The 57,671-nt window shown below is 46.7% G+C and carries 54 protein-coding genes (2 of these 54 running past the window's edge); 18 read left to right on the top strand and 36 right to left on the bottom strand.

Annotation, left to right across the window (positions count from 1 at the left end; translation table 11 throughout):
• The 3 genes in view from ACYQ28_RS07520 to ACYQ28_RS07510 are tightly spaced (at most 16 nt apart) and all read left to right on the top strand, a layout consistent with a single transcriptional unit that may run on beyond the window.
• On the top strand, positions 1-104 hold the 3' end of the coding sequence (locus ACYQ28_RS07520) for a DUF6795 domain-containing protein (RefSeq protein WP_460049211.1). The gene continues 328 nt to the left of window position 1, outside the view; 104 of the gene's 432 nt are visible here — the last part of the coding sequence; its start codon lies off the left edge, out of view; the stop codon is at positions 102-104.
• 16 nt (positions 105-120) lie between these two features.
• Entirely contained in the window at positions 121-1,305 is a 1,185-nt protein-coding gene (locus ACYQ28_RS07515) for a lipase family protein (RefSeq protein WP_460049209.1), read from the top strand.
• Positions 1,298-1,489: a hypothetical protein gene (locus ACYQ28_RS07510; RefSeq protein WP_460049208.1), complete on the top strand. Its 192-nt coding sequence runs from the start codon at positions 1,298-1,300 to the stop codon at positions 1,487-1,489. Before ACYQ28_RS07515 ends, ACYQ28_RS07510 begins: the two co-directional genes overlap by 8 nt.
• Before the next feature lie 80 nt (positions 1,490-1,569).
• Here ACYQ28_RS07510 and gcvP read toward each other — a convergent pair whose 3' ends face one another.
• Both gcvP and gcvT read right to left on the bottom strand, forming a co-directional pair.
• Positions 1,570-4,467 carry an aminomethyl-transferring glycine dehydrogenase gene (gene gcvP / locus ACYQ28_RS07505; RefSeq protein WP_460049206.1) on the bottom strand — a complete coding sequence of 966 codons (2,898 nt, stop codon included), beginning with the start codon at positions 4,465-4,467 and terminating at the stop codon, positions 1,570-1,572.
• Between the two features lie 154 nt (positions 4,468-4,621).
• Positions 4,622-5,755, bottom strand: coding sequence for a glycine cleavage system aminomethyltransferase GcvT (gene gcvT, locus ACYQ28_RS07500; RefSeq protein WP_460049205.1), 1,134 nt, complete (start codon positions 5,753-5,755; stop codon positions 4,622-4,624).
• 133 nt (positions 5,756-5,888) lie between these two features.
• Between gcvT and ACYQ28_RS07495 the strand changes: the two genes are divergently transcribed.
• The 5 genes from ACYQ28_RS07495 (at position 5,889) to ACYQ28_RS07475 (ending at position 13,570) form a co-directional block, all read left to right on the top strand.
• Complete coding sequence (locus ACYQ28_RS07495) at positions 5,889-6,758, top strand: LysR substrate-binding domain-containing protein (RefSeq protein WP_460049203.1); 870 nt, start codon at positions 5,889-5,891, stop codon at positions 6,756-6,758.
• A 144-nt stretch (positions 6,759-6,902) separates the two neighbouring features.
• A complete protein-coding gene (locus tag ACYQ28_RS07490; RefSeq protein ID WP_460049201.1) occupies positions 6,903-7,613 on the top strand; it encodes a glutathione S-transferase family protein in 711 nt (236 codons plus the stop codon).
• Positions 7,614-7,738: 125 nt separating this feature from the next.
• Positions 7,739-9,634 carry an oligoendopeptidase F gene (gene pepF / locus ACYQ28_RS07485; protein ID WP_460049199.1) on the top strand — a complete coding sequence of 632 codons (1,896 nt, stop codon included), beginning with the start codon at positions 7,739-7,741 and terminating at the stop codon, positions 9,632-9,634.
• Between the two features lie 238 nt (positions 9,635-9,872).
• Positions 9,873-11,321, top strand: coding sequence for a pyruvate kinase (pyk, locus tag ACYQ28_RS07480; RefSeq protein WP_460049197.1), 1,449 nt, complete (start codon positions 9,873-9,875; stop codon positions 11,319-11,321).
• Between the two features lie 785 nt (positions 11,322-12,106).
• Positions 12,107-13,570 (top strand): undecaprenyl-phosphate glucose phosphotransferase, encoded by a 1,464-nt coding sequence (locus tag ACYQ28_RS07475; protein ID WP_460049195.1) that lies wholly within the window; start codon positions 12,107-12,109, stop codon positions 13,568-13,570.
• A gap of 61 nt (positions 13,571-13,631) precedes the next feature.
• Here ACYQ28_RS07475 and ACYQ28_RS07470 read toward each other — a convergent pair whose 3' ends face one another.
• The 23 genes from ACYQ28_RS07470 to gspC form a co-directional block, all read right to left on the bottom strand.
• Positions 13,632-14,291, bottom strand: a complete 660-nt coding sequence (locus ACYQ28_RS07470) for a hypothetical protein (RefSeq protein ID WP_460049194.1) — start codon at positions 14,289-14,291, stop codon at positions 13,632-13,634.
• 273 nt (positions 14,292-14,564) lie between these two features.
• Positions 14,565-15,503 (bottom strand): AgmX/PglI C-terminal domain-containing protein, encoded by a 939-nt coding sequence (locus ACYQ28_RS07465; RefSeq protein WP_460049193.1) that lies wholly within the window; start codon positions 15,501-15,503, stop codon positions 14,565-14,567.
• Positions 15,503-16,069 carry an ExbD/TolR family protein gene (locus ACYQ28_RS07460; protein WP_460049192.1) on the bottom strand — a complete coding sequence of 189 codons (567 nt, stop codon included), beginning with the start codon at positions 16,067-16,069 and terminating at the stop codon, positions 15,503-15,505. Before ACYQ28_RS07460 ends, ACYQ28_RS07465 begins: the two co-directional genes overlap by 1 nt.
• Positions 16,066-16,629 (bottom strand): ExbD/TolR family protein, encoded by a 564-nt coding sequence (locus ACYQ28_RS07455; RefSeq protein WP_460049266.1) that lies wholly within the window; start codon positions 16,627-16,629, stop codon positions 16,066-16,068. Before ACYQ28_RS07455 ends, ACYQ28_RS07460 begins: the two co-directional genes overlap by 4 nt.
• 30 nt (positions 16,630-16,659) lie before the next feature.
• Positions 16,660-17,334, bottom strand: a complete 675-nt coding sequence (locus ACYQ28_RS07450; protein ID WP_460049191.1) for a MotA/TolQ/ExbB proton channel family protein — start codon at positions 17,332-17,334, stop codon at positions 16,660-16,662.
• 89 nt (positions 17,335-17,423) lie between these two features.
• Positions 17,424-17,717: a hypothetical protein gene (locus ACYQ28_RS07445; RefSeq protein ID WP_460049190.1), complete on the bottom strand. Its 294-nt coding sequence runs from the start codon at positions 17,715-17,717 to the stop codon at positions 17,424-17,426.
• Between the two features lie 35 nt (positions 17,718-17,752).
• On the bottom strand, positions 17,753-18,511 hold the full coding sequence (locus ACYQ28_RS07440; RefSeq protein ID WP_460049189.1) for a tetratricopeptide repeat protein: 759 nt from the start codon (positions 18,509-18,511) through the stop codon (positions 17,753-17,755).
• Complete coding sequence (locus tag ACYQ28_RS07435) at positions 18,498-21,410, bottom strand: tetratricopeptide repeat protein (protein WP_460049187.1); 2,913 nt, start codon at positions 21,408-21,410, stop codon at positions 18,498-18,500. The genes ACYQ28_RS07440 and ACYQ28_RS07435 overlap by 14 nt, the downstream gene beginning before the upstream one ends.
• Positions 21,403-23,370 (bottom strand): hypothetical protein, encoded by a 1,968-nt coding sequence (locus tag ACYQ28_RS07430; protein ID WP_460049185.1) that lies wholly within the window; start codon positions 23,368-23,370, stop codon positions 21,403-21,405. Before ACYQ28_RS07430 ends, ACYQ28_RS07435 begins: the two co-directional genes overlap by 8 nt.
• A complete protein-coding gene (locus tag ACYQ28_RS07425) occupies positions 23,355-23,957 on the bottom strand; it encodes an AraC family transcriptional regulator (RefSeq protein WP_460049184.1) in 603 nt (200 codons plus the stop codon). The genes ACYQ28_RS07430 and ACYQ28_RS07425 overlap by 16 nt, the downstream gene beginning before the upstream one ends.
• Before the next feature lie 280 nt (positions 23,958-24,237).
• On the bottom strand, positions 24,238-25,338 hold the full coding sequence (locus ACYQ28_RS07420; RefSeq protein WP_460049182.1) for an FAD:protein FMN transferase: 1,101 nt from the start codon (positions 25,336-25,338) through the stop codon (positions 24,238-24,240).
• Positions 25,339-25,393: 55 nt separating this feature from the next.
• Entirely contained in the window at positions 25,394-26,188 is a 795-nt protein-coding gene (locus ACYQ28_RS07415; protein ID WP_460049180.1) for a type II secretion system protein N, read from the bottom strand.
• 37 nt (positions 26,189-26,225) lie between these two features.
• Positions 26,226-26,702: a type II secretion system protein GspM gene (gspM, locus tag ACYQ28_RS07410; protein ID WP_460049179.1), complete on the bottom strand. Its 477-nt coding sequence runs from the start codon at positions 26,700-26,702 to the stop codon at positions 26,226-26,228.
• Positions 26,699-27,943, bottom strand: a complete 1,245-nt coding sequence (gene gspL, locus ACYQ28_RS07405) for a type II secretion system protein GspL (protein ID WP_460049177.1) — start codon at positions 27,941-27,943, stop codon at positions 26,699-26,701. Before gspL ends, gspM begins: the two co-directional genes overlap by 4 nt.
• A 229-nt stretch (positions 27,944-28,172) precedes the next feature.
• Complete coding sequence (gspK, locus tag ACYQ28_RS07400) at positions 28,173-29,216, bottom strand: type II secretion system minor pseudopilin GspK (protein WP_460049176.1); 1,044 nt, start codon at positions 29,214-29,216, stop codon at positions 28,173-28,175.
• Entirely contained in the window at positions 29,206-29,937 is a 732-nt protein-coding gene (gene gspJ, locus ACYQ28_RS07395; protein ID WP_460049175.1) for a type II secretion system minor pseudopilin GspJ, read from the bottom strand. The genes gspK and gspJ overlap by 11 nt, the downstream gene beginning before the upstream one ends.
• Positions 29,938-29,942: 5 nt before the next feature.
• Positions 29,943-30,356 carry a type II secretion system minor pseudopilin GspI gene (gene gspI / locus ACYQ28_RS07390; protein WP_460049174.1) on the bottom strand — a complete coding sequence of 138 codons (414 nt, stop codon included), beginning with the start codon at positions 30,354-30,356 and terminating at the stop codon, positions 29,943-29,945.
• Positions 30,356-30,994, bottom strand: a complete 639-nt coding sequence (locus ACYQ28_RS07385; RefSeq protein ID WP_460164701.1) for a pilus assembly FimT family protein — start codon at positions 30,992-30,994, stop codon at positions 30,356-30,358. The genes gspI and ACYQ28_RS07385 overlap by 1 nt, the downstream gene beginning before the upstream one ends.
• A 17-nt stretch (positions 30,995-31,011) precedes the next feature.
• Entirely contained in the window at positions 31,012-31,449 is a 438-nt protein-coding gene (gene gspG / locus ACYQ28_RS07380) for a type II secretion system major pseudopilin GspG (protein WP_460049170.1), read from the bottom strand.
• Positions 31,450-31,508: 59 nt separating this feature from the next.
• The gene (gspF, locus tag ACYQ28_RS07375) at positions 31,509-32,750 is read right to left on the bottom strand and encodes a type II secretion system inner membrane protein GspF (RefSeq protein WP_460049168.1); all 1,242 of its coding nucleotides are present in this window, start codon (positions 32,748-32,750) and stop codon (positions 31,509-31,511) included.
• A 2-nt stretch (positions 32,751-32,752) separates the two neighbouring features.
• Positions 32,753-34,297: a type II secretion system ATPase GspE gene (gene gspE / locus ACYQ28_RS07370; protein WP_460049166.1), complete on the bottom strand. Its 1,545-nt coding sequence runs from the start codon at positions 34,295-34,297 to the stop codon at positions 32,753-32,755.
• A gap of 14 nt (positions 34,298-34,311) precedes the next feature.
• Positions 34,312-36,330, bottom strand: coding sequence for a type II secretion system secretin GspD (gene gspD, locus ACYQ28_RS07365; RefSeq protein ID WP_460049164.1), 2,019 nt, complete (start codon positions 36,328-36,330; stop codon positions 34,312-34,314).
• A gap of 8 nt (positions 36,331-36,338) precedes the next feature.
• Positions 36,339-37,370, bottom strand: a complete 1,032-nt coding sequence (gene gspC, locus ACYQ28_RS07360) for a type II secretion system protein GspC (protein WP_460049162.1) — start codon at positions 37,368-37,370, stop codon at positions 36,339-36,341.
• 607 nt (positions 37,371-37,977) lie between these two features.
• On the opposite strand from gspC, the gene ACYQ28_RS07355 reads away from it, so the two are divergent.
• From ACYQ28_RS07355 to ACYQ28_RS07345, 3 genes are all read left to right on the top strand, one after another.
• Positions 37,978-38,481 carry a hypothetical protein gene (locus ACYQ28_RS07355; RefSeq protein WP_460049161.1) on the top strand — a complete coding sequence of 168 codons (504 nt, stop codon included), beginning with the start codon at positions 37,978-37,980 and terminating at the stop codon, positions 38,479-38,481.
• A gap of 65 nt (positions 38,482-38,546) precedes the next feature.
• Positions 38,547-40,139 (top strand): glutamate--cysteine ligase, encoded by a 1,593-nt coding sequence (gshA, locus tag ACYQ28_RS07350; protein WP_460049159.1) that lies wholly within the window; start codon positions 38,547-38,549, stop codon positions 40,137-40,139.
• A gap of 26 nt (positions 40,140-40,165) precedes the next feature.
• Positions 40,166-40,768, top strand: coding sequence for an acyl carrier protein phosphodiesterase (locus tag ACYQ28_RS07345; RefSeq protein WP_460049158.1), 603 nt, complete (start codon positions 40,166-40,168; stop codon positions 40,766-40,768).
• Between the two features lie 29 nt (positions 40,769-40,797).
• Here the strand turns inward: ACYQ28_RS07345 and ACYQ28_RS07340 are convergent, their stop codons facing one another.
• Complete coding sequence (locus ACYQ28_RS07340; RefSeq protein ID WP_460049157.1) at positions 40,798-40,962, bottom strand: DUF3012 domain-containing protein; 165 nt, start codon at positions 40,960-40,962, stop codon at positions 40,798-40,800.
• Between the two features lie 135 nt (positions 40,963-41,097).
• The gene (locus ACYQ28_RS07335; RefSeq protein ID WP_460049156.1) at positions 41,098-41,988 is read right to left on the bottom strand and encodes a LysR family transcriptional regulator; all 891 of its coding nucleotides are present in this window, start codon (positions 41,986-41,988) and stop codon (positions 41,098-41,100) included.
• A gap of 121 nt (positions 41,989-42,109) precedes the next feature.
• Here ACYQ28_RS07335 and ACYQ28_RS07330 point away from each other — a divergent pair, with 121 nt between their 5' ends.
• Both ACYQ28_RS07330 and ACYQ28_RS07325 read left to right on the top strand, forming a co-directional pair.
• The gene (locus tag ACYQ28_RS07330; protein ID WP_460049155.1) at positions 42,110-43,294 is read left to right on the top strand and encodes a YbfB/YjiJ family MFS transporter; all 1,185 of its coding nucleotides are present in this window, start codon (positions 42,110-42,112) and stop codon (positions 43,292-43,294) included.
• 66 nt (positions 43,295-43,360) lie between these two features.
• The gene (locus tag ACYQ28_RS07325; protein WP_460049153.1) at positions 43,361-43,576 is read left to right on the top strand and encodes a 2-hydroxymuconate tautomerase family protein; all 216 of its coding nucleotides are present in this window, start codon (positions 43,361-43,363) and stop codon (positions 43,574-43,576) included.
• 127 nt (positions 43,577-43,703) lie between these two features.
• On the opposite strand, the gene ACYQ28_RS07320 is transcribed toward ACYQ28_RS07325, so the two are convergent.
• The gene (locus ACYQ28_RS07320) at positions 43,704-44,138 is read right to left on the bottom strand and encodes a flagellar basal body-associated FliL family protein (RefSeq protein ID WP_460049152.1); all 435 of its coding nucleotides are present in this window, start codon (positions 44,136-44,138) and stop codon (positions 43,704-43,706) included.
• A 68-nt stretch (positions 44,139-44,206) separates the two neighbouring features.
• Between ACYQ28_RS07320 and ACYQ28_RS07315 the strand changes: the two genes are divergently transcribed.
• The 3 genes from ACYQ28_RS07315 to ACYQ28_RS07305 are packed head-to-tail and all read left to right on the top strand — an operon-like array spanning position 44,207 to position 45,769.
• On the top strand, positions 44,207-44,713 hold the full coding sequence (locus tag ACYQ28_RS07315; RefSeq protein WP_460049151.1) for a disulfide bond formation protein B: 507 nt from the start codon (positions 44,207-44,209) through the stop codon (positions 44,711-44,713).
• Between the two features lie 7 nt (positions 44,714-44,720).
• Positions 44,721-45,056: a CidA/LrgA family protein gene (locus ACYQ28_RS07310; protein WP_460049150.1), complete on the top strand. Its 336-nt coding sequence runs from the start codon at positions 44,721-44,723 to the stop codon at positions 45,054-45,056.
• Positions 45,053-45,769 (top strand): LrgB family protein, encoded by a 717-nt coding sequence (locus ACYQ28_RS07305; RefSeq protein ID WP_460049149.1) that lies wholly within the window; start codon positions 45,053-45,055, stop codon positions 45,767-45,769. The genes ACYQ28_RS07310 and ACYQ28_RS07305 overlap by 4 nt, the downstream gene beginning before the upstream one ends.
• 27 nt (positions 45,770-45,796) lie before the next feature.
• On the opposite strand, the gene ACYQ28_RS07300 is transcribed toward ACYQ28_RS07305, so the two are convergent.
• The 7 genes from ACYQ28_RS07300 to ACYQ28_RS07270 all read right to left on the bottom strand — a co-directional run bounded on the left by ACYQ28_RS07300 (position 45,797) and on the right by ACYQ28_RS07270 (position 54,777).
• Positions 45,797-46,621, bottom strand: a complete 825-nt coding sequence (locus ACYQ28_RS07300; RefSeq protein ID WP_460049148.1) for a formyltransferase family protein — start codon at positions 46,619-46,621, stop codon at positions 45,797-45,799.
• Positions 46,622-46,635: 14 nt separating this feature from the next.
• Positions 46,636-48,501, bottom strand: a complete 1,866-nt coding sequence (locus ACYQ28_RS07295) for a MutS-related protein (RefSeq protein WP_460049147.1) — start codon at positions 48,499-48,501, stop codon at positions 46,636-46,638.
• A gap of 71 nt (positions 48,502-48,572) precedes the next feature.
• The gene (locus tag ACYQ28_RS07290) at positions 48,573-49,742 is read right to left on the bottom strand and encodes a GNAT family protein (RefSeq protein ID WP_460049146.1); all 1,170 of its coding nucleotides are present in this window, start codon (positions 49,740-49,742) and stop codon (positions 48,573-48,575) included.
• Complete coding sequence (locus tag ACYQ28_RS07285) at positions 49,739-50,953, bottom strand: hypothetical protein (RefSeq protein ID WP_460049145.1); 1,215 nt, start codon at positions 50,951-50,953, stop codon at positions 49,739-49,741. Before ACYQ28_RS07285 ends, ACYQ28_RS07290 begins: the two co-directional genes overlap by 4 nt.
• Positions 50,954-50,959: 6 nt before the next feature.
• A complete protein-coding gene (locus tag ACYQ28_RS07280; protein ID WP_460049144.1) occupies positions 50,960-52,255 on the bottom strand; it encodes an aminotransferase class I/II-fold pyridoxal phosphate-dependent enzyme in 1,296 nt (431 codons plus the stop codon).
• Positions 52,245-53,480: a sterol desaturase family protein gene (locus ACYQ28_RS07275; protein WP_460049143.1), complete on the bottom strand. Its 1,236-nt coding sequence runs from the start codon at positions 53,478-53,480 to the stop codon at positions 52,245-52,247. The genes ACYQ28_RS07280 and ACYQ28_RS07275 overlap by 11 nt, the downstream gene beginning before the upstream one ends.
• Positions 53,481-54,285: 805 nt before the next feature.
• Positions 54,286-54,777: a GNAT family N-acetyltransferase gene (locus ACYQ28_RS07270; RefSeq protein WP_460049142.1), complete on the bottom strand. Its 492-nt coding sequence runs from the start codon at positions 54,775-54,777 to the stop codon at positions 54,286-54,288.
• A 51-nt stretch (positions 54,778-54,828) separates the two neighbouring features.
• Here ACYQ28_RS07270 and ACYQ28_RS07265 point away from each other — a divergent pair, with 51 nt between their 5' ends.
• On the top strand, positions 54,829-55,584 hold the full coding sequence (locus ACYQ28_RS07265; protein WP_460049141.1) for a TlyA family RNA methyltransferase: 756 nt from the start codon (positions 54,829-54,831) through the stop codon (positions 55,582-55,584).
• A gap of 9 nt (positions 55,585-55,593) precedes the next feature.
• On the opposite strand, the gene ACYQ28_RS07260 is transcribed toward ACYQ28_RS07265, so the two are convergent.
• On the bottom strand, positions 55,594-56,445 hold the full coding sequence (locus tag ACYQ28_RS07260) for an SIS domain-containing protein (protein WP_460049140.1): 852 nt from the start codon (positions 56,443-56,445) through the stop codon (positions 55,594-55,596).
• A gap of 344 nt (positions 56,446-56,789) precedes the next feature.
• Between ACYQ28_RS07260 and uvrD the strand changes: the two genes are divergently transcribed.
• Positions 56,790-57,671 carry the start of a DNA helicase II gene (uvrD, locus tag ACYQ28_RS07255; protein WP_460049139.1) on the top strand. 1,305 nt of this gene lie beyond the right edge of the window, so only the first 882 of its 2,187 coding nucleotides appear in the window; its start codon is at positions 56,790-56,792; its stop codon lies off the right edge, out of view.

Here is a 57,671-nt window from a genome sequence, read left to right as displayed (position 1 = left end):
TTGGTTATAAACCCAAAAATTTAATGTGCGAATTAACGAACGATCGTGAATATTACGAGGAAGGAGCTATCTCGTTATTCACATCATGCAGCTGGGACAACTAATTTCCGAGAAATCGTTATGACTACTTTTACCCCCAAGGAAACGGCTGAACTCGCAGAAGCAATCTACCGAGTTCAAAATGAAATGACCTTCGAGTTTTTAACTGTCAAAGAGGTCTTTCGCACAAAAGGAAAAGATAAAACCAAATCATCTGTGTTAAAAGCCGATGTGGGTGGAAGAATCTTACTGGCCGCTAAAGACAATTTTGGCGCTTGCGCAATGGCCGGTGATAAATATCCCGGCGCCATGGTTATGATGTTCCGTGGTACCACCACGGCTAATAACAAGGCCGATTTCTTAACCGATGCGCGCATTGGTATCTCGTTATCAGACGCGGGTATTCCGGTTCATAACGGTTTTCAAAGCACTTTTTCAAGTATGTTGCCTGACATTCGACGTTTCGTTGCCGAAAATGTTGGCGCTGCAACGTCAATTCACTGTATTGGCCACAGTCTAGGTGGAGCGGTGGCGAGTTTGGCCGCCGATTGGGCTGCTCGTAACACCAACAAGCCAGTAAGCTTGTACACCTACGGTCAGCCGCGTGTTGGTACCGAATTATTTGTAAGAAGCACTAGCAAGAAAATTGGGCCTGCCAATATTTACCGCTGTTTCCATAAAACCGATCCAGTGCCGATGGTGCCTTTGTATCCTTACATGCATGCGCCGCATAAAGCGAATGGTTACTTCTTACCTTCATCTCAACCACTGGTTAGTGGTGAAGCACACAAGATGGCGAACTATATCGAGTCGGTTGCTGGGCAGTCTTGGGAGCAACTATCCGGTATCGCTCAAGATCCGTTTACCCTTGAGTCATCCATTGAGAACTGGCTGAAATCTAAATCGCCGGTAAGTACCAGCAGCCCTACCTTCTGGCGCTGGTTAGACTCGGCCATTATCTACGTGTTGAAGAAAGTCTTGTCAAAAGCCCTTGGCGCTTTGGCGTTGGGTTTACAAGGCGTTCTTATCAGTGGTTTTACCGTTGCCGACAAGCTAGCGTACATCTTGTCAAAAGGTATCGATCTTGCCGAACACCTAAGCATTTGGGTAGAGCGTTTGGTTCGTAAGATGATGTCTGCGTTAGGTATGAAAGCGGCGAAATCAAAAGACGAAATGACCCGCGATTTGATTCGTACGGTGTTATTGAAGTTGACCGATAAGGCAAACCGTGAAGCGCGTAAGGCGATAAAAAAGCTGAATGGTTGATTTATTGATTGTTTTAGCAAAATTATTCGCGTCAATAATTTTGTTATCACTGTTTATTGCAGGTGTCTTTAAAGCAAACCCAAAAACACACAACCCTAAAAATCGGCCCATTGCGGAATACATGGCCGGTTTTATTTGTACCTTTGGTGCCTTGTTAGGTTTGTATTTTTTGTGGGTTCATTAAGTGAAAGCATTAAAGAGCGAGTGCATAAAAAAACCGGCTTTTAGCCGGTTTTTTTATCTCTGAAATTCGGTGTTCGCGAATTATTCTTGATAGGCAGAGATCGGCAAGCACGAGCACACTAGGTTTTTATCGCCGTAGACGTTGTCGATACGACCAACCGGCGGCCAGTACTTGTTGAGCTTTAAACTTTCCGTTGGGAAGGCTGCCTGCTCTCTGGAGTAAGCTCGCGTCCAGTCTGCGCCCAGCAACGAGTTTGCCGTGTGCGGCGCCATATGCAAGGCGCTGTGCTCGTAGCTAATGTTGCCAGCAAGAATCTCGTCGATTTCAGCACGAATCGCCAGCATCGCGTTGATGAATCTATCCAACTCCTCTTTTGATTCACTCTCGGTCGGTTCGATCATCAAGGTGCCTGCCACCGGGAACGACATGGTTGGGGCGTGAAAGCCAAAGTCGATCAAGCGCTTGGCGATGTCATCCACCGTCACACCGGATTGCTCTTTTAATGGACGCATATCGAGAATGCATTCGTGAGCAACGAGTTTGTTTTTACCGGTGTATAACACGGGATAGGCCGATTGCAGACGTTTAGCAATGTAGTTGGCGTTGAGAATAGCCACCTTGGTGGCCTGAGTGAGGCCTTCGGAGCCCATCATTTGAATGTACATCCACGTAATTGGCAGGATGTTCGCGCTGCCAAATTGCGCCGCAGACACAGGACCAACACCGTTTTCAGTGAATTGATAGTTGGAGTGCTGAGGTAAAAATTCGGCCAAATGCGCTTTTACTGCGACTGGCCCAACACCTGGGCCGCCGCCGCCGTGTGGGATACAAAAGGTTTTGTGCAGGTTCAAATGCGAAACATCGCCGCCAAATACACCGGGCTGACAAAGACCAACCATAGCATTGAGATTGGCGCCATCGATGTACACCTGACCGCCGTGCTGATGCACGATTTCGCAGACCTCTTTAACGCTTTCTTCAAACACACCGTGGGTTGAAGGATAGGTAATCATGATGGCCGCAAGCTGTTCGTGATGCTTTTCAGCCTTGGCTTTCAAATCTTCTAAATTGATATTACCGCGACTGTCACAGGCAACCACCACCACGCGCATACCGCACATTTGTGCCGAGGCCGGATTGGTACCGTGAGCCGAACTTGGAATTAAGCAGATGTTGCGTTGATTATCGCCACGGCTTTGGTGGTAAGCACGAATCGCCAATAAACCTGCGTACTCGCCCTGAGAACCCGCGTTGGGTTGCAGCGAAATCGAATCGTAGCCGGTAATGGCGCACAACCATTGTTCCAGCTCCGTGATCATGTCGGTATAGCCGGTCACCTGATCGCGCGGCGCGTGTGGGTGAACATTGGCAAACTCGGGCCAAGTGATTGGAATCATCTCGCTGGTGGCGTTGAGCTTCATGGTGCAAGAACCGAGCGGAATCATTGCGCGGTCAAGGGCAATGTCTTTATCGGATAAGGCGCGCAGGTACCGCAGCATTTCGGTTTCAGAGTGATAACGATTAAACACCGGATGCGTCAAGGCTTCACTTTGGCGACGGCAGTCGCTGCCGATGGACCAGTCTGCCGCGTTCAATGCTGCAATGATGGCAGCTTCATCGGTTGTGGCGCCAAACACGGTAAGAATGGCAACCAAATCCGTAATTTCGCAACTTTCATCAAGGCTTAAGCCAAGATTAACTGAATCAATTTGGCGTAAGTTAATGCCATTTTGCTGCGCTTTTCCAAGAATTTCCGTAGTTTTATCACCAGTATTCACAGTCAAGGTATCGAAGAACGTCTCGCTTTTTAAACCAAAGCCTAAAACTTTTAGTGAGTTCGCCACCGCGACGGTTTTTGCGTGAATAATCTTGGCAATGTTAGCTAAACCTTCTGGGCCGTGATAGACCGCGTACATGCTGGCAATCACCGCCAATAAAACCTGCGCGGTACAAATGTTCGAGGTGGCCTTTTCACGGCGAATGTGTTGTTCGCGAGTCTGCAACGCCAAGCGCAAGGCCGGGTTACCGTTGGAGTCAATGGAAACACCCACCAACCGGCCCGGCATGGCGCGTTTGTAGGCTTCGCGAGTGGCCATAAAGCCCGCGTGCGGGCCGCCAAAACCCATGGGTACGCCAAAACGCTGGGAGCTACCAACCACAATATCGGCACCCATTTCGCCCGGTGTTTTTAGAATCAATAAACTTAAGATATCGGCTGCGACGGCTACCAAAGTGTTGTGTGAGTGCGCGCGCTCGATGACTTCGGAGAAATCCGTAACAGAACCGTCGGAACCCGGATTTTGCAAAAGCGCGCCAAAGCAATCTTCTCTTAAATCGGTATTCGGATTGCCAACCACCACTTCAATGTCGAGAGGTTCGGCGCGGGTTTTTACGACCTCGATGGTTTGTGCAAAGGTGTTGTGATCGACAAAAAATTTGCTGCCTTTGTTTTTGGTCATGCGATGGCACAGGGTCATGGCTTCGGCGGCGGCTGTGGCTTCATCCAACAAGGACGCGCTGGCGATATCCATACCTGTTAATTCGGTGATCATGGTTTGGAAGTTTAATAAAGCTTCCAAACGACCTTGAGAAATTTCTGGCTGATATGGCGTATAGGCCGTGTACCAAGCCGGATTCTCAAGAATGTTGCGCAAAATGACCGCGGGTGTTTTGGTGCCGTAGTAGCCTTGGCCAATCAACGATTTGGCAACCACGTTCTTTTTCGCAAACTGCTTTAAACGGCTAAGCGCTTGGCTTTCCGATAAGGCTTCGGGAATCTGCATACCTTCTGGAATGCGAATGCTCGCGGGCACTACGGCGGCAATGAAGTTGTCGAGGCTGTCGTAACCCAACTCGTCAAGCATGGCTTGTTGACTTCGGGCATCTGGACCGATGTGGCGATTGAGAAATTCTTCACCGCCAAATGAAGTGTGCTTTGATGAGAACTCAGAGCGAGATAAATCGGATAACAAGCTCATGTTGGGTAGGTTTCCTTCACTGAATAGTAGATGACTGGACAGATCGAACTTGTGTTGCGGCAGCAACCGCAAGCTCGTAAAGCAGAGGCATGGCGCTCAAGGCCCAGCAAAAAGTGTAGACGTGAAATCCCAGTCTTTTTGCTGGCCGAGTGTTTTAGCCGCGGTAATAGTTCTGGGTGACAAACGGGGTCTTGGCGACGGTAACGGGAATCAACTTGTTGCGTACCAAGGCAAAAATCTCGGTGCCAATTTTCGCAAAATCCGACGACACATAACCCATGGCGATGGGTTTTTCGAGGCTTGGGCTGAAGCCGCCACTGGTGACTTCTCCAATTTCTTGGGAGTTTGCGTCCACTAATAAGGTACCGCTGCGAACCGGTGTTTTTGATTCAACCGATAGGCCGACGCGTTTTTTTGAAACCCCTGATTCTTGGGCCGCAAAGATGGCATCGGCGCCCAAAAAATTACCGGCTTTCGAACCGTTGGCGCGACGGTTTTTGTGGATGCTCCACGCTAAAGACGCTTCGCAGACATTGGTTTGGTCATTCATGTCTTGGCCATACAAGCAAAGACCAGACTCTAAGCGCAAAGAGTCTCGTGCACCCAGACCAATTGGCGCTACCTCATCAAACGACAAAATATGTTCGGCAAAACTGCGCGCAAGCTGCGCCGGTACCGAAATTTCAAAGCCATCTTCACCGGTATAGCCAGAGCGGCTAATGAACATGGATTCACCCTGAACGGTGAATTCGCCAAATTCCATGAACTTCAATTGCAGCGCTTGTGGGCAGATCGACTGCATTACGTTTGCCGCTTTTGGGCCTTGTAGGGCGAGCAGTGCGCGATCGGTTAATTCGGTAATTGTGCTGTCGCTGATATGGGCGCGAAGGTGCTCGATGTCTTTGTATTTACAGGCAGCGTTGATGACAATAAAAAATGTGTTCTGTTGCCAGCGCGCAATGATCAAGTCGTCGATAATACCGCCCTGATCGCTGGTAAGTAATCCGTAGCTTTGGCTGCCAACGGCGAGTGCTTCTAAATCGAGAGGAATTAACTGCTCTAGTTCTGAGGCGGCGTTGGGGCCTTCGACAATAACCTGACCCATGTGGGATACATCAAACAGCCCAGCGCTTGAGCGAGTGTGTAGATGCTCAGTTTTCACTCCCGCCGGGTACTGAACCGGCATAGAATAGCCCGCAAAAGGAACCATCTTAGCGCCAAGTTGCTCGTGAAGTTCGTTTAAGGGAGTGGTTTTTAAATCGCTGGAGTAGCTGTTTGTATCGGCCATAGCTTTTCTCAAATATAGAAAGAGTCAACACAGATATACGGAGACATATTAAGTTTAACCACAGTTTGGTGATAAGTTTAATTAATAGTTAAAATGCAAGTATAAGAATTTTAAATACAATATGGGGGAACGTATGATCCGAAACATTCCCACGGACTTGCTCAGAACTTTCGTGACAATCGTGGATGTAGGTGGCTTCACAGCGGCGGCTGAATTATTGGGGCGTTCACAACCGGCAATTAGCTTGCAACTTAAACGGCTGCAAGAGCTAACCGGACAAAAATTACTGTCCAGAAATGGATTACAGGTTGAGCCCAACAGCAAAGGCAAGATGATGTACCGTTACGCCAAGCAAATATTGGCGCTTAACGACGAGGCTCTGGCCCAATTTCACTCAACGGCTATTAATGGCAAGGTTCATTTTGGAATTCCCAGTGAATTTGCCACCACACTCTTGCCGAAAATAGTTGGTCGTTTCGTTCGCGCCTATCCGAACGTGACCTTAGAGGTCACCAGCGCGCTGACAAAAGAACTGTTGTGTGAACCCAAGCGGAGCAACTTCGATCTGATTTTGGCGTTGTTTTTGGATAACGATTTCTCTGAAAATCTAAAGAGCACACCTTTATTTAAGCGCGACGATTTGGTGTGGGTTGGCAATGGCCGTGAAGAGTTCGAAGAAGAGGACCCGATTTCTTTGATTGTGGCGCCGCATGGCTGCATTTATCGCCGCCGTATGATCGAGCGGCTTGAGGCACAAAATCGGCGCTGGCGACTGATTTACACCAATCCCGATTTGACCGGCATTACCACGGCTATTGAAGAGGGCTTGGGTATCACCGCATTGGCGCGTAGCACTGTGCCTAGCAATCTAAAAATCCTCCATGAGAATCCCCTGCTTCCGGCCTTGGGTGACATTGCCATTAGCTTGATTGCCCCCAACCCCGCCAGCAACGAAGCCGTATCAGTGTTGCGAGATTTTGTTGCCACATCGCTGAAAATATAGTGTTTTGCCCGTAATTTTGTGTTTCCGTCATCTTTCGGCGTCATACTGTGTGACGTCGAAATTAACCTATTTTGCAGCTGCCGAACACATGGCCAGCGCAATCACCCAAAGCAACGCCAACAACCTTTAACAATGGAGCAAAGCATGATTACGGTTTATGGATTTGGACAAATGATATCAATAGCCGATGCCAGCCCCTTTGTTTTGAAGGTGTATACCTATTTAAAAATGTCCGGCATTGAATACCAGTCGAAAGCCGGAATGAAATATTTATCCAAATCTCCGAAGGGAAAGCTGCCATTTATTGACGATAACGGCGCAGTTATTGGCGATTCGGAATTGATCATCCAGCATCTGCAAAAGCGCTATAACATCGAATTAGACAATCACCTCGATACCCAGCAACAGGCGCAAAAGGTGTTGTTCCAAAAAGCGTTAGACGAGTGCTTTTATTGGTTTATTGTTTATGGTCGTTGGATCAACAATTCTGGCTTTACTGTGGTGCGCAAAAACTTCTTTAATTTTATGCCGCCGGTCATGAAGCAGATAGCGCCGCTCGTGGCGCGGCAAATGGTGAAAGGCTCGATCAAAAAACAAGGCTTGGGTCGCCACAGTGAAGCTGAGCTGATTCTTATGTGTGACGACATGTTAAAGAGCTTGTCGGATTTGCTTGGCAATAGCGACTATTTCTTCAATAACCAACCATCTAGTTTTGATGCCGTCGCCTATGCGCATTTGGCTGAATTGATCGAGGTGGATTTAAACGGGCCGTTTAACCAAAAAGCCAGGTCTTACGATAACTTAGTGCGTTATTGTAAGAATATTCATGATCGCTATTTTGTGAGCGATAAATAAAGACGGTCATCTAACGTCTGTAAGCAAGATAAGTTCAGAAAATGCGGTTGCCGCGTGAGTTTTCGTCGATAACAACAACACGAACAAATAATTCATTAAAAAACGGACTGACTTGAGAAAATACCATGTTGAAAAAAGCGGTGTCGGCCAAAAAAGCCTTTAAGAAAAAATTGTTGTCCTGTGTATTGTTATCGGGTGTGAGCCTTGCCGGTATCAGTGGTTTCGCGGTTGCAGAAGACCAACCCAAACAAGTGGTTTGGGATTTAACCGAAATTTACGCCAATAACGAGGCTTGGGAAACGGCTTACGATAAGGTTCGCGCTGATATTGCTACATTGCCTGAATTCAAAGGCACCTTAGGTAAAAGTCCAAAATCATTAGCCAAAGCACTGGACGCCATTTTTGGTGTACAAAAAGAAGCGGTGCGTGTTTATGTTTATACCAGTTTAAATCACGATACCGATCAGCGCTCTGAAGACAATCAAGAGCGATTTGCCAAGGCCAATTCGTTATTTACCGAGTTCGGCGAAGCGCTTTCGTGGATGGACCCAGAAATTCTGGCTCTTGGCAGTAAGAAAGTTGAAAAATTCATCAAGAAAGAGCCAGGCCTTACTCCTTACGACTACTATCTTCGCTCGGTGGTTAAAAGCGGCGAACATCTTTTAGACGAGAAAGGCGAATCTTTATTAGCTTCTGCGTCGGCGGTATTGGGTAGCCCTAACGAAATTTACGAGTTGCTCGTTAATGCCGATGTTAAATGGCCGGAAGTAACGCTATCGACAGGCGAAACCGTAACGCTTAATCAAGCGGGTTATTCACGTTATCGCAGCCTTGCCAATCGTGACGATCGTAAATTGGTGTTTGATACCTTCTGGCAAACCTGGCACGACTATCGCGACAGTATTGGCAAAATTTTAGGTACCGAGGTACAAGCCAATATCTTTACCGCTAAGGCGCGCAACTACGATTCGGTCTTGCAAAAAGAATTGGATCAAGAAAATCTTCCAGAAGGCGTGTATCGCACACTAATCGCAGAAGTGAATAAATCGCTGCCTGTATTACACCGTTACTTTAAGCTGCGTGGTGAAATCTTAGGTATCGAGCAGATGCGTTACTACGATATCTATCCGCCACTGGTTGAGCTGGATACCGAATTCGGCCTCAAAGAATCTAAAGACATCACTCTAACCGTGCTTAAGCCATTAGGTGAAGACTACTACGAGAAGCTTGAAACGGCACTGAATTCAAACTGGGCGCATGCTTATCCACAACCCGGTAAGCGATCCGGCGCTTACATGAACGGCAGCGTTTACGATGTGCATCCATACGTTTTGCTCAATCATAACGACGACTACAACGGCCTATCGACCTATGCGCACGAATGGGGCCATGCCGTGCACAGCATGTTGGCTAACGAGGCCCAGCCGTACCTAAAAGCAGACTATTCAACCTTTACTGCCGAAATTGCCTCCATCATTAATGAAATTCTATTAGAAGAATATTTGATCGAACGCGCCGAAACCAAAGAAGAAAAACTCTTCTATTTAGGTCAGGCGCTGGAATCGGTGCGTGGTACCTTCTATCGCCAAGCCATGTTCGCTGAATTTGAATTAAAAATTCACGAAACCGCAGAAGCCGGTGAACCCTTAACCGGTGCAAAATTATCAGACATCTACGGCGATCTTCTGAAGAAATATCACGGCCACGACGAAGGCGTATTGCTAATTGACGATGTCTACACCAACGAATGGGCCTACATTCCGCACTTCTACTACAAGTTCTACGTCTTCCAATACTCAACCTCCATGGCTGGGGCATCTTGGTTTGCCGAGCAACTACTCGCAGGCGATACCAAGGTTCGAGACTCGTTTATTGACGTGCTAAAAGCCGGTGGATCAGACGACGCCTACAAAATCCTAAAAGCCGCAGGCTTAGACATGGCCAAACCCGAGCCCTACCAAGCTACCGCGCGTCGCATGACCGACATTATGGATCGAATCGAAGCGCTTTTGGCTGAGTAAGATGTTTTGGTTATTTATGCAATAAAAAAAGGCGCCGAAGGCGCCTTTTTTAATCTCTACTACATAAGTAAAAATAGAAGCTATCGTTAACTTATGTGGTTTGAATGACATATACCGGAAATAAATTCATTTGTAGCGTTAGTAGGTCTGCACTTTTGCGAACTCATTTGCTTTCGACATAAACTTATTCAAGTTCTTCTGCTTTACTTTCATCTTTAAAAGAAATTTGGAATTCAAAATGTCCGCCTATCTTCGTCGTACCAAAATAGTTGCTACTGTCGGTCCTGCTAGTGCTAGTCCAGAAATGATCGCTCGTTTGTTGGATGAGGGCGTGAATGTTTTTCGCTTAAATTTTTCCCACGGTAGTGCTGAGGGTCATCGCAATCAGGCCAAGGTGATACGTGAGGTTGCTGAAGAGAAGGGTCGTAATGCGGCGATTTTGGGTGATTTACAGGGCCCTAAGATCCGTATCGGTGATTTGGTAAAAGATACCATTGAGTTGATCGATAATTCTCTGATTACGCTTACCATCGACGACGATAAACCACACAGTGAGACGCGCATTGGTGTGGGTTACAAGGCGTTGCCTAAGTTTGTAAAACCTGGGGATATCTTGTTATTAGACGATGGATTAATGCGTTTAGACGTTGTGAATGTTTCTGAAACCGACGTCGAATGCCGGGTGATTTCTGGCGGAATCTTAAAGTCTCGCAAGGGTTTGAATCGACTTGGTGGCGGTTTGTCTGCGCCAACCATCACGGCCAAAGATGAGCTGGATCTAAAACTCGCCATCGAGCTTGAGCTGGATTATTTGGCAGTGTCTTTCCCAAGCTGCGCCGCTGATTTAAAACCGGTGCGCGATGCCTTGAATGCCTCGGGTGTTAAAACCGGCATTATCGCCAAAATTGAGCGCGCCGAGGCGGTTGGATCAGAAAGCACGTTAAAAGCATTAATTGAAGCCTCCGACGGAGTGATGGTTGCGCGCGGAGATTTAGGGGTAGAAATCGGTGATCCACAGCTAATTGGTGTGCAGAAAAAAATCATTCGATTGGCCCGCCTAGCGAATAAACCGGTAATTACCGCCACACAAATGATGGAATCCATGATCAATCAACCGGTGCCTACTCGTGCAGAGGTATTCGATGTTGCTAACGCAGTGCTCGACGGCACTGATGCGGTAATGCTTTCTGCCGAAACCGCCAGTGGTAAATATCCTGCTCAGGTGGTTCGAGCCATGGCGGCAACCTGCGTTGGCGCCGAGCAGCACCCTGACGTGCGCATTATTGATCGCGAGATTGAACAGACTTTTTATCGCATTGATGAATGCATTGCGCTATCTGCAATTTATGCGGCAAATCACTTATACAATATTGGTGCGATTATTTGTTTAACCGAGTCGGGAAATACGGCTTTATTGATGTCTCGATTGGGCTCTGGGTTGCCTATTTTTGCGTTGTCTCGTCATAAAAATACGTGCCGAAAAATGGCCTTGTATCGCGGTGTAAAATCGATTTTTTACGATGTGACCGAAAGCGGCGGTGACATTTATCAATCGGCCTTGGATACGGTTGGTCAAACCGGCGGTTTAATCAGCGGCCAACGCGTGGTTATTACCTGTGGTGATGTCTCTGGCAGTGGCGGCCAAACCAATCATATTAAAATATTGCAGTGGCAAACGAAGTCTTAATTTTTGAGGAATCGTAATTAATTTTACGAACAGAAAACTCTTAATAAAAGCCTAATCAATGAGTGGTCTTAATCAATAAGAGTTTTCTGTTAAATTATTTTCTGGCAATTTCCTGCTTTCCTACAATTCGATTTCTTATTACTGAATCTGCTGCTTAATTCTGCCTTGATTTAATCAGCAGATCGAATTTCTAAATCGCACTTTCAATGTTTTCCTAATTTCAATTTACTCATCTTATTAATTAGCGATCTTCAGTAACTGATAGCACTAATGTAGTCCGAGGTTTTAAACGAATAAATATTGAAATTTATTTTTAAATATCGATGTTTGGTAAATTATATGTCACGAATTTATCAAGTATTTCCTGCGGTTTAGAGGCTTAGATTCAGTATTCGAATAAATTCTATTGTTAATAGAATGAAAAGGTTATTCGGCGATCTTGAGAGTCTTTCAATGCTTGTTTATGCTATAAGCCTGAACAGTAATCGTACATTTAGAATAAGAATAAAAGAATTAGGTGTCTGAAATTCGTTTATTAGCTCATTCTTTTTTGATTTTTGTAATTAAACCTCTGCAAGCACCACCTAATATTTGGTTTTTTCTGAATGTTGGTTACCCACAGTGTTTTACGCGACAATACACTTATTAACGTTGTTCTAAGGTTGGATGAGTTAATTGTTCCTCAGGCTTTACCCGCTCGATATTTGATTATTTGCAGTTACTAAGAACAATCAGGAAGCGCCTATTTTTTTAAAAAGGCTCTGGTGATGGAAAAGGAATCCGCTATGAGTTCTGCACAAGAAGTCTCTGAATATTACTCAGAGACATCCGAAGATATTCTGCGCAGTCGCCATTCTCACAAGCGACTGTTGCAAAACCACGATGGTATTTTTCGCTATTTAGAATACGGTTTGTACGTACTTGCGGTAGTCATACCTTTGTATCTACAACAATACTACTCGCCGGGTGGATTCACTCTTCACAGTCAGTTGTACTGTGTCGTTGCAGCACTATCGGTGCTTCTGGTGTATCCAAAATTAGGGATTGGCCGTAAGGCTTTATTGGGTATGTCTGGTTTATTCAGGCTCAGTAAGGCGTGGGCGTTGGTTTCGGTTTTTTTAGTGGGTATTGGCTTTTACACCCACGCAGTAGAGTCCGCTCAGCCGGTAACGATTGTTAGTTGGTTGTTGTTGAGTTTGGCCGCACAAATGCTGGTTGCCAGCGTTTGTTTTAAGGTGCGGCTGTTTTTTACTCTGAGATCTTCCAAACGTATTTCGTCGGTAATTATTGGCTCGGGCGCTGCCCTTTCACATCTGTCGGCAAAAATGGTCGATAACGTTTGGCTCGATGAGCGAGTCGTTGGATTGTGTGACCCTTCGAATCCGTTATCTGGTCAACGAGACGATATCGGCATCAAGAACATTGTTAATTTAGCGGAGTTACTGGCAATGATTGATGCGCGCCAGGTGCAGCGCATCTACGTAGCTTTGGGACTCAAAAATACCCCTGAACTTGTGCATTATTATCAAGCATTGCAAGACAAGCAGGTTGATATCGTTTGGGTGCCCGATATCTACGAGTTTGATTTACTCAATCATTGTGTGCGCGAACTGGGTGGTTTGCCGCTTATTTGTTTAAACGAAACTCCTCACTACAGTGGTCTTCGATACTTTGTGAAAACGGTATTTGATCGCTCTATTGCAGCGTTATTAATTGTGTTGCTGAGCCCGCTCTTTTTAGTGCTTGCCTATCTCGTCAAGCGCTCCTCTAAAGGCCCGGTTATCTTTAAACAACAACGCGATGGCTGGGATGGTCAAACCTTTGAGGTGTTTAAGTTTCGCAGTATGTATGTTCACGAAGAAGGACAGCTTGTGAAACAAGCCACCCAAAACGATGACCGCATTACGCCTATCGGTAAATTGTTGCGAAAAACCAGCTTAGACGAGTTACCACAGCTATTTAATGTGTTGTTTGGCAACATGTCATTGGTTGGGCCGAGACCCCATGCCATTTCACACAACCAGTATTACAGCAATAAAATTCAACGCTACATGGCGCGGGGACGCGTTAAACCCGGTATGACGGGGCTTGCGCAGATTCGAGGTTTTCGAGGTGAGACCGAAAAGCTCGAAGACATGGAGGCAAGAGTTAAGTCTGATCTTGAATACATCAATGCGTGGACACCTTGGCTGGATATAAAAATCCTGCTGTTAACACCCTTTACGCTATTGTCGAAAAAAGCTTATTGAGTGAAGTCTGAGCGCCCTTGGTAAGTTGCCAACGCCGGGTGCTCAGACTTTAACGGGAAAATTAAAAACACGACGCTTTGCCGAACTCAACGGCGTATTTAAATTGTCCCTGCTGCCACTTGCCGCGAATAATATTCTCCAGCAAAAACTGATGAGCGCCATCGGAACCGGCCAAAATGATGTACGGGCCATTTTCGCTCTCCTCTAAAGTCCAATGACCGCCGCCGGTATCGGTTCCGGCGGAACCGGCCCAGCCATTACTGGTGCCAATATTTATGGCTCCCTCGGAACTTCGATAATAGAGTCGTTCTGGGCAGATATGATAGTAGCCAGAGGCTCCGCCGGTTGCGCCCGAAAAAACACTTGGTGAGTAAATCCAGAAGATACGCACGGATTGAATGCCGTTTACGTAGGCCTGAGCGTACGGGTTATTGGCGATTCCCTGAGGTTCGCCCTGCCAATTAGACACTGGTCCGCCGCCCAGATTACCTTGTGGTGGCTGGCCAATTTGTCCGTAATTTCCAAACCGATCAACGTAATAATCACCGGCCGGATAACCTTGATGCGATAACAACGCCGAGATTTCTTCTGCCACCCGGTGGCCGTTGACGGTGTACTCCGATTTTGCGTAGCTAGGCGCTGCACTGAGTACCGCCAACAAAGCAGTAAATATGGCTTTGGCGGTGATGGATTTTAGAGTAAGAGATACCCACTTCTTCATCTAAAGAGACTCCTCAAATTCGGTGGTCTGTTAAACGCTACTTGGTTGAGTCTATGTCACCGCGGCGCTTTAAGAATTAAGGCAAGCTGACGTGTTGCACAAAAATCGGTAAAGATAGGAAAAATCGAATAACAAACGTAAACAGGTGGCGCTGATAGATAACGGTTGATTATCTGCGACAGCGCGATAGCTGGAAGGCTGTGGAGTTTAGAAGAAGGTAATGAAGGGAAAGTACACCTCGCGCAAGGACGAGGTGTGTACTATCGGGAGAATTTAAGCAGGGAACAAGTTTAGCGTGTAGTTCACGGTGGTTTGGGCGACGTTTTTGGCGCCAAAATCAATCAAGCGAATACGTGCTAGCAGTTTGCTTTCAAGAGTGTCGCTGCCAAGATCGCTAGAAACAACGGTCACCGAAGAAACAGAGCCATCCGGCTCAATGACCAAGCGAATCGTCATTTTGCCCTGTAAGCTTGGATCTTTACGCAGCTCACGGTTGTAAATTGCGTTAACCGCACCTTTGTTTTTGTCCATCACCACACGAACATCACGGTCGCTGCGGCCGCCGATGGTTTGCTTCGAGCCGGGCTTGGGTGCCGCTTTTACGCTGGTGCCTTCCGCGTCATAGATTTCGCTATCAACAACGGTGTTTTCTTTACCCGATAACGCAATGCCGCCAGTGTCACGGCTCACCGTTGCGGTATTAAAGCCACCACTGGTGGTTTTGGCCTTGTTGGCAACCACGGATCTATCTACCTGAGCTGCGGTAGCGTCACCGGTGGTTAGGCTGCGATTGCTGTTATTGGTATCGAACTTGTTGCGAAAATCCTGTAAGTCGTCCTGAAATTGCAACAAACCACTGCTTTTGATCTTTTCTTGATTATCGATCTTAGGTGGCGCAGGCTTGGTCTCAACCGGAATTTCTTTCGGCTCTGGCTTGGGTTTAGGCTTTTCAGGCTCGGGTTTAGGTTCTGGTTTTTTCTCTTCCGGTTTTGGAATTTCCTGCTTTTCCAAAATAATCTTCGCTAAATCTGGCTTGGGCGCTTCTTTTTCGTCCACCAAACGATCAGGGAGTGGTACTAAAGGAACACCGATGGCGAAAATTAAAAACAATACCAAGCCGATAGCGGCAATGGTACGGAACCGTTTTTCGTCGCTCTCAACCGGTTGCCAAGGCAAAGACAGGTTGAGCATTGCAGTATTGACGGTTGTCATTACGTGCCCTCCCCGGTCGGTGCTGGCGCGGCTGCGCCAACTGGGTCTTCAGCCAATGGCACAGGATCGTTGGATGGAACCTGAGAAACCGCCATGGAGACATCGCGGAATTCGGTATCCACGCAAGTCTGCATAATGCGTTTGAGCATTTCGTAGGGAATTTCCGCATCGCCCATGATGGTTACCGGGCGGCCTTTTTCTTCTAACTCTTCAGGTAGCGGGCCTGCTTGAGTCGCAAGGTCGGTCAGCACCTGTTTTAGTTCGGCGATAACAAGGTCTTCGCGAGCAAGAATATCGGTAACCTTGGCAACGATTTGGCCAGAGACAATTAGGTCTTCATTGTTGGCCAAAATGAGTAGCGTGGAATCGGGTTTTTGCTCAGATACAGATTCCGGCAAGATGATGTCTTTTTGATTTTGCAAAATTTCAACATCGTCGGAATTGATCAGTAGGAAAAACACCAGAATGGTAAAAATATCCATCAACGACACAAGGTTTAGCTTAGAGCCACCGAGATTACGCTTGTGATGTTTGGCCATGCGTTTGGCGCGCAGTGATTGCTTCATTGCGCACCTCCGGCTTGTGCGGTTTCGGTATCGTTGACGGGTGCGTCACCCAAAGACATATCGGGAAATAATTCTGCATCCACAACATCGGTTACCACCACGGCTTTGTAGGAGCGCACCGTGTCCATCACGGTGATGAGGGTTTGGTAACTGGTGTTCGATTGCGACAAAATTAAAATGTCTTTTTTCTCGATGCCTTGCTCTTTTAGGCGACGTTTAACTTCTTGCAGCGTCAACGACAAGAGCGCGTAGTTATGCTCAATGGTCGCTGCCTCGCCGGGTTCTTCACTGGCAACTTCAACTTTTTCGATGCGTTGCACGCGAGTTCCCGCTGGATAATTTACATCCAGATAGTCGTCGTGAATCACCACTTCGAGAATCTTGGGAATCTCGGGATTGCTTTCTGCTGGGTTCCCCACTTCCGGTAACGTCAGGTCGATTACCGTAATGCGTGAAAACACCATGGTCATCAACAATACAGGAACCAGAATAATCATCAGGTTCATGAATGAGGTGATGTCTAATTCGGCTTCTTGGGCGTTTTTACGCCGGAGCTTCAACATGGTTACTTCCTGCTCGGTTGCCGGGAATTAGCGTACTGCGGCGCCAGGGTCTTCGTTGCGGGTTTTGGCACTGCTGCCACCGGCCAACACGTTTAAGCACTTAACACCGGCCATTTCTAGGCTGTCGATGATCTCGGTGGTTTTGGTTTGCAAAATGGCGTGCGCTAAAAGCAGCGGAATTGCTGAGATCAAACCGAATGCTGTGGTGTTCATCGCAACGGAAATAGATTGTGAAAGCAGCGAGGCTTTTTCGGTAGGGTCGGCGTTAGCTACAGCGGTAAATGCGGCGATAAGACCGATAATAGTACCCAAAAGACCCAAAAGAGTGGCGATGTTCGCCAAAGTGGCAAGGTAGTTGGTACGCTTTTCAAGGCGTGGCATGGCTTCAAGAACGCCTTCTTCCATGGCCAACTCGATGTCGTCACGACGTGGGCTTTCGGCCATACGAATAACGCCCGCAGCAACCATACGGCCAACGGGCGCTTTACTGTTTTGGCCCATTTTGACGATGCCAGAATAATCTTTCTTTTTCAGCATTGGCAAAATTTGATCGAACGCGCGGCGATTAGATTGCTTGGCGTAGGTGAGGTAGATCCAGCGCTCAATGGCGACAATTAAACCAATGGCAAGCACTAAAGCGATTGGAACCATGAAAGTGCCGCCGTCCTGGAAGAAACGAACTACGTTGCTGAAAAAATCCATAATATTTACCTGACTAACATGCAAAAATTTCCGCGTTTAACGCGAAAGAACCAAAGAGAAGTTATGTGTTGGAAGCAAAGCTTAGCAATTTACTGCGGATCGACATCTTGTTTGTTTAGGCTTTCAAGATATTTCACTTCGCGCCGTAATTCGGCACGCTCGATATGCTCGAAGACGCTGCCTTGTAACTGTGAGCTAATCGTTTGGGAAAACTCCTCGGCATTGGCCGCGGTTTTCCAAGGCACGATGTATAAAACCTTGGGCTGCTCCTGATTACCTGTGACGGTTTCTTCAAGCGTAATCACAGTTGATTGTGCGCTCGCGAGGTTGGCAATTACAGCACAAACAAATGAGATCAATAAAACAAAGGTGTTACTTTTCATCGATGATCTTTCCAAGTTGAGACCTGTGCACAGTGTTAACTACCAGAGTCTTGTTGATCGACCCGACGGCGCAGATCGCGAATCCAGCCATCGACCTTGTCATCGGGAGTTGTTTGCAAGGCTTGGTACTGTTCGTAATGCAAAAGCGCATTTGATAAATCGCCCATGTACAATTCGTAGAGAATGCCAAGGTTGAGGTGTGATTTGGAGTGTTCCGGCCAAATCGATAACGCACTCAAGTAATTGGCTTCAGCGCCTTTAAAGTCACCCTGTTTACGTTTAAGAATTGCCAGCTGATTGTAGGCATCTAGATTGAGCGAGTTAACTTCAATGGCCTTCTCATAGGCGGTTTGCGCCTCTTCAAGACGGTTGGTTGCATCGTATACCAAGCCCAAATTCAAATATGGGCCGGATAAATTCGGCGCGACCAGTATTAATTCTTGCCAGGCAAGCTCGGCTGCCGTCCAGTCTTTATCGAGTTGAACCGCAAGTGCTTGGTTAAAAAGGGCCTCAGTCGTTGGATCTACGGCAACAGCATTCGCCAAATAGGGATTTGCAGGTGGCAGGGCTACACCTGAAGGATCAGTTGTGAGATCTGTGGTTTCGCTGTCCGAGTTGGTTGCGGTCTCTGCGCTGGCGGTTTCAGGTGCGTTGGTTTGTTCGCTGGCGCCGTTTGGTTGTTGGCCAATTCCGGGTAATGAAATTGGCAGTTGACCACTGCATCCGGTTAACGTGATGAGAGCAATCGCCACGGCAGATTTGGCGCAAAGGTTTAGCCCATTAATAAATTTCACGGCTCACCTCAATCAACTGTTCTGGCTTGTCGTAACGACCCGGTTGCAATTTGCGCAGAGATTCAAAACTCGCTTGTACCCACTCGTCGTAGATACCGCTCCACGCACGTTGGCTGTTGCTAGAATGAATTTCGATGGCCTTATCCTCAAAGGGATAGGCTTGCTCTTCGAGCAAAATCTCGTACTGCTCAAGTTCAAGCTCGTCCAGATTACCCGGACGTTGCGAATCGAGAAGCGCACGACCCAATAAACGATAGATTTCGCCAACCTTGTAACTGGCTTCGGTAGACACCTGTTGAATGTCGTAGCTCAAGGCTTTGTTGTAGGAATCTAGTGCTTTTTCGAAGGCGGCTTTTTTCTTTTTAAAGCTCGATTGCAGTGGCAGCGTTAGGTCAATGGCCGAGAATATTTGGAATTGTTGCTCGGCGAGTTCTGTTGATGACCAGGCTGCCAAATACATACTGCGGAAGGTTTTGTCTTCTCCGGCGCGATCATGGGTGGTAACCATTTTACGCAGCCAGAAGTTACGCTTATCGACATCACCGAGTTGGCTGTACAGTTCGCTCATTTTAAATTGAGCTTCCATGTTTTCGCCAAAAGGCTTTGGATAGGTGTGAGCGTAGCGACGATAGTTATCGATGGCGCGCTCAAGGTTGCCATCGCGTTCAAATAAATCGGCAACCAATAGCAAAGACTGACGCTGTACCTCAGGGTCTTTGTCTTGCTCCATAACAATCAACAGCTCGTCAGCTGCCAGTGCCCAGTTTTCAAGAGCTTGATAAACTACAACTAATTTGGGGCCAATGGTGTTGGCAAGAGAATGATTGGGATAGCGTACGCGGAACTCAATGAGTTCGTCGCGCGCTTGGCTCCAGTTTTCCAGCTCAATCAAATGATTAGCGGCGTCGTAGTGTGATGTTAGCGCGATTTCGGTATTCGGAGCGTTCTCACGAACACGCAATAATTGCATGACCGCTTCTTGTTTGTTGCCGCTAGCCAGCTGGTTTTGCGCTTGTTCGTAGATGGCCGCAGCCATACGCAGCACCAAGGATTCACGCTCTGGGTCTTTTTCTGGCAACAGAGCAATCACTTGGCGATAACTGTATTCGGCGTCAACAAAAGCGCCGGTATCAAACTGCGACTGTGCTGCAATCAGCCACGCGGTTTTAAGCACTTGGCCTTCCGCCGGTGGCTGCCACTGTGTGACTCGCAAGGCTTCTTCGATGGCGCGATTGAGTTTACCGGTTGTGAAATAGCCCTGTGCCGATTCGGTAAGCACGGCAACGGCGCGATCATCCGTTGGAAAAACATTGGCGAACCGGACGCCACTTTCGATGGCTTGGTTTTGCCAGTAGCTTCTGTCTTCTTCGGTTTGCGCTTGCTCTTGCAGCTGTTTGGCCAGAATCACCGTGGTGTAACCCGATTGCGCGGCGGTTTTGGCGTCGCGTTGCTGGGCGTTTAATTCGTAGGCGACTCGTTCGTATTCTTGGTAGGCCGCCTTTAGCTGGCCCGATGAATACAGTGCTTCGGCAAGCAGGTAGTTGATTTCGCCGCGATCAGGGTCATCCGGGAAGGTTAAAACGAACTCTTGGTACCATTTGGCCGCAAGAATAAATTCGTTGATAACCGACTGATCTGTAATGGGTTGATCATCCACCAAGAACTTATCTTTAGGGTTCTCTGCCAAGGTTTTACGCCATTGCTGTGCACGAGCGTGACGATACTTGGCCAGTTCCGTTAGGAACTGATGCAGCGTTGGTCGTAACCGATCGCGCACGCCTTCTGTTTTAACCTGCCAGTACTCGCTGTTAATACCGTACAACTCAACAAATTGCTCCTTGTTGGGTACAAGCTGGTCTGGGAAGCCGCCGGTTTCATATACCTTAATTTTGGCCGCACTAAAGCTAGGCGCCAAATCACTTAACGGATAGCGATCAACAAAGGCTTGGTAGGTTTCAGCGCTGTCGCTGTAACGCTCTTTGCTCAGATACAGGTTTGCTAGGTGCTGATACAACAAGTATTCGTAGTCGCGCTCGCCCAATCGCTCATAGGTTTCGGCGATGGTTTTAGGGCCATCGAGATAAGAGAACGATAGGCTGATAACTCTTAGCGTATCGTCGGCTAACGTCCGATCATTATTGTTCAGATCCGCCAGCGTCTTGCCATTGCTTAGGTATTGATCCAACAGCTGGGTGAACGAATCGATTGCCTCTTCGTAGACGGTGCGTTTGAACTGACTCCAGCCGAGCATATACAAGGCGTTTTCGAAAAATGCTGTGTTTGGCCCGCGCTCCACCACCGCTTCGTAACGCTCGGTTGAGATACGGTAGTTTTCTTCGCTGAAGCTGCGCTCGGCGCGGCGGAAATAGGCTTCGGCCAAGAAGGGTGAATCTGGGTATTCTGTGGCCAATTCGGTGAGCGTGCTGTCGGACTCTTGAGTACGGCCATCTAGAGCATAGGCTTTCGACAGTTGATACAGGAGCTCGTCGACGCGAGTTTCTACACCGGCGGGCGCTGTGCGCTGTAACTCAATCAGTTCTTTGTACAATTCAATGGAGCTGTCGAAGAATCGGCCAGGAGCTTCTGAGTTGGCTAGAGCCTCTTCGTTACGCGCCATATCAAGGCCCGCTAAACGAATTAAGATTTTGCGTCGAGTATCTGGATTATCGGCGTAGCTTAGGGCTTCGCGGTAACTTTTTTCGATTTCATCGATGGAGACACTCGGTACAGGCAGCGTTGGGTTTGGAATTCGCGCCGGTTCAATATCTTGGAGCGTTGGGCCGGTTTCAACCACATCAACACTGCTACACGCCACCAAAGCGCTGACGGCAGCGGCCAGCGCCAGCTTCTGTGGCAGTTTGATAGCTATAGAGCGATTGTGTATAGGCAACTTATTCATCGACTGCCTCCGAAGTACCTTGAGGCAGTGTTAACGGTGCGTCTTTACTGGTATCGAGGATAGTTTCGCCGTTTGCCGGGCGAGTATCGTAAAGGCGCGCGATCGAGAGCTTGGTCTCGGCCAAATAGAAGCGCACGCGTTGTTTTTGCGAGTCAAGCTCCGCCAAAAGACCTTCTTTTAAGTCTGCTTCGACATCGGTGAGCAGGTTGCTGAGGCGGGTTTGTTTATCGGTAATTTGCACTTGTGCATCATCGAGACGCACCGCCATGGGCGCTATGTCGGGAGCCAAGGTGCTGGCGTCTTGAACTTTAGCGAAGGATTGTTTCAGCTCGGTAATGTTGGTTTCGAGTTGGCGGCTTTGTTCTTTTAGCTCCCAAATGCGGTCGTGGTAAGCCTGCGAGGCGTTCCAATAGAGTATTCCGTAAAACAATTTCGCCTGCGCAGCTTTACGAGCGCTGACTTGATCACCGGCAATTTTGGCGGTGTTGACGCTTTTCTCGGCGCGATCGATCAGGTCGTTGGTGTCGGCATCGGTAATTAGCGCAAGATAGTCTCGATTTGATTCAATATTGGCGATTATCGCGTCAATACGGGACTTTTGGGCGACGGCATCATTGATTATTTGAGCGTAGTTGCGTTCACGAATTTCGGTTTCTTGGGCAAGCCTTTGATCAATGCGAGCAGAGATTAGGTCTTGGTAATCGACCAGTTTTGCTTCCCAGCCCTTGAGCTCTTCAAGTAACGCGGTGAGATCGCGAAGCTCCTGTACCCGAGCTTGAAAGAGATTTTTGGCGACCAAGCGTTGTAAATAATTGATGACCGGAGTTTCGATTAAGTCGGGGGTATTTAGCCAGGTACTGTTGCGATCGATCTCTAAATTGAGCAGTGGTAAAAGGTCGATTTCTTGCAGTTTTTGTTCGGCTTCATGAATGCGAGCCAGCTCGATTTCGTAATTGCTTTCGGCATCTAGGTAGGCAAAAAGAGCCTCTCCCTGGGCACCCATTTTTTCGTAAACGTAAGGCAAGGCCAACATGGCTTCTTGCACTTCTGGCGCATCACTGTCGCGACGCAGCAGTTCCTGCCAAGGTCGAATGGCATCGGCGTATTTTTCTTGGCCATAAGCTGCCCAGCCTGAGCCGAGCAAGGCTTGATTAGCCAGACCATTGGTGAGTCGCACTTGGTTGAATTCTTGTTGCGCGTCTTGATACTGGTTGAGCGCCAGTAAACTGAAGCCTGCGGCTGTATGAGCTTTATCGCGAAGTGCTTGCTGTAACTCGGGCTCCAAACTTTTTTCGGTTAGATCCGATGCATAAACCTGCTGGTAATGCGCAATCGCCTGCTGGAACTGGCCTGTGCGACCGTAGGCGCTGGCGAGGTTGTGATGCAGATAGTAAGGCCAGGCGGTGGGGTCTTTTTTGGCAAGTTCTGCATCGAGTTCTGCTAAGGCGCTTTCTGCGCCAGCAAGATCACCGAGATGAATAAGCGTATTTACGGCTAATGCACGGCGTTCGATATCGACTTCATAGCGGATATCGTCGGTGTTCATGTGATTGATGGATTCGTTGGCCGTGGCCCAAAGCCCGCGTTGATAGGCAAGCTTACTTAGATTTAGCCAAGCGGCGTTGCGAACTTTTGCGGGGCGCTCTTCAGTTAAGAGGCGATTGAAAATGTCGCTGGCGGTTTCGTGCATGCCAAAGGCAAGGCTAATTCCACCTTCGATGATTTCAGGATTATCTTTGTGGCCGGAAATACCACCGCGCTCTTTGGCGACATAGAGTTCGCTGAGCGCGTCAAAGTAGTCACCTTGATAGTAGTGATACAAGGTAACGCCGTAGCGTAAATCAGCGACGCTTGAGAGCGGCTCTTCCTTTTTTTTAGCACCAAAAGCGAGGCTTGATAGGCTGATCAGTGCGATCGCAACAGGAAGACCAAGCCGCTTGGTGTTTAGAACAATTGCCATTCTTTAATTTCAAACACCGGTTGCAACTTGGCAGTAGAGTCTATGATTTTTAGTTCATAAACCTTACCTTCGGTTTCTTTGTTGATGGTAACTTCTGCGGCACGTTTGTATTCGCGGCCCTCTGGACCAATGCCGGTAAAAAACGCCGTTAAACGGTGCTCGCCGGTTTTGAGATTGCCGAGATACAGGCGTTGTACGCCACCTCGAAACAATGCGTCAACTTGATGATCTGTATAGAGTTCGCTAGCAACGAGCTTGTCGTCAATGTGAACCTTTACGGCATCCAGCTCAAAAAACTCACCAATATCCATGGAGAGATACACAGCTACTTGGCTGTTGGCGGGATAGAGTAACTCTTCCTCTAAAATCAGAAGGTCTCGATTCAACGAGAGTACTTGCTTTTTGAGGTCTTCAATTTGCTCACTAACCGGTTTTTCGGCTTCTTGAGCGTGAACGACGGTACAGGCACAAGCCAAAGTCAGTGCGCTGCCTAGAGTTTTTATGACTCGAAGCCAATTCGAGTTGCGAAGTGCAGACATGGAACTGCGTTCTCCTAATTGCCTTACTTTTTGGGATGGCAAAGCCATATCCAGATTCCTTGAGTGTCTCGTCGATATCCATCACCGACTGGTTTTACGCGCAGTAGTGTTTCTGGGTAAAACCAATTCCACGCCTGTTGGTTGCGTCGCTTATTTCGCTGCGATTGGACGATCCTACCTGCGAGTATAAGCGAGGTGCAAAATTAAAGAGTGCCAAAAAGCACACTAACGCGCTTTGATGACGAAAATTGTACTTAAATCAGCGGCTTTGTGAATGCGATAGGCGTGACGTGTTTCCAGTTTCGAGAAATCTTTGGCGACCCAATCCTTATTGGGATGGATCTATAAGTCCATTCGAATACACAACTTTGCCAAATTCGGTGATTAAAATTGCTTCGTAGCCATTCAGTTTATTGATCATGGCGAGGCCTTTTTCGGCGCCGAGCACAAACACCGCCGTTGATAATGGATCGGTATTAAACCCTTCTGGGCCAATAACGCTGACGCTGATTAATCCGTGACTCGATTTGCCCGTTTTCGGATTCAGTATATGGTGAACTCGCTCACCGCTGTGTTCGTCAATGAAAAAACGTTCGTAGTCACCGGATGTTGAGATGGCTTCATTTTGTAACGGTAACTTAAGTACCTGCTGTTCTTCCCAACTCAGTTTTTTATCGTCAAGGCGTGGGTTTTTAATGCCAATTAACCATGGTCGACCGCGATTATCGCCAAGCAGCCGCGTATCACCACCGGCGTTTACGCTGCCGTGACGCACTCCGTTCTCGGCTAATATTTTTGCGCCACGATCTACAGCGTATCCCTTGGCTAATCCGCCAAAATCAATCTTAACCGCCGGGTGGGTGAATTTTATGCTGCGTGTCTGAGGATTCCACCGCAAACGATCGCGGCCTATGGCTGGGAGGTTTTGGGTAATTTTGTCGTCGTTTGGGGCGATCTTTTCGCGGTAATCATAAAAACGCCCTACCGAGGCAAAGGTAACATCAAACGCGCCATCGCTAATTTGGTTCATCCAAAGGGATTTATTAATCAAAGACGCAAACTCGGGTGACACGATTTGCGCTGTTTTGTAGGCGTGAAGGTTAACCTGTGACAGTTCACTGGATTCTATGTAGGGACTGTAGGTTTGATCAAAGCGCTCCATTTCGGCCTTGATTAAGCCAAGAATGTGTTCGGCGCGATACTTTTGTTCGTTAACTTGTGTTTTGAATTGTTCGGGGTTGGTATCTTGCAGTCGTGCGTCTGGGTCATCGAGCCAGAAGCGCGCACCGACCGAGGTGCCCATAATGGCCCAATTCTCTTGAAACCACTTAGCGTGGCCATGACTGCAAAACAGCATCGCAACCAGTAACAAGACGGTTTGTGCGGACACCGAGTGAACGGATTTTGTGAGATCTGAAAACTTAGGCACATTTAGCCTTTAAATCTGCGTAATGCGACCGGTTCAACCGGCCGCAGACGAGTGACTAGAAGCTCCAAGAGATTCGATAGCCATTATCAGAAGGCTCTCCAACCGAAGCCGCCATGGTTGGTAATATGGTGGCTAAATCGGGATGAGCAGAATCGCGGACGCCGACTTCACCGGTGAACAGTATGCCTACATCGTCGTTAGGGCGCAGTGTGGGGTTGTAGTTGGCGTCTAGATCGACCAATACTGGGCCGCCAAGGTCTTGAAGATCGATGTTGATACCCTGCTGGCCATCGCCGGAAAGTCGAGCGCCGAAGCTGCCAACGCGCAGCCATTTTTCGCCGTCGTGAAATGCTCCCTCTCGCCAAGACACGCTGCCATCAATCGCTTTTACGTGTTCTCCGTCGAAGTCACCTTCACTAATGATGACCGAAAAATTTCCCGCCAATTGAGTGGGTGAAAAAAGATTGGTAAGGCCCGCGGGAAAGTTGGCCTCAAAGTCACTGAGCGTTACGGCGCCGCTACTGCTTACACAGGCTAAACCAGCGGCATTTTGGTTTTGAAACGAGACCTTGATGTCGGCGCATGGTGTCAGCGTTAACAGGCTTGTGGGATGCAAAGACCAAGACAGTTCACCGAGGCTGTATAGGTCGCCACCAAGAATGATTTGCGTGGAACCCGAACGGCCAGTCCATAAGGTGCCGTTGATTTCTGACATACGCAAACCCGGCGCCGCTTGGGTAAAAGCGTAGGCAGCCCAAATTGCCGGAATACGTGCGATCAACAGGATTATCAGAAGAAGAATAAGGCCAAACCAGAGCCGCTTTTTGGTTAGGATATTTGATTGAGTCATGTGCGTCTAAGTCGTTACGTTCCAGTAAAAAAAGGGTTTATCGGGCAAGACGAATACTTACCGAGACACGACCGCTGGTGCGTGTTGGTGTCACGGTAAGCTCTTTGGCTTGCAGCCCTTCTTCGTATTCCATTTGGTAGAGCCACTCAATGACTTTCCCGTATTCGGCTTCTTCTAAACGCAGCCGCACTTCGCCTTCGCGTACCGGTTGGAAGCTGCTCATGCGTAAGCCGCGCAAACGTAGACTTCTGTCGATCAACTCACTCAATGGCGCACTAGAAACCTTAGGGCCGCCGCCGGTTTGATATTCTTTAAGCTCTAGCGCCATTTCGCGAACGCGAGCCAAACTCTCGGAGGTTGACTGTGTGGATAACTTTTGATTGGCGAGAGTGTTCGCCGATGGTTCGAGCAAAAGCCACCAAATAATCGCCAAGCCAATGGCTACAGAGCAAATGAAAAGTGCAGCTTGGTCTCGACGACTGAGCGTTGCCCAATATTCGTTGATGGCGTTCATTGTCCACTCCTTATACGCAGCCGAGCCTGAACACCGTTCGGAACAGATGAGGTTCCCTGTAATTCAGCGACTAGCTGGCTTCCTTCTAATTCTGCCCGTAAGCGATCAATCTGCTGGAAGTTTGAAGACTCTGCCGTTAAGCGCATGTCACCTTCTACAAAGTTGATGTTCTTTACCACCACATTTTCGGATGCAGCGATGATCGGGGTAATTTGTGCAAGCAACGTTGTGACGGATAATCCACCCGCGCTGCTGTTGTCTTTAAATTTGGCAAGTTGGTTGCGCAGTTGACGCTCGGGATCGGCCATAACACCCTGTGGAACCGCTGATCGATACGCTTGCTCGACTTGAGCCAAATAGGCTTTTTGCTCGCTTTTCAGCTGGAAGATTTGTACCCAGTTTCCGCCCAAATACAGCACACAGGCAATGGCTGCGGCAATTGCCGCAGGGCGCCAGGTTTTCCACCAGCGGGCAACTGGCAGTGCTCTACCTAACGCATATTGGCGAAGATTAATGGGTGGCAGCAATTCCATGCTTAAGCTCAGCCACTGATCCCATTGCTGGCTGGTGGCGATCTCTTGATAAGCATTGGGTAAGTGGTTATGCAAGGTTTGCAAATCTTCAAAAGATTGTCCGTAGAGCTTTACTTCGGTCGGGCGTTCTGCCTCTTCGAGGGTCGCTGCGAGAGACTCCAGAGAGCCGGCGAGCATATCTAATTCGATGAGATAACCAAGATCTTTATCGTAACGGACTTCAACAAGGCTCTCGTCGCCTAACCAGCGAATAGCCCACTGTTTATCAGCTCTGGGAAGCAGTAAAAACAACGGCAAGCAAACTGTAATTTCCGCGCCCGCTGATTCTATGGTGTCGATCAGGGTTTTAAGAGGATCAATGGGGGTGTAAGCAACGGTAACAATATCGTTTTCAAATTGTCCGTAAGCGAAGTGCATGTTGTCGACGTTGCCAATAATTTGCTCTTCTAATTCGTAGGGCATTAGATTGGCAATGTGGCGCTTTTCTTTAGATGAAAAGGATTGAGCCAGCATAACAAGATCGCAGGAGCTAAGAGCCAGCCATACTTCTGCATTGGCGGCCGATTGCGCCTGACTCAAGTCAGTGGCAGAACCTTGCATGGCTGGACCCATCCAGTCGCCGTCTTGCGCAAGTCGCCAAGTTAGCGCTGGGCTTTGCGGGTTTTGACCTGCAATTGAGCTGTCGTAAATCGCGATAATTCTATTCATACACTTCCATGCTCGGAGCCAATCCGATCAACGTTCTTTCTCTATTGTGTTCAAATTAAGCTGTGTTCAAATTTAGCGCTGTGACTACCGTTTGAGCCTCTGGTCAACGCATCCCTGATTTTATTCGAGGCCAAACATTGGCACTGTCATTTTCAATGTCTTTAAATTTCTATGGGCTAGTGTAAGGCCTTTCTAGTATTACGAATATGTCAGTTTTAATCAGACATTCTTATAAGTTGAAATCGCTGCGTTGAATAATTTTGGCGTCGCCGTTATCGCGTAATATTAGGCTGTACTGGGTGCGTCTTTGTCTACCGACTTCAACTTCTGCTTTCAAAGTGAAATAACTGGTGTTAACCGTCAAACCATTCGAGCTGACGGTACCCAATGGCGTTAGTGACGAAATTACGCCACTGTCGAGGAACTCCGCAATACCAATATAACCCGAACCTGCTCGATCTAGGAGCATCTGTTCACCGTCTGCCTTAGATAGCGGTGTTAGGTCGTTCTCTAAATTAATGGTGCGCAGCAATAGCGGTTTGGCGGTATTTACGTTCAAACCGTTACTGTCGGGCAAGGCGGTAATGTAAGGCTCCAAAGCATCGAACAGTTCTGGAGTCATGGACTTTACCAAACGCAACTCGGAAACGCTTTTTAACGGGCCATTTGCTGGACGAATCGGTGGATCTTCACGTTGATATTCCAGAGATTCGGCACCGCTAAAACCAAAGCTGTCATCGTCGGGGTCAATCCAGTCAATGATAGGCTGCAATATCTCGATGGCGTCTGAGATCGACATTGGATTTTCTTCATCCAACAGCTGTAGCAGTCGAATGAATCTTTTCTGATCCGATGTGTACCGCTCTGGACTGGTGTCGCCCGTGCCGTTGTCTTGGTTCTGCACGGCAAGACGATTAACGTCGAACTTACCTTGAGCGTCTTCGAGTTGGCCTTTTAGAAAACCTTCATCTAAAGGAAATGGTTGTTCCTGTGCCCAAGGTTCTTCTAGGCTGTCTACTAATTCGTTATCTTCGCGATCACTCTCGAAGTCTTTCTCAAGCGCGAATCGACCAAGTTCTTCTGCACCGAGCAGATATTCCTGAGCTTGATTGCCGTGGAAGCGACTCTCTGCCAGCAGTAGGGTTCGATCATGAGTTGTAGCAAGACCAATGGCCAAGGCCGTCACCAAACCAACAATGATTAACGCGGCGATTAAAGCGACGCCGTTTTGATGTGTCGAGGGTAGGTTTAGTGCTCTGCGATTATGAATCACGGTTACCTCGGTTATTATTATCGTTGTCCTGATTATTACCCTCTCCAGAGCCGCCTTCCCCAGAATTATCTTCGGGTGGAGCTTCATTACGAGGGTTGTTAATTTCAGTAACAATCGTAAATAAACGAGTCATGCGACCGAATTCTTCGGTTTCGATGGTCACCTGTACCGCAATAGGTAGGCCTGTGGTGCCGCGCTCGGGCCATTCATCGACCCACGGCCCTTCAGCACTTGTTGAACCTAAGGGTAAAAATAAGATTTGGAAATCTGTGACGCCCTGTAGCAATGCGATGTCTTCAGCGTCTTCGAGAGTTGCGTCTATGGTCTCAGGCCAAGTGTCGCGGTACAGAATTTGGTCTTGGTATCTATAACCTACTTGTAATAGGGAGCTTCGTCTTAGGTCAACTGGGTTTGGTCGACCACTGCGAATAAACTTTATCAAATAGTTGTTATCGATCTCTGTACCAAAACCGTTATCGGTGGCGATACCAAACAAGTAACTGGTTCTGGCAACGGTGTGTTTAAAGTCTGTTTCGAGAATGCGCATGGCGCGTGCTATCGAGTTGATATCTGTCATAGCCTCACGGCTGCTTTGCGCGCTATTTATCGAAGATGTCAAAGCCAGTGAAGCCAACGTCAAAACAACGGCGGTAAGGGCAAGAGCCACCAATAATTCAATCAGGGTGAAGCCTTTGGAGTTAGAAATAACGCGTGATGTCACGGGCTTCACTTATAAATAAATGCTGAGAGCGTAGCTGTGGGATAGTCGCGAAGGTCGTTCTCGTCGGCAGCTACTGCTATGTTGATACGGATCATGTCTTCTACGGCAGTGTCTTGGGACTCTGCGACCCAATACCAGGAAACACCAGCAAACTCGGTCGAGCCGGTTTGGCGTCCGTCGAGAATTCGCCCGGTTAACTGATGATTGATGCGAAAGGTTTGCAGCTGATCATGGGCAACCCACTCGGCCAAGGTGCGCTCTCTCAGCTGAAATGTATTATCGCTTTGGCGGCTTACCAGAGTGAGCAAAGCTGGCAGCGCCACCGCAACAATGACCAAAGCAACAACGACCTCAATTAAGGTGAAGCCCTTGTTTTTGTTCACGAATGAGTGAGTCGAGCAAGCCTTCGTCGATAGCATTACTGAACTCCAGATTGAGCAGTAAGCTCTTTTTCTGCTTGTCGTTCACGCCATATAACCTGCCCTACAGAGTTAATATCTATGTGCTGGTAACGATCTTCAAAATTAGTAACGCCTTCAGAAGCGCGAGGAGTAAGTCCGAGTATTACCGTGGCTCCCAGGGCTTCGCCGCCACCATAAAATACCAACGCTGGAACAATTTCTTCTTCCTCGTCTTCTCCCTCTCCCTCGGTCTGTCTGTCGAGCCATAGATAAAAATCGAGTGGTTTGTCGTCGATTTCGATGCTTAGCTCAGCAATTTCAGGAGGTCTGATCGGCGTTAATTCTTCAATTTTTTGCCATTCGTCATCACGCCAGCGATACCAAAGCAGCTCCCATTGATCTTGACTCGCAGTTGAGTTGGCTGGATCTTGAAGAGCAGGTACTAAGGCAATGTGTTCACCGGTAAACAGGGATTGATCCGCGGCAAATTGAAGTTGATCAAAGAGGTCTTCGGTATAGTCCTTGAGCTTATCGCCGTTGTCGTAGGAGAGAATATTGATGGAGGCAATGCCTGCAAACAGCCCCACAAGCAATACCACAACGACAATCTCAATCAGAGTAAACCCTGATTGAGATTTTGGAGGTATTTTTGACAACTGCTGGCAGGTCACGATTATTCAGGCTTATCCCAAATGTTTAGATCGGCGTTTTGGCCTTCGCCGCCGGGAACGCCATCTGCACCGTAGGAAATAATGTCATAGTCGTGGCTTTCTCCAGGACTGATATAGACATAATCGCGTTGCCAAGGATCTTGAGGTACTTCGTTTAAGTAACCACTCTGAGGAAACTTGCGAGGCACCGGCTCAAGAGAGGTTTTTTCGACTAAAGCACCTAAGCCTTGCTCGGTTGATGGATAAACAAAGTTATCCAAGCGGTAGGATTTTAAAGAGGTTTCGATGCTGCGGAAGTCAGCATAGGCACGTTGAATATTGGCGTCATCGACGTTTTTGAGAACGTTAGGCGCCACAATCCCTACTAACAGACCCATGATCACCAAGACCACCATGATTTCAATAAGCGAGAAACCCGCGTTTTTTGTTTTCTGGTTCATAACCCTTCATCCATTAAAAATTACAGTCAAATCGTTTTTGAACGTGTAGCTGCTCTGATCTACGCAAGCTGGTTGAGTTCAAAGATGGGCAACAAAATCGCGATCATAATAAAGGCGATAGAAATACCCATAATGACAACGATGGCTGGTTCGAAGATACCCATAACCGTGGTGAGCATCATTTCTAGCTCGCGCTCTTGGTTGGTTGCACAGTGTTTAAGTTGTTTGTCCAGAGTGCCGTTCGCCTCACCACTGGCTGTCATTTGCACAAGCAATGGTGGAAACCAACCGGCGTTTTTTAAGGCTTTGTGTAACGATCCACCTTCTTGTACGGAGCGACTGACATCGGTGCAAGCATGACGCAGCGCAGTGTTAGATAAAACCTGGGTGGCAATTCTTAGCGCCTGTAGCAAGGGCACGCCACTTTCTACTAAAAGGCTGAGTGTTCCAGCAAATCGCGAACTCTCGGCAAGTAGAATGACATCTTTTACGAGGGGTACCTTTAGCGTGAAGCTGTGCCAAGCACGCAGGTTCTTCTCGTTTTTTAGCAGCGATTTAAAACCAAAAATCGCGGCGATTATGGCAATGAGTATGTAAATACCGTAGTTGCTCAGGCCGTTACTTGCTCCAATTAGAACCCTAGTGATAAAGGGTAATTCTCGCTCGCTACGTTGGAACATACCAACAAGGTCTGGAACCACAAAGACCATCAAGATAGCAACAACGCTGACACTCACGCACAACAACACAATGGGATAAATCATCGCCGCTTTAAGCTTACTTGCCGTGTATTGGCTGCGCTCAATGTATTCGGCAAGCTGCTCTAAAACCTGCCCTAGATAACCCGAAGATTCACCGGCGCGAACCATGGAGCGATACATGTTATCGAAGCTTTTTGGGTGCTCGCCGAACGCCTGTGCAAGTGAGTGGCCTTCTAAAACGCGGCTGCGAATACTCAATAAGATTGATTGAGTTGAAGGTTTGGTGGTCTGTTTGGCGGCGGTATTGATCGCCTCGTCTAGAGGCAGACCCGATAACAGTAGAGATGCCAACTGGCGGGTGATTAGGGCTCGTTCTTTAACTGTTAACTTAGGGCCAAACAAACCCGAAAGAAACGATTTGTTCTTACTCGCTTTAGCGCCGGTATTTTTAGACTTTTTATCGTTAGTTGACGATACGGTTAAAGGTTTGAGTTGCTGTGTACGTAACTGAGCGCGAACTTGACGTTCGCTGTCACCTTCGATAACACCTTTAACGGTTTTACCCGTCGAATTAAGAGCTGTATAAGTAAATGCTGCCATGATTACATCGCCGTGGTTACACGCATGACCTCTTCAATGCTGGTATCGCCGGCTAAAACACGCTTGCGACCATGCTCGGTGATGGAATCAGATTGGGTGCGAGCTTCGGCTTCGAGCACATGCTCACCCACGTCTTCGTGAATAAGCTTACGCAGACGATCGGTGATCTCAATCCACTCGTAAATTGCACTTCGACCACGATAACCTTGGTGATGGCATTCATCACAGCCGACGGCACGGTATATGGTATCTGTGGCTGACAGGTTGAGGTGACGTTGTTCGGCCGGTGTTGGATGATCTTCGCGCTTACATTTGTTGCACAGCATTCGAATTAAGCGCTGTGACATTACTGCGGTCAAACTCGAAGACAACAAGAATGGCTCTATGCCCATGTCTTGCAAGCGTGTTACCGCACCAATCGCCGTATTGGTATGTAGGGTTGATAACACCAAGTGACCCGTCAAACTGGCCTCAACGGCAATGGAGCCGGTTTCTTGGTCTCGAATCTCACCGATCATCACCACATCCGGGTCTTGACGCAAAATTGCCCGTAGGCCGCGTGCAAAGGTCATATCAATTTTTGAGTTAACTTGAGTTTGACCAATGCCCGGCAGCATATACTCCACCGGATCTTCAATGGTCAAAATGTTCCTACTGCGATCGTTGATGTGCGACAAACCAGCATAAAGAGTGGTTGTTTTACCGGAACCGGTAGGACCGGTCACCAGAATAATGCCGTGCGGTTTATTCAATGAGCCGGAAAAGCCTTCGTAAACGGCTTCAGGCATGTTGATTTGTTTCAGAGATAACTGGCCAGCAGTGGTATCCAGCAGACGCAATACCACGCGTTCGCCATGTGCCGAAGGAATTGTAGAAAGTCGAATATCGAGGCCGTGACCGGCGAGCTTTACCGTGATGCGTCCGTCTTGAGGTAAGCGTTTCTCGGCAATATCGAGCTTCGCCATAACCTTTAAACGGGAAACCAACAAAGGTGCTAAAACAGCTTTGGGCGACAACATTTCGTTGAGAACGCCGTCGACACGGAATCGAACGGCTACGCGGTCTTCGTAGGGCTCAATGTGTATATCCGATGCCTTCTCGCGTACCGCCTGAGACAAAATGGCGTTGATTAGACGAATAACCGGTGCGTCGTCGTTGCCGGAAAGCAGCTCTTGGTCATCGCTTAATTCTTCAGCCAGAGAGCCAAGATCGATATCGCTGCCAAGATCATCGGCAACTTCGTCTGCGGCTTGTTGTGCAGAGCCGCTGGAGCCGTGATACATCTCTTTGAGTGCACGTTGGAATTCTTCATCAGATATGGCGACGGTTATAAAGCCGCGGCCGAGATGACGTTGCAGCTCAAGCAGCATAGGCAGGCCTAAGCGGCCGCGATGAAGAATTTGTCCGTCTTTCAAAATGACGCCATGGGCGCTGGCATAATGAAACGGCAAGGCTCGTTCGTAGTCCTCATCAACCGGGGCGGCAGCCACGGTTGCTGGGTCTAGTTCGATGGTTTGTTCTTCGGTGTCAAAGGCTTGTTCTGCCATGATTAAATCCGGGCCTAGTTACTTTCTTCGCTGGTTTCTTCTTGCGGCTTGTCTTTTTTCTTCGACTTCTTCAAGCGCTGAGCTTCAAGTTCGGCAGCCTTAGTAGCGTAGCCTGATAAGTCGGTCTCTGGAGAGATTGGCCACTCAGGAACAACGGGCAGTAAATCTTTCTTCAGACTGAGACCTTTTTGGCGACGAGCGCTGAGTTGCTGTTCGCGAATAAATTTGTATTTTTCAGCCGTGGTGCCGGTTAGCGTTTCGTCATCGCGAATAACAGTAGCGCGGATAAATACCAATAAGTTGGTCTTGGTCACTCGATCACTGTTAGAGCGGAATAAACGCCCCATAACTGGAATGCTACCTAAAATAGGCACACGGGACTGGAAGGTTTGCACGTTATCGCGCATTAGTCCGCCCAATACGACAACTTGGCCGTCACTGGCTAAGACTTGAGTGGTGATGGAGCGTTCGTTGGTGATTACATCCGACGCACTGGTTTCACCAGTCAAGCTTGATACTTCTTGCTCGATATCGAGAATAATTTTGTCGCCTTCGTTAATGTGTGGCGTTACGCGCAAGGTGATACCAACGTTTTGGCGCTCGATAGTCTGGAACGGGTTGTTCACGTTACCTTCGGTGCTGGTAAAGCTACCGGTTACGAAAGGTACTTCCTGACCGACGGAGATTTCGGCTTCGTGGTTGTCGGTGGTTAACACGCTCGGCGTTGAAAGAATGTTTGAATTGGTTTTTTCTTGCAGCGCGTTAACCAAAGCAATAAAGCCTTTTTCGCCGTCGAAATCGCCGACACCAAAAGTAGTGCCAGTGATCGAGCCGATAGCGCCAGCAATATCTTCGATTACGTCGTCGTCATCCGATAATGCGATTGAGCCCGCGCCCGACAAGATGCCATCACCCAGTGAGCTGGAGCCAAAACCACCGTTTTCAGAGGCGAATAACCATTGAATACCTAAATCTTTGCCGTCAACGTCTTCAAGCTCCGCAATAACCGCTTCAACTAAGACTTGAGCGCGGCGAATATCGAGTCGCTCAACGACTTGTAACAATGAGTCGAGAGTATCGCCTTCGGCGGTGATCAATAGAGCGTTAGTAGATTCGTCAGCTTCTACCGACGGGCGAATACCACCGCCGCCAGTTGCTGCCGCAGCATCGCCGCCACCTTGTGACAAGTTTTGCAGGAGCTGCTGAAGGGTTTGCGCAACCTCGGTGGCATTGGCGTATTCAAGATACAAAACGCGCACGTTACCGGTTTGGGCTTGCGGACGGTCAAGACGAGCAATCAAATCTTTTACTCGGTTGCGTTGTACCTGGTCGCCGCTGACCAATAAAGAGTTGGTCCGAGCGTCGGCAACCATTTTTAGGCTACCGGTGTCTTTTCCGGCATCGCCACTGAGCAATGCTTCCATCATTTGCAGAGCATCAGAAACCGGTGCATATTCAAGCTGAATAACTTCGGTTTGAGATACGGCGGCGCCGTCAATTTGTGCAATAACTTGCTTGACGCGCTCAATGTTGGCGGCGGTATCAGAAATTACGATGGAGTTACTGGGGTCGTAAGCTGCCATGTGTGCATGTTGAGCGACCAGAGGACGTAATACCGGCAGTACTTTAGCCGCTGAAATGTTGCGCAGTGTAACAACTTCAGTGATGTATTCATCACCAGCTTGTGCGGCCTTTTCACCGGTCACAGGAATGGGTGAAGAGCGTACGTCTTTGTTTGGTACAACACGCACCACGTTACCGTTTTCAAAAGCGGTAAAGCCGTGTAACTCTAAAATAGATAATAATAATGCGTAAGCTTGATCGCGAGTAACTTCACCGTTGGTAAATACCTGCACCTTACCTTTAACGCGTGGATCTATGATCACGGTTTTATTGGTGGCTTCGGCAACAAAGCGAATAACCTCAACAATATCAGCGTCGTTAAAGCTGAGGGTTAGTTTCTCAGTTTCGCGGTCCTGTGCGTATGTGTGACCGGCACACAATAGTAGCGCTGCTAACAAAAATCGGCGCACGTTAATCCTCACTCTTCGGTATTTGCATCAAGCTCGATGTTTATAGATTGGCTCTGGCCATCGCGCAAAAGGGTGACTCTTGCGCTGGTGGCTTCACGCATTTCGCGGTAAACCTGTGTAATGCTGCCAGAGTTATTCAGCGCAATGCCGTTTATCTCTGTAACTATGTCGTTAGGTTGTAAGCCCAACTGGTCAAAAATTTCTCTGTCGCGGCCTGGGCGAATTCGGTAGCCGACAATATCGGTACCCTCACGAGCCACGCTAAATTTAATAACTTCGGCGAGTGACTTTGGCGCTCGTGTAACTACGCGAGGTTCAGTATCGTCTTCGTCGTCGTCATCCTCGTCATCGGAAGCGGTGGATGAATTGGGGTCAACGCCCGCCTCTTCTAGCGCTTCGTTAAGAATTTCTTGTGGGTCACGGGTAACTCGACCCAGTGAAACATTGCTACGAGCAGAATCGTTTCGCGAGTTACCTAAGTCACTGTTAGGTTCAAAGAGACGAAGAGATTCGTTATTACCGTTGTTATCGAGGATAACTTGATTTGCTTGAACCTGAAGTAACTTGACATTGTTGCCACCGGGTAGGCTATCGCCAACTTTGTACGCTTTTTCGTCGCGCGCATGAGCGATAAAGGCTTCAGAGTTTTCTGGGATGCTACTTTTAATAACACCCTTCAATGTTAGGTTCAGAGAGGTCTCGCGAGCATCTTCGATGATATCGGTGGCGACTGGAGCAACCTCTTCAACTGCTGCTGTGGCATCAACAGAGCCAAACAATTCAATAGCGGCTAAAGATTCAATATCGATTGAGCCTTGATTTGCGCCTGTATTGACCTCAATAACCACATTTCTGGGAGCCGCCGATGACGGTTCTGGGAGAGTAGGTGCAGGTAATAAGGCCCAAAATAGATTTGCAAGGTTACTGCAAGCCCAAAGTAGAAATACCACCACCAAAATATTGCGAGCCAATATCAGCGTGCTGGGCTTGCCCAAGCTTTGCTTAAGTATCGCTGGTAGATGACTAACTGCTTGATTCATGTCTGAGCTTCTGTTGCAAGTTTAGGTGTTGGTTTTTGAATTACCGTTGTACAAAAAATGATAGCTTCTCTGAGTCCCAGCTCAGATGGTAGAAATTAAATTTGGTTCTCGCTGTGATAAAAACGGAACTTATTGATTTGTTCATATGACGAACTCAATCAATCCATAATACCCGTTATCGATTGCGGCCTTCTACTGCCATCCTTAAAAAACCGTTGTTTATAATTACTTTTTCAGTAATTAGTTTAAGTATTGTTTCAGTGGTCGCCCAAAAAATAATCATTTTTGAGAAGTCGACGACTCTCAAAATATTAGGCACTTGTGCACCGAAATTTTGAAAAACGCTAAAATAATCGTTAGCAAATATTGGCAGCCAAATTGTTATTGCTTTAGCAATTCACTTTTGGCCGACGCATAATGCTACAAAATTATGACGGTTTGGCGTCACTAATTTACAGGTATAAAGTCGAAAAACATCAAGCTGGGTGCCACCATTTAAGCGATCCTGCTCAAATTTTGGCTTTAGAGCGGAGGTTTTCTCCAAAAACCGATCGGTTAATATAATAACTCCGATTACCCAGCTGACGTATTAGTTTAGGAGCACATCATGAGTAAAATTTTCCTTTTGCAAAATCACCAAGGATTTTTCCTCAATCGTCAGGGGTTATGGGTCAGTGGTCGTGAGCCCGCAGGGCTATTTCGTGCCGTTAATAAAGATGAGGCGGTTAACGAAGTTTTTGAGGTAAGTGCTCGCGATTATAGTCAACGTATTAGCATTGTTGAGACCGAGACCACAGAAAAGGGTGTGCCTGTTGTTGATCCGAGTTGGATCTCTGATTTACCCGAGCCGGGTTCGATAGTTGCCGCATCCGATGAAGAGATCGCAGTGGCAGAAGAAACCGGCACGAAATCTGTTAGCGATGAAAAAACCAACGATGAATTCGTATTGGAACAAACTTTTGTTCAAGATTTTGGTGATAAGACTATAGAATTCGTTGCTGATCAAAACCACGCTGGTGCAGACTCAACGACCGACGAAACCGATACCGTTGAGGCTGAGTCGTGTGACCCTGATGAATACACTGAAATTACTGCCGAGCAAACCGCATAAATAATCTCGGTAAGCGGGTAGTGTTTGTAACAACGGCTTTGAATTAAGCCGATTAAGGAGGCCTCTTGGCTACGTTCGACAAACTTCTTAACGATCTTAAAAAGCCTGAAAACTCTCCGCTTTTGTATGGCATTTTGCGTGGCCTAGAAAAAGAAAGTCTACGCGTGACGGAGGCTGGTGAACTGGCCCAAACTCCGCATCCTAAAAAATTGGGGTCGGCATTAACCCACCCGCAAATCACCACAGATTTTAGCGAATCATTGTTGGAATTCATTACTCCGCCTTCTCATCAGGTTGGTGCAGTTATCGAAAACCTAATGGCAACGCATCAGTTTACCTACGGTCATTTAAACGGTGAGCATCTTTGGCCGGCAAGTATGCCGTGTCTTTTAGAAGACGATGAAGATATTCCGGTCGCTCTTTATGGCAACTCCAACGTTGGCCGCATGAAAACCATTTATCGGCTGGGGCTGGGTCATCGCTATGGCCGTAAAATGCAGACCATCGCTGGCATACACTACAACTTTTCACTGCCAAGCCCGTTCTGGGCGCATTTACACGGCCTAGAGCAATCAAAACTGGATTTACAAGAATTCAGAACCAACCGTTATTTCGACCTAATTCGCAACTTCCGCCGTTATTTTTGGTTGTTACTGTATTTGTTTGGCGCATCACCTGCGGTATGTGGTTGTTTTGTTGAAGATAAAAACCACTGCCTAGAAAAATTTGATGATGAGGGCAAAACCTATTATCGGCCCTATGCGACGTCGCTTCGCATGGGTGATTTGGGCTACCAAAGCGACGCTCAAACCAGCCTGTTGGTTGATTACAACGATTTACGTTCATATCTTCGCACGCTTTGTCGAGCAATCAACACCCCTTACGAGGGTTACCAAAATATTGGTACCCGAGACGAGACCGGTGAATATCTGCAGTTGAATACTTCGCTGTTACAAATCGAAAACGAGTTCTACAGTTCCATTCGTCCCAAGCGCACGGCGCGTACAGATGAAACTGCATTAACGGCGTTGTTCTATCGCGGTGTTGAATACTTAGAGGTGCGCTGTTTGGATTTAAACCCTTATGAGCCGCTGGGTATTTCGCGCGATCAGATGTTGTTCTTAGATACCTTCTTGTTGTATTGCTTGTTAACTCCAAGCCCTCAAACCTTCGAACAGGAATTCCGTGCCATTCAGGAAAACCAAAAGCGCACCGTGTATAACGGTCGTGATCCCGCCATCAAGCTGATTGATAATGGCGACGAAAAGCCGCTGCGCAAATGGGGCCAAGAGTTGTTAACGGCCATGGAACCGGTGGCAGAATTGTTAGATCTTTCCTGCGGCAATCAAGGCTACATGAGTGCTCTTAAAGCGCAATCTGCGGTGATTGAAGATCCTGAACTTACGCCTTCTGCGCGAGTTTTGCGCAATATGCGTGAAAACAACCAGACTTTCTTCGAACATACGATGGAGCTCGCTCAGCAGCATTCACAGTACTTTAAGCGGGTGGGTATTGATGATTCTGCCAATGAACGCTTACAGGCCATGGCTGAATCTTCTCTGTTGGAGCAAGCCACCATCGAAGTTAAAGATGATCTAGGCTTTGATGAATACCTAAGCGATTATTACGCCCAATACGACTTTTGCGCACGCGCGTAATTAGGTTGTTAGCCGCTGGTTAAGCCGTGAATTATCTTGCCCACATTTTAGTATCTGGCGATCTTGAAGATCATCAAGTGGGCGGATTTCTTGGTGATTTTGTTAAAGGGCCGCTTACCGGCGCTTGGCCTTTAGCCGTTGAGCAGGGCATTTGGTTGCATCGCAAGCTAGATGCTTGGTCCGATCAAGATTCAACCTTCAAATCGATTGCCGAAAAGTTGGGGGCAAAGCATCGTCGCATTGCGCCCATCATTATCGATTTGGCGATCGATCATTTCCTGTGTTTGCAGTGGTCGCAATTTCACGATCAAACTCTGGAATCGTTTACTCAAGATTTTTATCAAAATTTGTCGCGATTTGAGTTGATTTTACCGAAATCTGCGCAGATCTGGCTGCAACACGCGCAAAATACCGATCTGTTGGCGGGTTACGGAAATCTTCCCAGACTAGGTCGAATTGTGGATAGCATGGAGATGCGTCGCCGAAGACCCTTGGGATTGGATCAAGCCTTCGTTGCATTTTTGCAGCATTACGACGAGATCGCAGAAGGTTTTGACGCTTTATTTCCTATATTGCAACAACGTGCCCGGCAACATCTTAATGAGCTGCCCGAACACTTTAAGGGTTAACTATTCTGTAGAGCGCTCTATTTGAGTCTCTATTTAAACAAGCAGTATTGAGCAAAGTCTTTGGCTTCGTTTACCGTCCAGTCGCCGCTGGGCTTTTCCTTCAATTGTTCACACCATTTTTTGCTACCCACCTCTGGTGCACAGCCTGCGAGTGTAATTCCAATCAGAGCCACAGCAATTACCATTAATTTCATAACACCATTCCAACGTTAAGCGACATTATTGTTGGTGCGCAGTTTAGCGAAACTTGGCAATCTTAGTAACGAAAAGTCTGTAACGAACTAGATCAGTAACAAACTAATCCAGTAATAAATTAGGCCAGTAACAAATTAGGCCACAGCAGATTGTTGAGTCTCAACGGAGTGAGGTTTGGAAATACCTTGGCCGATAACCGCTTGGCGAAGTGTTGTTAATGCGGCTAACTCGGTTTCACGCTGATGGCAAATCATCAGTGTTGGCACTAAGGCCAGACTTTTAGGAACACGCTCAATAATTAACTCATCGCGAAAGCGGCTCGATTCCACCACCCAGCTTGGCATCAGCGTTAGTCCTAAACCCACGCTCACGCAACCTAAAATGCCGTCGAGAGTGCCGAGTTCTAAGATTTCTTGAGTTTGTTTTCCATACAACGATTGCCACTGCAAAGCGCGATCTCGATAGGTGCACCCTTCGCGAAACAGCATCAACGGTGTATCAGGATTTTGGTCGTGCTTGGCGCGCACCAGTACCAGTTCTTCCACCAAAACTTCGTCGGTGCTTAACGCCGGATTTTCGTAATGACCGCCGATAAACGCGCAATCAAGCTTATGTTGTAACACCTTGTTGATGAGTGTTTGCGAGGTGTTGGTTTCGATTTTAATCTGAATACCCGGATGAGCTTTACGCAATTCTTTTAGGGCGAGAGGTAAGCGATAGGACGCAAAGGTCTCCATGGTGCCAATACGAATTTCACCGCGGTTGTAACCCACCTCTTTTACCGCCAAAGAAGCGAGTTTTTCCATTTGAATGAGTTCGCGAGCATGTTTGGCGAGTTCTCGTCCACTGGGCGACAGCTCCAAACCACGGCCGCTGCGATAAAACAGCTCGGTACCAAGTTCTTGTTCTAAACGCTTAATACGACTGGTGACGTTGGATTGAACCGTATGCAGTGCCTTAGAGGCCGCTAGCACACCGCCCTCATCGATAACGGCAAGAAAGGTTTGTAAGGCCTGTATTTCCATGATGTTAACTCGTTGAAAACTTAAGTATCTCAATTAGAGAATAATTACATCTGTATAATTCGCTTGAAGAGATTAAAGCGTTTAATTACTGTTTGCGCAAGAATTTGAAAGGTGTTTGTAAATGGTTGTATTGAGCGAACAGTCGCGAGTCATGGGTGCTGGAATTGCGAGTCTGTTGCTAACCATAGGCATCGCTCGATTTGCCTACACGCCGTTATTGCCCATTATGCAGTCACAAACCGGATTAGGTTTGGCCGAAGGCGGTTGGTTGGCCTCGGGTATTTATTTGGGTTACCTGTGCGGTGCTTTTATAGCTGCTAGCGTGAAGAGTTTAGCCACCAAAGATCTTTTCTATCGCATTGGTTTATTGCTGGCGGTTATCAGTTCGGCTGGCATGGCCATTACCGAAAACTTTTGGCTGTGGATGTTCTTCCGCTTTTTAGCCGGACTCAGCGGTACCGCAGGAATGCTCTTGGCTTCTGCGCTGATTTTAAATTGGCGAACCAACCGACAACTTCGTCCAGAGCTTGGTGTGCACTTTTCGGGCGTTGGTATTGGTGTGGTGTTTACAGCGCTATTGGTTGAGGTTGTGGGTGACCTGTTTGACTGGCGCCAGCAATGGCTTCTATTAACGGCTATTTCGGTAGTTTTGGCGTTTATCGCTTGGATTTGGTTACCCAAGCCCGATGACAATGCCAAAGCCAAGCAAGCGACTGCGCAAGACAGTCCGCCAAGCCCTGGGTTTTTCAAATTATTTTTGGTGGCCTATTTCTGCGCCGGAATTGGTTACGTGGTGAGCATTACTTTTATTGTTGCCATCATTGAAGAACTACCCGGATTGCAAGGCTTAGGCAGTTGGGCGTTCATGATTATGGGGGTTGCCGCAGCACCGGCGTGTATTCTTTGGGATATCGTCGCTCGGCACATTGGTTATGTGATGACGTTGATTTGGGTTTCGGTCATTCACGTTGTGGGTATTTTATTACCGGTTCTTATTCCCACGTTTACCTTCGCATTTATCGGTTGTGCACTGTTTGGCGCTACCTTTATCGCACTTGTAAGTTTGGTGTTGACCATGAGTGGCCGCTACTTTCCAAGTCGTCCCGCCAAAATGATGGGCAAGATGACGGTTGCCTATGGTTTTGCGGTGATACTTGGCCCTGCCGTGACGGGTTTGTTGGCCGAAAAAACCGGCAGTTACGCCTCGGGTTTGTATTTTGCCGCCGCCGTTATGAGCTTGGGGTGCGTGTTATTTATTGGTTTAAAGCTGTTGGAACGCAAGGAACAGCTTGCCGCCACAACTTAGGGTTTACCTAAAAGCGTCGTAATTATTGGCGCAGCTATCTAAAAGCAAGCAGTAGAGGAAGTCATCATGCCTTATGTGAACATTAAAATAACCCGCGAAGGGGCAACCGCAGAACAAAAAGCCGAGTTAATCGCCGGTGTTACCGAGTTATTGCGTACCACCCTCAACAAAAATCCGGCTACCACTGTGGTTGTTATCGATGAAGTTGAAACCGACAACTGGGGTATTGGTGGCGAAGTGGTAACCGAGCTTCGCAAAAAAGCAAAAGCGGCTAGTCGTTAACTTCTTTCACCAAGTGATTCAAGTTTTGATCGTTGTACATTGCCGAGCAATAACGGTTTAATCGTTATGCTTATGGCAAAGGTTAATACTGAATAATCCAGCACTGAACAATCCAGTGCCGAACGGTTTAGTGCTGGACAATAAAGTTATCGAAGTACAAGTCCACAACACCGCTTTCGCCCTCTTCGGCAGCCATGACAGAGTGCACTTCTTCTAAGGCGGCTTGTCGGAGTAGTTCTTTACCGGCTTGCGTGGTGATGGTGTCATCGGTTTGCTTGCTCAGCAACAAAACAATGTTGTTGCGTAAATACGGTAAATGATGACGGACTTGATCTGCGGTGATGGTGTCTTTTACACGCACGGTAATATCGGCTTTGATATAACGTAACTTATCGGCACCACCGTAATTGACGACAAACGATGGTTTTAGAGGCACGTAAATGGCGGCGATTGGTTCAGCCACCTCGCCTTCGGCTTCTTTTTCGTCTTCGGCGAATGCCAGACCTGCGTAGCCCATCCAAACGCAGGCCATTGTCGTTAAAATTCGGTTGCTAATGTTCATGGTTGGCCTCGACTTGAATTAATTTTGTAACGGGCTTACGCCTGTTGCCACTGTTAGGAGAATTTAGCTTGTCTGCGTCTGTTGCATGGTTACCGGGAATTCGGCTGACCAACTTCATCATCTTTTTGGGCTGTGTTGGTTTAATGCTTGTCGGCCTGTACATGCAGTACTTTATGGGTCTTGTTCCTTGTGCGTTGTGTATCACCCAACGTGTATTCATTATAGCCACTGGATTGTGGGCGCTCATTGCAGTTGCCGTACATCACCCAGTTTGGGCGCGTCGAACACTGGCAGTGTTGGGAATCTTAAGCTCGATTGCGGGCGGATTTTTTTCTTCTCGCCAGCTTTGGTTGCAAAGCCTTCCCGAAGGCCAAGCACCGGCGTGCGGGCCATCGCTGAACTACCTCTTAGATGCGTTCCCACTACAAGAAGCACTGACGTTACTGTTACGCGGCGACGGCAACTGTGCAGAAATTTCATGGACGTTTTTGGGAATTAGTATTCCCGGCTGGACACTGGTCGCGTTCATTGGTTTGGTATTATTTAATCTCTGGCAGCTATTACGCCGGAACTGAGTAACGTGTGTTAATCAAAGGTTTTCTGTTTTTATTTATTTTTCAGGCTTTGGGCGAGCTATTGGTACGCTGGTTTAACCTGATCATTCCAGGCTCGGTAATTGGGCTTTTATTGTTATTTATCTACCTGTTGTTCATGCCCACACCTGAGCCGTTGCAAAAAGTTGCCGATGGCCTTGTGCGAAGCCTCAGCTTGTTCTTTTTACCGGCCGGTGTTGGCTTGTTCTTTTTGCCTGAAAACATTCTTTCACAGTGGCCGGCGTTACTGGCGGCCATGGTTTTAGGTACCGCGGTAGCTCTGTTTATTTGTGCACTTATTTTACGTTGGATCAGTAGACCATGAGTTTTGACAGCGCCGTCGATGCGCTCTTTTCGTCGCCTTTGTTTAACGTAACGCTCACCCTATTAGCCTTTCAGGTGGGTTTGATTTGCTACGAAAAAGTCGGTCGCAAAGCGTGGATGCACCCGGTGGTTATGGGTACCGTAATCATTGTTGGCTTTATCTTATTAACACCCCACGAATACCCAACCTACTTTAAAAACAACGAATTACTGTTGTTCTTTTTAGGTCCGGCAACGGTCGCCCTCGCAGTGCCCTTGCGCAATGAACTAAAAACCCTGCGCGGTATTGCCGTACCTGCGTTGGTTATCATTGCCCTAGGTTCAGTGATTGCGCCTTTAACGGCGTTGGGTGCGGCGTGGTTGTTTGGTGCCGACGAACAGGTGCTGGTGAGCTTGCTCGCAAAATCGGTAACCAGTCCAATTGCCATTGGTGTTACCGAAAACCTAGGTGGCTTGGTATCGCTCATCACCGCCGTAACACTTTTTACCGGTATTGCCGGTGCGTTGATGGGGCCAACCATCTTTAAAATAGCTGGCCTTACCGACGATCGCTTGCAAGGTATTCTTTTGGGGGTGCTGGCCCACGGCGTGGGTACGGCGCGCGGATTTGAAATCAGCGTTCGCTGCGGCGCTTTAGCGGGTTTGGGAATGGGCTTAACCGGTACCTTTAGTGCGTTTATGCTACCCTACCTAAAGATTGTTTTGTTCGGTTAATCCCACCTCGCTTCGATAATCTCTACGTTAAACCGAAAAGCTCAACAATTCCTGTTGAGCTTGCTTGGTTATCAGCTTTAAACCCTTCTTATTGAAAATCTTCAAGTCGTCTGTGGTGGGCCAAGATTTGTACGGGAATTGTATTTCGGCCCGCTGTGATTTGGCTTCTGTAGGGTTTTGTAGATATTGCTTCAACAGCGTTGATGCCATACGGCCATGGGCCATTGAAGATTGTAGATAACTATCGTGTTTTTGAGCGCTATGAAAATCTTGTATCAGTAAAGGCCCTTCATCGATTGCCTCGGTAATTTCGTGCAAACTTACCGACACTTCATGGGCTTGGCGTAGATATTTTTGAAATATCGGATCAACGCCGCGATCATCTGGCAAAAAAGATGGATGGATATTCACAGTTTTATTTACGGCATTTAAAAACGGTTTTTTTAAAATTTGATCGCAACCATTAACGACCACAAGATCAGGGTTGATAGAGCTCAACTCTCTGATACAGGCTTCAGAATTAAAATTATTCGATGTAATAACATCAAAGCCAAAATGATAGGCGAGCTTATCTAAACTCCAAAGATTATCGTGTACAGACTCAAACGCTTTACTTTGCTGATGAATTTTCGCCATTAACGATTGATTGGCCGCCAAAAATAAAAAATAGCGTAAGCCGAATCGATTGAGTAAAAATACGGTGTCGGCAATTCCGGTTATTTTACGTTTATCAATAACCACCGGTTTGGTTGACACCAAAACAGTATTCACCGAACCCTTGTCGCGACGTAAATAAACGTTTAAAAAATAAATAGAATATAAGGTTGGAAGTGTTGCTAGAATAATTTTCACAAATATATAAGCCGCTACACCACTGCCATTGATTTTAAAATGTGCAGTGCGTTCGTTTTAGAAACCAAGCCCGGTCTGAGTTTATAATCAAACTCAAAATTAACACCGTGATTTTGCTCAGATAAAGACTCTTGAAAATGATATTGCTCGACAATGGCATCGACCTCCGATGACCTCGCAATGGAAATATCGTTGGTCGAAATTAACCCATAACCACCGTAGGTTTCGAGCTTTTTTAATAATTCTACAAAGACAAATTTACGTTCTAAATCGTTAGAACCTCGTAGAACTTCGTCCAATAAAAATAACGTATTGGTATCGTTTTCACTGCGAATACGTTCTAGCTTCTCGATAATGGCCTTAATTTTTATGACTTCGGCCATAAATAGCGAAACACCGTCGAGCAGTGAGTCAGAAATATGCATACTCGTGAGAACTTCTATGCGCGGCATAGATAGGCGTGACGCGCAAACCACAGAGCCGATCATCGCCAATTTTGCATTAACGCCTATGGTTCGTAAAAACGTGGTCTTACCAGACATATGTGAACCTGTAATAACACACACACGTTGTTGTTGGGTTAATTCAAACGAATTGGTAACTGCACTGTTTGCTGCTAAAAGCGGATGTGCGCCGTTTTCGATAACAATAGCGCTCGTTAAATTATTTTCGATGGTCGGTAGCGTCCAGCTTGGATTTTCGTAAGCCAGTGCCGCGAGTGTGGCCAGCGCTTCAAAATCGGCAACGGCTCTTAACCGTGTTTCGTAACGGTTATTAAAGCGATCTGCCCAGATATTTGCATTTAACAATACGTGTAAATCCCAGCACACCAATAACGAAATTACCGCGTAAGGAATCACGTTAAGGCGCAACTCAGAGAGCAAAATTAATTGATGCAAGCGCTCTAAGCTTTGTGAAAAATGTCCGTCTTGATCCGACAATTGTGCCTGTAAATCTTTTAACTGACGGTTGTCTGTAGAAAGCTGTTCAATAGACGCGCTGAGCTCTTTTAAACCATTAATCTGCTCGGGCTTAATATTAATGTGAAAATACAGATTTTTAACTTGAGCGGAATTTTTTACGATTAAAACAATGTTACCAAGAACATAGAGTGATGGTAATAAAGGCGAAATAATTGAAAAAGCACTAGCGCCGATGGCGCCTAACCCCAATAGATTCCACGCCAGTAATAAGCGGCGATTAATAACCGATGCACGGCCCTTTTGCGGCTGTGTTTTCAGCCATTGTGTTAATAAGGTCAGTTGGTTGATTTCGCCAATTTTCAAACCCAGAGCATTAATGTGCTGACGAAAATCGAGCAAAGTTTTTAAGGCTTGTTGTGCGGCTTGCCGTTCATAAATGACCTCGGTACGTGCGGGTTCTTTTAACCAAGCTTTAATGCGTGAAAAACCCAGCGGTGAACTGATGCAATTAATTAGCGATAAAAATGACTTAGTACCACCAATGTTAAGGTCGTGCCAAAAAATAGCATCGTCGGTGTCATCTTTGGCTTGATCCAGAGATGTCCAATCGCGACAAATGCGCGCTAAGGTTCTTTGGTTAATAGCAAGAAGATCGCAATGGTGATTTTTATTGCGATTGATTTTTTGGTAACGTCTAACAATAACAATGAATAGTACCAATGAAATAACGCTTGGAATTACCAAAAACAAACCGTGTTCTAAAAAAGCCAACGGCCCAATAAATCCCAAAAAGAGCGTTACACGAATTTTAGACAATAGCGCCAGTTGTTTGTTTTGTTGCTCTATTTGCGCTTGGTAAAAATCTCGCTTGGCTTCTATCTGATCAATTACCGCCTGTTGTGCTTTAGAAGATTCATTCGCTGTAGCGTTTTCAACCCTAGATTCTGCGTGTGTCACAAATTACCTGCGTTTTGTTATCGTCGTAAAATTCACATCAGAAATTTCTGAAAGCCGTTCGCAAGTATAAATTACCGCATCACATGACGCACGGGTGGTTGTGGTTCGTTTAAACCCTTAGCGAGGCTACGACTCAAAAACCGCAGGGGTCGACACAAAGATACTGCCATGTTGAGAGGCTTAAGTTCGGCGCCAAAGTTTTGCTTTGGAAAATAATTGGTAATACCCATGTCGATTACAGGGATGTGTTTTGAGTGAGCGTTTTCTAGGTCGAACCACATTAAACAATAATAAAAGTTAGGATCATTGTCGCTAGGTTCTCGGCAACCAAATAGATAAGGATTATAAGAAGTGCCGGCGAATATACTGATGGTAAATGCGGCAACTTGGTGGTCTTTATCGAGTATCAGGGTCAGTTCGGCATAATGATTTTCAGCACTCGCCAGCGTTAGAAAAAATTCACGGGAAAAAGGCTCGCGAGCATATTCTTTAGCGCGAGCGTGAACGTTTAAATACATGGGATAAATAATATCTACCCATTCGGTAAAGCTATCCAATCGCGTAACGCTAAATTGCTGTTGTTCGAACTTCTCCAACGCTTTGCGTACCAATTTGCGGTAATTTTGTTTGAGACGAGATTTGTATTCTTCAGGGGTAAGATCGTTGCTATGCACTAACGCCAAAGGTAAGCCTTCGGTTAAAAAATAGTGCTGATCGTTTAGCGCTTGGTTGAGCTCGCTTGGAAAATCACGTATGGCGATATTAAAGTCACGAACAATGTATAAAAACGCTTTCTTAAACACCGATTTTAACGACCCGGCGAGTAGTGTAAAAAATTGAGCCTGTGACAGAGCCTTTTCGTCAAACCACCAAGTTTGACTGTGCGTTTCCAGATTACCTGTCATAGCAACAGCAACGGCGCCGAAATTTTTAAACACTTTGCGTATACCGCTCGTTAGTGTTTTCAGCGCGGGCGGTGCAGTTAACAGCAAATCGTGTTGATACTGGCAGGCAAAGTATAAACCAACCAATTTGTTGTGATCGTGATTGGCGTATACCATAACATAACGATATTGACGTTCTGGAAAACATCGTTCTATGTCGGTTAAAAATTGATGGCTTTTACTGACATCCAGCTTACCGATGTGATCATCCCAAAAAATCGCATCTATTTGCTGAATCGAGTTAAAAATATCTAAACGATAATCCTCAAGCGAAGCGCAGAGAGTCAAGGTATTCATGATTGATAAGGCTCTCTGTCTGCTGCAAGAGCTTGATCGAGCTTGTCGCGATGCGCTTGCGTGTTGTTAAATAAATTACGCTCGCGTAACGGTTGGTAGGCGGGAAATAACTGATTTTTGAATAGGCTTATCAAACCATTCGCGAGACGGTTATTGTATTTAATGGCAACGTATAATTTTTCTAAGCAAATCCCGAAATTCGATTTAGCCTCATAACTGGTTTGGCCAAGCTCAACAACAAAACTGCCACGATTTTCAGCTTCTTGAAGTAAGCGAATTAAACAGTTGAAGTACAAGCCGGAATTTTGCAAATATTGGTAATCCATTCCCAAATAAATAGGATGCATTTGCTTGCCTTGAATGATCAATTCCATGGCAATAATGTTATCGCCTTCAAAGCATAATAGCGCCGACGATTGCTCACCTAAAATAGAGTTTGCAGCGCGAAAAAAATCCGGTGTGAGCCGTTCGAATTTTACCTTGGAATGATTTAAAACATTTAAGTACAGATTGCACATGGTTTCGGCATGTTCACCAAAATCCTGGACAATTTCCCAACGTAAACCGGTTTTTGCAAACTTATTTAAATAGCCTTTGATAGAACTACGATAGCGGTTGCGGAACGCGTGTAAATAATCTTTGCCATCTATCTCGCCCACATAGGCAAAACTGGTGGGCGGACTTTCGCCCAACAAGTAGGATTCCGACAATTGATTTTTGAAACTGTCTAAATAACGTTGGCGAATTTCCTTGACCACAACCATTTGTTTTTTCAGTTGCTGACTTTTAGCATCAAACTCGGTAAAGGCCAAACTCAGAATACGATTGCTCTGCTGTCGGTAAGCCGGATTAATACCAATTAAGTCATCGCAAATGGCGATTGGGCTGCCGGTAACAAAGGCGCTGACCCGCAAAAAATTCGGGAATATTTTTCGAACTTGTGCGACTGCGTTTTGCACACCCTGTGGTGCAACGTCGGTCATCGATAATCGAAATTCAAAACACGGCAATAACCCAACAACACAATCCACGGACGTGTCTTTAATCAGCAAATAATGAAATTTAACATCGCTTAAATGAGCCGCTTCGTATACCTGCTGCATTTTATACGATCTTAAAATATCGTCCTCAGGAAAACACGCCTGCCAATGGTGTTCGCCAACCTCGGCCAGTGAGCTGACCCAGGTTGTTGTATAGTTCGAGCCTTGCATCGAGAATCAAGCCATCTCCGCGGGTGCCACGGCGTTGGTAGACTCAAGTACAGCTTTGGTTTCTTCGATTAATGTTTTAACCGCGAAGTCCAGTTCTTGTTGCGTTAAATCGGCACTGACATTTAAGCGTACGCGAGCGCGACCTTTTTTTACCGCAGGAAATACCACCGGATTGGCGTAAACACCTTTTTCGTGTAAACGCTTGGCAAGCATAAAGGCTTTTTCGTCGGCGCGAACCACGATGGGAATAACCGCTGTTTCGCTGTCTAAAATATCAATGTCTGCGGCACGTAAGCTATCGCGAAGAAATTTAGCGTTGTATTGTAGACTCTCGGCAATTTCGGGTGATGTTTCTAGAATTTCTACGGCCTTTAAAATACCCGCCGCCGTTGCCGGTGGTATTGATGCAGAAAATATATAAGGTGCCGAACCGGTTCGAAGCACAATGCCGGTTTTATCGTTACAAGCAACAAAGCCCCCAATACCGGGAAGCCCTTTGCTTAATGAACCGGTAATAATGTCTACCTTGTCTTCTAAGCCAAAATGCGCAACCGTACCTCGGCCATTCGGGCCGATGGCAGCGGTGCCATGGGCGTCGTCAACAATTAAGAAACAGCCGTATTTTTCACTGAGATCGCACAGTTCAGGTAATGGCGCCAAATCGCCATCCATACTGAATACGCCATCGGTAACAATAAATTTACGAATTTCAGGACTTTCTTTTTCAAGCAACGCTGCTAGCGCCGCCATATCTTTATGCGGGAAAACTTCACAGCGTGCGCCGGAAAGCTCAATACCTTTAACGATAGATTCGTGGTTCAGTGAATCTGAAAAAATAACATCGTTGGCATCACATAATGTATCGAAAACGGCAAGATTAGCTGCAAAACCGCTGCTGTAGGTAATAACGGTATCGTAGTGTAAAAATTCGGCCAGTTTTTTCTCAAGCTCAATGTGAAGACGCGAGGTGCCGTTCAATAAACGCACTCCGCTGGTTGTGGTGCCAAAATTTTCAAGTGCGGTTTTTGCTGCGGCAATAATATCCGGGTGGCCGTTTAATCCCGAGTAATTGTAAGAACCCAAATGCAATACATTTTGAATTTCTATGTGCGAACTGTCGGTGGGGTTGTCACAAAATTCGATATTGTTATAGCTCACTTGCGCGTGCTTTGAAGGAATACCGTGAAAAATTCTCGAAACCACATCAGCATAACCGCGCTCTTTGTATTTGTTGTATCGGTTTAGCAGAAAGTTACAGGCTTTTGAGCCAACGGTAATGTCCCTGTTGGTTTTACTTGTCATAATTTATTCCTTCAAACGAGTGAGTGCTTGGTCGTTTTTTGTAAAAAAATATCAGCGTGTGAACCGCTAAAAAGACCAAGACAAAAGCAAAAATAGTGATGTTCAGCTGCTGTCGCTGCCGCAGAAAAAACGCCAAACTGGATAAAATCATGGTGTAAATAAGGCTGCGATAGGTTGCAGGTGATTGATTAAGATGCAGTGCGCCGATGTCGATAATGCCAATAACCAAAATGACAAAACTGATTAACGATAAAAAATCCAAGGTTTGCGCTTTGTTTAAAAAGTTGATGGCTATATAAAGCGCTAAAAACAGCGAGCTTAAAAATAAAGCGGTTACGTACTTGGTAACATTGTGCGAATAATCCGCAAGAGCAGGCCGCGGCAATTGCGCTGTGTTGTCTTGTTCATCGTAGTCTGGCCCACCAAACAGCGCCGAAAACCATTGTTTTATCGGCCGTGCTTTGCGACCCAAATACTGAATAAGTCGATTTAACTCAAAAAAATTCACGTTCGAAGGCACGTGGCTGGTGACTACGTGCGTGGTGCCGTATACGGTTTTTATATCGTCGCGTTCTTCAGCGTAGGTATTAAAGAGCTTGTCGAAAATAATCGTAAAACAACCGTGATTTTTATCGATGTATTCTTTATTGCTGGCGTGGTGCACGCGGTGGTGAGACGGCGTGTAAAAGAATTTTTCTAAAATACCGAGCTTGGGAATATGTCGCGTATGAATTAAATGTTGATAAAACAACTGCACCGCGTAAATACCAAAATACACCTCAACACTTACCCCTAGCATGGCCAAAGGCATAAACACCACCCAGCTGGTGGCAGAGGCAATAACGCCTAGGCGCAATGATGTACTGTAATTGAAGGTTTGACCCGAGTGATGTACCGAGTGACCGAGCCATAAAAAACTGATGGTGTGATGCCAGCGGTGATTCCAGTAGTACAAAAAATCGTAGGCAATTACGGCAACAATAATTTGCGCTGCTAAAGCGTTTTTAAGAAACGATAGAGAAGCGTTTTCATAAATCCAAATATACAAAGGCACACTGATCAGTGTTATGCAAACACTAACCAGCGTGCTGGTTAGACCCATGGAAATATTTGATAAGAATTCATTACCGTTGTAGGTATTCTTGCCGGTTTTGAGTCCGTATAAATATTCGAATAGCCAAGTAAAAGAAAAAAATACGACGACGGCCAAATAAAAATTTAACATTTAAATACTTCTATCGTTTCGCAAATTACGGGCGTGCAGGTGCACGCAGCCGAACAAGGTTGGGCCAAAAATATCGTTAATGAGTTATTTAAGAATAATTAAAATAAATCGTTAATAAATCATAAATAGTTAAACTGGTTTTGTGCCGCGTTTAGATAGGGTGTTTTTTTCGACAAGCGTATGCAGAGGCAGTATTAAAAATGCCCAAAAATTACCTGTGCCGATTTAAATCCGTGATGGGTAACACACCTTGTTTTTAAGAATCCATGTAATGAGTATTTAATTGGAATCAATTAAATGACCGATAATCACTAAAGGAACCTCTGCTTAGCTCATTCATGACTTAATCAGAGTTTCTTAAACTTAATTAAGTAACCTTAAATTAATCTTTGGTAAATTCGGTTATGCGAATTAATGCGGTTTTAAATATTTTGACCAATAACTTTAAAAAGTCTTTTTAAAAATTATGTAAATATTTACAAACGTTAAGAAATTAATTTTACAAAGGTGTTTAGCGATTAATTACTGGGTGATCTTAAACTAAAATATTTAAAATAATAAGGATGGATTAACAAAAAATAAAAATTAATGGTATGTATTTTTAAAATTTAAATTTTAAGGAATAAAAACACAGGCTTGATAAGCTATTTTTACTGATCATGGTTTTATTGGAATCACGGATTAAATCATTGCGGAGTTAATCTGAGATTCCTGAAGGATTTAACGGAATTATTTAGCTATTTGCGACATTTTTTAAAAATAAATTTACAAGAACAGATTTATAAATGAGCTTTATCAAAGCGTCCTAAAAGTTTTTTATCAAAGGTTTTTTAATTAGACGATGTTCGCCAACGCCTTCAATGTTGAAAATATCGCCCACGGCTTGATAACCACATGCGTAATAAAACGCTAATGCAGAGACACGAGCGTTTGCCCAAATATACGAAGGTTCGATAATTGTGTTATTTTTGCAGTAGTCTTCACTAACGTTTAGCAATAAACGGCCTAGGCCTTGGCCTCGACATTGTGCTCGGGTTGCCATTGCCCGAATTTGCCATTGTGCGCCAATCACGGAATTCTCAACAAAATACACAGAGACAATTCCATAGATAGATTCCGGATTGAGATTTTCGATTTTTAACGTCGATAGATCGTTTTTAAGTACAGCGGCAAAGTGACGTGTGTGAATATCGTGATCACTGGGAAAGGCCATTTCGGCGAGTGTTTGGTTGGGTCGCAGAAGTTCTAAACGCAAGGGATAGGTAGTCTCGGCGTTCACCTCTATAATCTCGTACATATTTTTCCTTTCAGTAATACTTAAATCGACGAACAGGCAGCATAGCAACACATGAATCGCGCAGATGTACTTTTGGTTGAAGGCGGCTGGGTAAGCTCACGAGCGCAGGCGGCACGTATTATCAAACAAGGCGGCGTTCGCTATGGCAGTGGCAGCGATTGGCAGGTGTTGTCTAAACCCAGCCTCAAGTTGCCTGATGATATTCAATTTCAGCTCGATGATTTAGACGAATTGCAATACGTTTCCCGTGGTGCCCTAAAGCTTAAGGCGGCGGTTGAGTTCTCGGGCATCGAGTTGGCTGGCAAGTCGGCTTTGGATGTTGGTCAATCTACGGGCGGTTTTACCGATTATTTAGTGCAATCGGGCATTAAGCGTGTGGTTGGTGTGGATGTTGGTCGCGACCAGCTTGATGGCAAATTACGTGAACATCCCAAGGTAACCTGTCTTGAAGGTGTGAATGCCCGTGAACTGCCGGAAACCTTGCTGGACTATGAACCGCAGGGTTTTGATGTGATCGTGATGGATGTGTCTTTTATCTCGCAATCGTTGATCTTGCCGAATTTGGGTCGCTTTTTAAAACTGAAAGGCTTTTTGATCAGCTTAATAAAACCTCAATTTGAGGTCGGTAAAGAAAACATTGGCAAGGGCGGCTTGGTGCGCGATGCCGGACTGTATCCGCAGGTAAAAGCTCGCATTCAGCGAGAAGTTGAAGCGCTGGGTTTTGAGGTGCAAGGTTATTTAGAAAGCCCCATTAAAGGCGGCGATGGCAATCGCGAATTTTTATTGATCGCCCAGCGCGTTAACTAGGTTCCACGACTAAACCCGTAAAGACACCAGGCCTTGTTTGAGTTTGTACAAATGCTCGTGAAGTCCTTCGCCTTTTTGTTGAGCAACGCCAATCGCTAAGATATCAATCACCAACAAATGGGCAATGCGCGACAGCAATGGCGTATAGATGTCTAAATCTTCATCCACATTCACATCAATATTGATGCTTGCCTCTTGAGAAATGGGTGAGTTGCTCGGCGAAATGCCAATCACCACCCCGCCTTGCTGCTTTACCAAAGCCATTGAGTTCAATAACGATTTGGTGCGACCGCTTTGCGAGATGGCAACCACCACATCACCTTCTTTCATGCTCATCGCCGACATGTGTTGAATGTGGTGATCGGAATAGGCTGCGGTTGCGAGTTGCAAACGGAAGAACTTGTGGTGTGCGTCAGCAGCGACGGCACCGGAGGCGCCAAAGCCAAAGAATTCTACCCGCGAGGCGCGACAAATGGCCGAAATTGCCGCTTCAACTTGGATGGGATCGAGCTGGTCGCGCAGTTGCAGCAGGGTTTCTACGGTGGAATCGAAAATCTTGTGTGAAAAGGTGGTAACCGTATCGGCGCGGGTGACCGCCACGTGTACAAAGTTTGGTATCGAGGCCAGCTGTTGCGCTAAATTCAGCTTAAATTCCTGAAAGCCATTGCAACCGACGGCACGACAAAAGCGCACGACGGTGGGCTCACTCACTTTGGCAGCATTGGCGAGATCAACAATGCGCATATGAATGACATCGCGAGTATTTTCGAGCACATATTCGGCAACCTTACGCTCAGATTTGCGCATGGTGGGAATGTTGTCGGTAATACTTTGTGTGACTTCAGAGGGTTTTAAGGTCAAGGCTCTGGCACTCGGTAGTGTTGTGCTACACGCTAATTTTGCCGATAAAGCACGTAAAAATCTGCAATTTGGGGCTAAAAGCGCTGATTTTATGGTTGATTATGATGCATATTCATCTTTTTTTGTAATTCCAGCCCACTTTTTGTAGTGAAATTACACACATTTCCGCCTGAAATTACAAGAATCTGTGTTTGAGTTTGTACAACTTACCGCAAACAAATCCTCTTAGGGTAAAAATAGCACTTGTTCTCGCAATAAAGAGCCGTCATTGAGACGCGGATAAATTTTAAAGCCTTGGTGAATTAATCCGAGTATCTATAAATCGCTCTGCTACAATGCCGCCCATGGACGTATCGCAATTATTAGATCAATTAAATAGCGCTCAGCGCGAGGCCGTAAGTGCTCCGGCTGGGCATCAACTTATTTTGGCGGGAGCTGGCTCGGGTAAAACCCGTGTGCTGGTGCATCGTATTGCTTGGCTGATTCAGGTTGAACAAGTGTCGCCGTTTTCGATTATGGCGGTGACCTTTACCAACAAGGCAGCGCGGGAAATGCGCGCGCGCGTTGAGCAGTTGCTGGGCGTGAATCCGCGCGGCTTATGGATTGGTACCTTCCACGGTCTTGCGCACAGACTTTTGCAAACTCATTGGCACGAAGCCAATCTTCCCCAAGCCTTTCAAATTCTCGACAGCGACGATCAGCTGCGTTTGATTAAGCGCGTTTATCAATCCTTAAATATTGATGATAAAAAATGGCCACCTCGTCAGGCGGCTTCCTACATCAACGGTCACAAAGACGAAGGTCGTCGCGCGGCGCATGTTATCGAAACCGCCGATCTGTACGAGCGCACCATGCTCAGCGTTTACCGTGAATACGAAGCGGCTTGTCAGCGCTCGGGTTTGGTGGATTTTGGCGAGTTACTGCTGCGTGCCCATGAGTTGTGGCTAAATAACCCCATTTTGCTGAAACATTATCAACAGCGCTTTCCGTTTATCTTGGTGGACGAATTCCAAGACACCAACACGGTTCAGTATGCGTGGCTGCGTGTGCTCGCTGGTGACAGTTCTTTTATTACCGCCGTTGGCGACGACGATCAGTCGATTTACGGCTGGCGTGGTGCAAAAATCGAAAACATTCAGCAGTTCGATGTCGATTTTCCCAACACTCATATCACCCGTTTGGAGCAAAACTACCGCTCTACCGGAACCATCTTGAAAGCCGCAAAC

The organism is Sessilibacter sp. MAH1, assembly GCF_054658315.1.
Note: the sequence above shows the minus strand (reverse complement) of the source record. Positions and strands in the feature narration are given on the sequence as shown.

Excerpts from the sequence above, each read along its gene's own strand:
- gspC (WP_460049162.1), bottom strand. The coding sequence starts at position 37,370 with ATGAATCAAGCAGTTAGTCATCTACCAGCGATACTTAAGCAAAGCTTG.
- gspI (WP_460049174.1), bottom strand. The coding sequence starts at position 30,356 with ATGCTATCGACGAAGGCTTGCTCGACTCACTCATTCGTGAACAAAAAC.
- gspL (WP_460049177.1), bottom strand. The coding sequence starts at position 27,943 with ATGAATAGAATTATCGCGATTTACGACAGCTCAATTGCAGGTCAAAAC.
- ACYQ28_RS07465 (WP_460049193.1), bottom strand. The coding sequence starts at position 15,503 with ATGACAACCGTCAATACTGCAATGCTCAACCTGTCTTTGCCTTGGCAA.
- gspG (WP_460049170.1), bottom strand. The coding sequence starts at position 31,449 with ATGAACCAGAAAACAAAAAACGCGGGTTTCTCGCTTATTGAAATCATG.
- pepF (WP_460049199.1), top strand. The coding sequence starts at position 7,739 with ATGTTGAAAAAAGCGGTGTCGGCCAAAAAAGCCTTTAAGAAAAAATTG.
- ACYQ28_RS07510 (WP_460049208.1), top strand. The coding sequence starts at position 1,298 with ATGGTTGATTTATTGATTGTTTTAGCAAAATTATTCGCGTCAATAATT.
- ACYQ28_RS07470 (WP_460049194.1), bottom strand. The coding sequence starts at position 14,291 with ATGAAGAAGTGGGTATCTCTTACTCTAAAATCCATCACCGCCAAAGCC.
- ACYQ28_RS07460 (WP_460049192.1), bottom strand. The coding sequence starts at position 16,069 with ATGAAGCAATCACTGCGCGCCAAACGCATGGCCAAACATCACAAGCGT.
- ACYQ28_RS07475 (WP_460049195.1), top strand. The coding sequence starts at position 12,107 with ATGAGTTCTGCACAAGAAGTCTCTGAATATTACTCAGAGACATCCGAA.
- ACYQ28_RS07415 (WP_460049180.1), bottom strand. The coding sequence starts at position 26,188 with ATGACTCAATCAAATATCCTAACCAAAAAGCGGCTCTGGTTTGGCCTT.
- gspF (WP_460049168.1), bottom strand. The coding sequence starts at position 32,750 with ATGGCAGCATTTACTTATACAGCTCTTAATTCGACGGGTAAAACCGTT.
- ACYQ28_RS07270 (WP_460049142.1), bottom strand. The coding sequence starts at position 54,777 with ATGTACGAGATTATAGAGGTGAACGCCGAGACTACCTATCCCTTGCGT.
- ACYQ28_RS07290 (WP_460049146.1), bottom strand. The coding sequence starts at position 49,742 with ATGAATACCTTGACTCTCTGCGCTTCGCTTGAGGATTATCGTTTAGAT.
- gspE (WP_460049166.1), bottom strand. The coding sequence starts at position 34,297 with ATGGCAGAACAAGCCTTTGACACCGAAGAACAAACCATCGAACTAGAC.
- gcvP (WP_460049206.1), bottom strand. The coding sequence starts at position 4,467 with ATGAGCTTGTTATCCGATTTATCTCGCTCTGAGTTCTCATCAAAGCAC.
- ACYQ28_RS07335 (WP_460049156.1), bottom strand. The coding sequence starts at position 41,988 with ATGGAAATACAGGCCTTACAAACCTTTCTTGCCGTTATCGATGAGGGC.
- ACYQ28_RS07515 (WP_460049209.1), top strand. The coding sequence starts at position 121 with ATGACTACTTTTACCCCCAAGGAAACGGCTGAACTCGCAGAAGCAATC.
- ACYQ28_RS07445 (WP_460049190.1), bottom strand. The coding sequence starts at position 17,717 with ATGAAAAGTAACACCTTTGTTTTATTGATCTCATTTGTTTGTGCTGTA.
- ACYQ28_RS07280 (WP_460049144.1), bottom strand. The coding sequence starts at position 52,255 with ATGACAAGTAAAACCAACAGGGACATTACCGTTGGCTCAAAAGCCTGT.
- ACYQ28_RS07430 (WP_460049185.1), bottom strand. The coding sequence starts at position 23,370 with ATGGCAATTGTTCTAAACACCAAGCGGCTTGGTCTTCCTGTTGCGATC.
- ACYQ28_RS07425 (WP_460049184.1), bottom strand. The coding sequence starts at position 23,957 with ATGGCTTTGCCATCCCAAAAAGTAAGGCAATTAGGAGAACGCAGTTCC.
- ACYQ28_RS07355 (WP_460049161.1), top strand. The coding sequence starts at position 37,978 with ATGAGTAAAATTTTCCTTTTGCAAAATCACCAAGGATTTTTCCTCAAT.
- ACYQ28_RS07450 (WP_460049191.1), bottom strand. The coding sequence starts at position 17,334 with ATGGATTTTTTCAGCAACGTAGTTCGTTTCTTCCAGGACGGCGGCACT.
- ACYQ28_RS07285 (WP_460049145.1), bottom strand. The coding sequence starts at position 50,953 with ATGCAAGGCTCGAACTATACAACAACCTGGGTCAGCTCACTGGCCGAG.
- ACYQ28_RS07320 (WP_460049152.1), bottom strand. The coding sequence starts at position 44,138 with ATGAACATTAGCAACCGAATTTTAACGACAATGGCCTGCGTTTGGATG.
- gspM (WP_460049179.1), bottom strand. The coding sequence starts at position 26,702 with ATGAACGCCATCAACGAATATTGGGCAACGCTCAGTCGTCGAGACCAA.
- ACYQ28_RS07495 (WP_460049203.1), top strand. The coding sequence starts at position 5,889 with ATGATCCGAAACATTCCCACGGACTTGCTCAGAACTTTCGTGACAATC.
- pyk (WP_460049197.1), top strand. The coding sequence starts at position 9,873 with ATGTCCGCCTATCTTCGTCGTACCAAAATAGTTGCTACTGTCGGTCCT.
- ACYQ28_RS07340 (WP_460049157.1), bottom strand. The coding sequence starts at position 40,962 with ATGAAATTAATGGTAATTGCTGTGGCTCTGATTGGAATTACACTCGCA.
- ACYQ28_RS07435 (WP_460049187.1), bottom strand. The coding sequence starts at position 21,410 with ATGAATAAGTTGCCTATACACAATCGCTCTATAGCTATCAAACTGCCA.
- ACYQ28_RS07325 (WP_460049153.1), top strand. The coding sequence starts at position 43,361 with ATGCCTTATGTGAACATTAAAATAACCCGCGAAGGGGCAACCGCAGAA.
- ACYQ28_RS07490 (WP_460049201.1), top strand. The coding sequence starts at position 6,903 with ATGATTACGGTTTATGGATTTGGACAAATGATATCAATAGCCGATGCC.
- ACYQ28_RS07330 (WP_460049155.1), top strand. The coding sequence starts at position 42,110 with ATGGTTGTATTGAGCGAACAGTCGCGAGTCATGGGTGCTGGAATTGCG.
- ACYQ28_RS07265 (WP_460049141.1), top strand. The coding sequence starts at position 54,829 with ATGAATCGCGCAGATGTACTTTTGGTTGAAGGCGGCTGGGTAAGCTCA.
- gcvT (WP_460049205.1), bottom strand. The coding sequence starts at position 5,755 with ATGGCCGATACAAACAGCTACTCCAGCGATTTAAAAACCACTCCCTTA.
- ACYQ28_RS07305 (WP_460049149.1), top strand. The coding sequence starts at position 45,053 with ATGAGTTTTGACAGCGCCGTCGATGCGCTCTTTTCGTCGCCTTTGTTT.
- ACYQ28_RS07275 (WP_460049143.1), bottom strand. The coding sequence starts at position 53,480 with ATGTTAAATTTTTATTTGGCCGTCGTCGTATTTTTTTCTTTTACTTGG.